The sequence below is a fragment of the Actinomadura sp. NPDC048955 genome, assembly GCF_040649435.1.
GTDB lineage: Bacteria > Actinomycetota > Actinomycetes > Streptosporangiales > Streptosporangiaceae > Spirillospora > Spirillospora luteofluorescens.
The window spans coordinates 109639-165495 of the sequence record NZ_JBEZJI010000002.1; the positions used below are offsets into that span (position 1 = coordinate 109639).

Here is a 55857-nt window from a genome sequence, read left to right on the forward strand (position 1 = left end):
TCCGGCAGGAGTCCGAGGGCCACCTGCGCCGCTACTGCCACATCGGCACCGGCAACTACCACCCGAAGACCGCGCGCCTGTACGAGGACTTCGGGCTGCTCACCGCCGACCCCGAGGTCGGCGAGGACGTCAGCGCCCTGTTCAACCACCTCACCGGCTACTCGCGGCAGAGCTCCTACCACCGGCTGCTCGTCGCGCCGAACAGCCTGCGCTCCGGGCTCGTCCAGCGGATCGAGCACGAGATCGACAACCGCCGGGCCGGGCATCCCGCCCGCGTCCGGATCAAGTGCAACGCCCTGGTGGACGAGGTGGTCATCGACGCGCTCTACCGGGCGTCGCGCGCCGGGGTGCCGGTGGACGTCTGGGTGCGCGGCATCTGCGCGCTGCGTCCCGGCGTGCCCGGCCTGTCGGACATGATCCGGGTGCGCAGCGTCCTCGGCCGGTTCCTGGAGCACTCCCGCGTGTTCGCGTTCGAGAACGGCGGCGAGCCCGAGGTGTGGCTCGGCAGCGCCGACCTGATGCACCGCAACCTGGACCGCCGCGTCGAGGCCCTCGTCACCGTCAACGACCGGGCCCAGCGCGACGACCTGCTCGCCCTGATGGACCGGGCCATGGACGAGCGCACCCACGCCTGGGCGCTCGACGCCGAGGGCACCTGGACGCGTAGCCGGGCCGGCGCGGGCGAGACCCTCCTGGACATCCAGACCCACCTGGTGAAGAGCCGCCGGTGGAGGACGATCGATGTCTGACGTCATCAGGGCCGCCGGCGCGCTGCTGTGGCGCGACGGACCCGAGTTCGCGCTGATCCACCGCCCCCGCCACGACGACTGGTCGTTCCCCAAGGGCAAGGTCGACCCGGGCGAGCACGTGCTGCGCGCCGCCGTCCGCGAGATCGAGGAGGAGACCGGCGTCGTCCCCCGCCTCGGACGGCGCCTCCCGACCGTCTCCTATCCGCTCGGCGAGCGGACCAAGCGGGTGGAGTACTGGGCGGCCCGGCCGGTCGCCGTGAGCGCGTTCACCCCCAACGAGGAGGTGGACGAGCTGGTCTGGCTTCCGGCGGAGGAGGCCGAGGCCCGCCTCAGCTACCGGCACGACGTCGACCTGCTCCGCGGGTTCCGCCAGGGCCCGCTCGACACCGCGCCGCTGGTGATCCTGCGGCACGCGCGGGCCGGGGAGAAGCGGGCCTGGCGGGAGGCCGACGAGCTGCGCCCGCTGGACGAGGCGGGCCGCGCCGAGGCGTCCGGCCTCGCCGGGCTGCTGCACTCCTACGGGCCCATGCGGACCGTCAGCTCGGCGACGGCCCGCTGCCTGGAGACCGTCCTGCCCTACGCGCGGCGCGTGCGCGTGCCCGTCGAGACGGAGGCGGCGTTCACGGTCGGCGAGACGAACCCGGACCAGGCGGTGGAGCGGCTGCTGTCCATGGCGGGCACGCCCGCGGTGGTGAGCACGCACGGCGAGATCGTCACCGAGCTCATCGCCGGGCTGTGCCGGAAGCTGGGCGAGGAGGTCCCGGACGACACGTCCCTCGACAAGGCCGAGTTCTGGACCGCCCACCTGGCCGGCGGCACCCTGGCCGCCCTGGAACGCCACGGCACCTCGGCGGCGCCCTAGGACCGGCGCTGGTCTAGAACGAGGGGCCCAAGGTCCGTGACCAGGTGGTCGCCAGCTGGTCGCGGGCCTTCTCCGCCTCCGCTTGCTCCCCGCCGTAGAGGACGCCGATCGCGAAGGCGTCCGCGGTCGTGCGGGCGCGGGCCGCGGCCCGTTCGAGGTGCTCCATCGCGATCATGGCGTCCTGGTGGGCGCCGAGGACCTCCTGGATGCGCTTGGCGTCCTTGACCACCCGCTTGGCCGCCGCGCCCAGCACCGGGACCGCCAGCTCGGCCGCGTACCGGGCGCGCTTGGCCGCCTTGCGCGTCTCGTGGCGCGCGAGGTCGGGGTCGGCGGACGTCTTGATCGACGCGTAGTCCCCGGCCATCCGGTCCCAGGCCCGGGTGACGAGCGCGGGGAGCTCCTTGCGGGCCTTCTTCCCGGCGGCGGCCGCCAGCGGCGGTTCGGCGACCAGCCGGTCGAGGGCGTCGAGCAGGGCGAAGTACCGCGCGTCCCTCAGCGCCGAGTTCAGATGCCGGTACGCGGCCCGCTCGTGCCGCTCCAGGTCGTCCAGCAGGAAGGGCGGCGCCTGCGCGAACCGCATCCGGAGCACCTCGAGGTCGCGGACCTCGCCGAGGGGCTGCGCCACCCACCGCAGCTCGGGCCCGAGCGGCGCGGTCCGCTCCGAGTCCAGGACGGGCCGGTAGCTGCGCAGGGCGCTGCGCGTCCTGCGCACGGCCACCCGCATGCGGTGGACGGCGTCCTCCTCGCCCAGCCGCGCCCCGGGGTCGAACCGCAGGATCGCCTCGACCTGCTCGGCGAGGTAGGCCATCACGACCTCGCCCGTCGTGATCGCGGGCGCCTTCCCGTTGCTGGTGGCCGCCGTGATCCGCGACCGGGCCTCGGCCCGCTGGCGCGCCGCCTCCGAGGGCGCGACGCCGTCCCCGAGCAGCCTCGCCAGCTTCGACGCCGACTTGGCCCTCTTCGCGCCGGCCTTGCGCAGGCGCTTGCCGGCCGTCTTCAGCAGCTCCGGCGGCCCGGTGCCGAGTTCGACCTCGATCTCCCGCCACCGCTCGGGCTCGGCCTCGCGCCCGCGCCCGGTCACCAGGTCGTCGGCGACCTCCGCGAGGGCCTCGCCGTCCGCGCCGAGCAGGCGCACGACCGTCCGGCGGGTCTCCAGGGTCGCGACGGGGCGCAGCTCCGCCCCGCGGGTGTGCGCCGCGACCAGCCCGGCCAGGCGCGCCGGGACGAGCAGGGGCCGCCCGAGCGGCGCCCGGAACTCGTGCCTGCCGTCCTGCCCGGCCGGCATCTTCAGGTGCCAGCCCGCGTCCGGCCCGCCCCGCCGCCGGCGCAGTGTGATCCTGTTGGCCGCCAGGCGCAGGTCCGCGGTGTCGAAGTAGGTGGCGTGCAGCTCCCGGACCTCGGGCTCCCCGACCGACGCCACGCCCGTGAGCCCGTCCAGATCCGGCAGGACGAACCCGGCCGGGGCGTCGTACTTCTGCTCGATCTCCAGATGCCGCTCGGCCACGCGCTGCTCCTCCGGACGGGTGACAATTTGGGATACACACCCAGGTGACCAGCATTTCACGCCAAGGTGAACACCGACAGAAGTCTTTCCGGCCCTACGGGGCCAGGACGGCGCGGCAGGCCGTGACGATCAGCTCGTCCACCTCCGGCGGCGGGGGCCGGCGGTCGAGCAGGTGGCGGCGGACGGCGCCGTAGGGGACGTCCACGGTGGCGAAGACCACGCGGTCGCGGTCGGTGCCGCCGGCCCGCGCGAACGCGCTCAGCGCGTCCGCGGCCCGCGCGTTCAGGGCTTCGAGCGGGGCGGCGAGTTCGGCGGGCCAGGCGGCGGCGAGGTCGCGGCGGCGGTGCAGGAGCAGCACGGCGGCCTCGGCGGGGTGCCCGCGGCACCAGCGGGGCGTGTGCAGGGCGGCCGCCTCGGCGTCGCCCGCGTCCAGGGCCGCGACGAAGCCGTCCTGGAAGCGGCGGACGCAGCGGGTCCACAGGGTGGCGAGCAGCAGGTCGCGCGACCCGAAGCGGTGGTACAGCGAGCCGGACGGGGCGCCGAGGCGCTCGGCGATGGCGGCGATGGTCGCGGCGGCGGGCCCGCCCTCGGCCGTCACCGCCAGCGCCGCGTCGAGGATCCGGTCCTCGCCGAACTTGGCCGGTCTACCCACGCGCGCCCTCCGATGATAGTAGTGAGATGATTCTAGAACACATCCTCTAAAAAGGGAGCGGCCATGACGGCGTCCGAGATCGTCCGGGGTTTCTACACCGCCGCCCAGGCGGCCGACGCGGCGGCGATCCTCGCGCTCCTGCACCCGGAGTTCGAGGCGCGCACGGCGCCCGGGCTGCCGTGCGGCGCGGGCGGCGCCTTCCGCGGCCCCGAGGAGACCCTCGCTCGGGTGTGGGGCGCGGTCTTCGCCGAGTTCGACACGGCTCCCTACGCCGAGACCTGGCATGAGACCGCCGACGGCCTTGTGGTGGTGACCGGACGCTACCGGGGGACCGCCAGGGCCACCGGCCGCTCGTACGAGGCGGAGTTCGCGCATCTCTGGCGTGTCACCGAGGGCCGGATCTCCTGGCTGCACCAGTACACCGACACGGCCCGGTGGCGGGACGCCCTCGTACCGTGAACCGGAGCGGCGGGGCTCAGGTGAGGTGGTACTTCATCCCCATGTGGGACGGGCGGAAGCCGATCTTCTGGTAGAAGCGGATCGCGTCGGGACGCTGGCGGTCGGTGGTGAGCTGGACGACGCGGCAGCCGCGGGCACGGGCCCGGTCGATGGCCCAGGTGATCAGGAGCTGGCCGAGCCCGGCGCCGCGCTGCTCGGCGGCGACGCGGACGCCCTCGATCTGGGCGCGCTCGCCGCCGGTGTAGGTGAGGCCGGGGATGAAGGTGAGCTGGAGCGTGCCGGCGACCGCGCCGGCGACCTCGGCGACGACCAGGCTGTTGTTGGGGTCCTTCTCGATCGCGGCGAACGCTCGGAAGTAGGCCTCCGGTATCTCCTCACCCGGTGTTTCGCGGGTGGATCCCAGGGGATCGTCGGCGAGTAGCCGGACGATCTCAGGGAGATCGTCGACCGTCGCCTCGCGGAAGGTCACTTCTTGATCACTCTGCACACCTCCCAGGTTATCGGGGCGCTAAGTTGCAGCGTTCGCCCATGTCTTGTAGTACTACGTTGTGTAGTACTACGCTGAGTGGAGACCCCCCGGCTCGGACGGTGGTCTCACCGCGCAGGGAGAAGTCAATGCACAACACCGGCTCCATGCACAACACCGAGAACGAGGAACACTGGACCGACCACGCCATCTGCCGTGGCGCGGATCCCGACCTGTTCTTCCCGATCGGCTACGCCGCGCCCGTGCTCCAGGCACAGGAGGACGCGGCCAAGGAGATCTGTTCCCACTGCCCCGTGCGGGCCGACTGCCTCGCGTGGGCGCTGCGGGTGGGGGAGCCCGACGGCATCTGGGGCGGGACGACCCCCGAGGAGCGGCGCTACCTGCGCCGGACGGCCGACGCCCCGGCGCGGCGGCCGCTGCCGGTGATCGTGGTGCGCGGCGACGCCTCCGAGTCGGAGCACGCGTCCGCCGCCTAGAGGCCGCCTAGAGGCTTCTGGAGGCCCCACCGAAAAGGCCACCGGCACCATCCGGCCGTCCCGTGCGTTGGGGGAGTCAGGGACGCACAGACTTTACGGTGGCTGACATGAGCTTTACCCCCGACCGGCAACGTTCCGAGGGCCTGGCGAAGCACGGCGTCCGCGCCCTGGCGTCGGCGGTGCTGATCCTCACGGTGACCGCCGCGATGTGGGTGCTCGAAGCGGTCGACTACACGATGAACGGCTGGCTCGACCGGTTCGGGATCCAGCCCCGCGACGTGGACGACCTGCCCGACATCTTCACCGCGCCGTTCATGCACGCCGGCTTCGGGCACCTGACGGCCAACACGGTCCCGTTCCTCGTCCTCGGGTTCGTCGCGGCGGCGCGGGGCATCGCCAGGTTCCTCGCCGCCAGCCTGATCATCATCGTGGTCGGCGGGCTCGGGGTGTGGTTCCTCAGCTCCGCCAACACCCTCGGGTCCAGCATCCTGATCTTCGGTTTCTTCGGCTACCTGGTGGGTCGCGGGATCTTCGAGCGGCGGCTGCCCGACATCGCCATCGCGGTCGCCGTCGTCGCCGTCTACGGGACGATGCTGCTCGGCGTCCTCCCGAGCGACCCGAGGATCTCCTGGCAGGGCCACCTGTTCGGGCTGCTCGGCGGCCTCCTCGCCGCGTGGTTCCTGCGCCGCGGCAAGATCGAGGCGCCTCGGGGAACGTCCGACTAAATACCCTTTTGTGGTGAATGGAGCGCCATTCTGGCGACTCCATTGTTTTGTCGTCTCCAAGGCTCTTCTTGATCTTCGTCGGGTATCGGTCACTCCGAGGTGGGCGACCCGCCCACCTGGAGAAACGAGCGGGGGAGACAAGGATGAGCGTGCGCAGAACGATGGCCGTGGCCGCCGCGGGGGCGGCGGCGGGGGCGTTCGTCATGATCGGGGCGGGGACCGCGGAGGCGCAGACGGACACCCAGCTCTGCGAGTACCTGGTCACGGCGCCGCACGGGCTCAACGTCCACGAGCTGCCGAACGTGCACTCGAAGATCGTGGGCGTCCTGAAGTACCACCAGAAGCCGTGGGCCGACTGCAAGAAGACGGGGTACACCGAGATCCGCGGCAACGTCCCGGTCCAGCTCCGTCACGGGTTCATCGACGTCAAGTATCTGCACAAGATCCGTGTGATTCCCACCGGCGGCGTGGAGACGGGAGCGGGCGGCACCTCGGCCGGCGCCTCCGCCGGCACGGACTCCGCGCTCGCCGCGGCGGGTCTGGCCACCGTCCTCGCGGGCGGCGGGATCGCGCTCGCGGCACGGCGACGGGCGACCGCCCCCGCCTGATCGGCGGGGCGGTGGCGGGTGACGACGACGGCCCGCCGTCGCGGTGAAGGGCGGCCGCGTCGCCGTGGCACGGCGACGCGGCCGTCAGCGCCCCGGATTCGGCCGGACGGTGACGTCCGAGACGACCGCGTCCCGCGGCGTCTCCAGCGCGGCGACCAGCACGCGCGCGACCGTGGCGGGGGCGGCGAAGTCGTCCTCGGCGTAGGCGTGCCCCTCCTGGGCGCGCACGCTGCGCTGCATCTCCGTGGCCGTCCGGCCCGGGTAGACGGTCGTGACGCGCAGGGACGGCTCCTCCGCGCGCAGCGAGTCGGCCAGCGCGCGCAGGCCGAACTTGCTCGCCGCGTACGCCGACCACTCGGGGTTGGCGCGCAGCCCGGCGGTGGAGTTGACGAACACCACGTGCCCCTGGGCGGCGCGCAGCGCGGGCAGCAGCAGCCGCGTCAGCTCCGCCGCCGACACCAGGTTGACCGACAGGTGCTCCATCCACTCGTCGGCCTCGGTGTCGGCGACCGTCCCCAGATGCACCATGCCCGCCGCGTGGACGACGCCGTCCAGCCGGGCGGGGATCCCCGCCGCCGCGAGCCGGGCCTCGATGCGGCGCGGCTCGGTCAGGTCGAGCTGGATCGTGCCGATGGCCGCGGCGCGCGCCGGCGAGGCGACCGCCCCCGGGTTGATGACCTGCGTGGCCGCGTGCGCGCCCCCGCGCAGCGTCGCGGCGAGCTTGTCGAGGCGCTCGGCGGAGCGGCCGGTGAGAAGGAGGTCGTGCCCGCGCTCGCGCAGCAGGTCCGCCACCGCCGTGCCGATGCCGCCCGTCGCGCCCGTGATCAGATACGTGCCCATGGCGCCCCATTCTCGTTGATCCCCTACCCCGGATGGACGCCCAGGGCGCCCCGCCGGTTCGGGCCGGCCGCGCCTCAGTTCGGGCGCAGCACCCGCGTCGCGCCGGCGATCAGCGCCGTCACCAGCACCCACCCCGTCGAGACCAGCCCGTACGCCACCCAGCGCGACCAGTTCACCGCGTCGTAGGACAGCTGCTGCCCGAAAGTGTCGAGCGGGATCAGCAGGTCCAGCGTGTAGATCAGCGCGTGGAAGGAGGGCAGTTCGTCCGGCGGCTTGACCGCGCGGGGATGCTCGATCGAGAACACCGTCGTCCCGACGGCCAGCAGCGCGGCGAACCACGCGAACGCCAGCCAGGGCCGGTAGCCGAACCCCACCGTCCAGTCGAGCACGTGGTTCCACGCCCCGGGGACCGGGTGCAGCCCGCGGCGGCGCGCCCGCAGCTTGGCGAGCTGGACCTTCCGTGCCAGGTCGTCGTGGCCGATGCTGTGGTACCAGCCGGCGAGCTGCTCGTACGGCTGGAGGTGGAACTCCGGGTCCCGCGACACCCAGCTGAGCCGGTCCTTGAACTCGGCGCCGCGCAGCGTCTGGTACGTCATGCCGTTCAGGTACAGCTCGTCCGGCCAGATGTCCGGATGGTCCATGACCAGGTCGATCCTGGAGTACGACAGCGACACCCGGCCCTTGATCCGCTCCTCCGGCCACAGCAGCAGCTCGTCGACCTGCATGTGGCTGGCGTGCAGGGCCATCCGGGCCGGGTCGCAGGAGTCGAGGCGGCTCCGGAGGAACGACAGGATGCCGTTGACGCGGGCGCTGCGCAGGCGGATGGTGCCGAACGTGCTGAACCCGTGGCTCAGCTCGGCGGTGTCCTCGACGACGATGTTCTGCGCGTCCAGGGCGATGCGGCCCGGGTTGCTGAGCGTGCTGCGCTCCATGAACAGCCCGCCGTTCATCCGCGCGCCCACGAACCGCACCCCGCCGGTGATCTCGGCGTCCCGGATGAACGCCCCGGCGTCCACGATGAGGGCGCCGCCCGAGACCGCCCACTTCTCCGGCGCGGACGCGGTGACCCGCGTCCCGTTCATCCGCAGGCCGCCGAGGATCTGCGCCCGCGGCAGCCGGACCTCCCCCTCGATCTCGGAGCCGGACAGGCTGAGGAAGCCGTCCACGCGCAGGCCGCCGCCGTCGAAGCCGGGCATCCGGCAGCCGGAGAACCGGAGCTGGCGCGTCTCGGCGTTGGCGAGCACCGGCTCCTCGACGAGCCGGCAGTCCTCCAGCAGCAGCTCGGCCTCGACGCGGCCGCCCGCGACGTCCAGCCGTCCGGTGACGTAGGCGCCGCGGAGCCGGACGGCCGCGACCGCGCCGGGACGCGGCGCGCACTCGCCGAGCAGCAGCCTGGTGATGATCTCGGCGCGGACGATGCGGTCGGGTAGGGGGCCGGCCGGGCGGTCGTCGCCGAGGACGACCGCCGAACCGGTGGGGAACGCCGTCCACAGGCGCCGTTCCGCGTGGCTCAGTCCGGGGGGCAGGGGCACGGGACCTCTTTCTACGCGGAGATCCCCTCCGCGATCAACATCGCGGAGGGGATCCCGTGAACGGCTGGACGGCTGGACGCCCGGTCAGAAGAAGCCCCGGCGGCGCCCGGCCTCCTGCATGAAGCCGTCGAGCTGCTGCTCCCAGTTGGTGTGCTCGACCGACGCGTAGTCGACCGTGAACCGGCTGAACGCGTCATGCCCCTCGGTGAACACCCCGCCGCGCTTGTCGAGCTCCAGCACGACCTCCATCGACTGCGGGTAGGACACGAACGTCACTTCGAGCTGCTTGATGCCGCGCGCGTACTGCCCCGGCGGGTAGAACTCGATCTCCTGGTAGAAGGGCAGCTCCTGGTGGACGCCCCAGATGCGGCCCTTCTCGCAGTCGGCGTTGCGGAACTGGAAGCCGAGGTTGGAGAACGCCGCGAGGATGCGCTCCTGGGCGGGCAGCGGGTGGACGGCGATCGGGTCGAGATCGCCCGGGTCGAGCGCGCCCGCGACCTCCAGCTCCGTCGCGATCCCGACCGTCGTGCCGTGCAGCGGCCGCCCGTACATGTGGGTGAGCGGCGCTTCCCACGGGATCGGGAACTGGAACGGGATGCTGTGCCGCGCGCCCTCCTGCAGGCTGAACCCGCCCGCGACCGGCATCTTGGCGTACTCCAGGTTGGAGGTGTACTCGTTGTCGCCCGACTCGACCTCGACCTTGGTGCGCAGGGCGAGGTTCACCGCCTTGATGTCGGAGTTGTGCTGCCCTCCGATGATGGCGATCTCGCCGGTGACGACGCCGCCGGGCGTCGTGTTCGGGTCGTGCAGAACCGTCTCGATCGAGGGGCCGCCGATGCCCATCGCCTGACGCAGCTTCTTGAAGACCAAGGTCCGTCCTCCCGTGTTCGAGCGACTCCCCGCGCTCTCGTCCCATAGACGCTGTTACGGGAGATTACGTTCCGGAGAACTCGGCTGACCTGCGGAGGCGGTGGCCGCTCCTGGCCGTTCGCGCTGCTCGCCGCACCGCGGGTCAGTGGCCGCCTCCGGCGAGGTTCAGCCCCACGACCCCGAGGACGATGAACGCGAGCGCGACGACCCGGGTCACGGAGACCTCGTCGCCCATGAAGAGCATGCCGAGGACCGCCGTCCCGACGGCTCCGATGCCGACCCACACGGCGTAGGCGGTGCCGACCTCCAGGTGCTTGAGGGCGACGGTGAGCAGCCCGAAGGACGCTACGGCGAACACGAGGAACCCCGCCGACTCCAGCGGCTGGGTGAAGCCCTTACTGGCCTTCAGGCACAGGGCCATGGCGACCTCGAAGAGGCCGGCGACGATGACGAGGATCCAGGCCATGACGGCACTCCCGGATGACGAGACGACTACTGTCACGCGCCGTCTTCGCGTTCCGGGTACGGCGCACCTCGTCCGGGAGAGACCATCGCCCGAGCTGGGCGCGGCCCTCATCTTCGCCAACGGCCCCGAAACGCGGGTTGTTCCCCATGCACGCGTTCAGGACCGGCCCAGGGCGCGGTACTCCCAGCCCGCGGCGCGCCAGCGGGCGGCGTCGAGGGCATGGCGCCCGTCCACGACCCGTTTGTGCCGGACGACCCCGGCCAGCGCCTCCGGCTCGACCTCCCGGAAGTCCGACCACTCGGTCAGCAGGACGACCACGTCCGCGTCGCGTGCCACGTCGAACGCGCTCTCGCCGTAGGTCAGCTCGGGGAAGGCGCGGCGGGCGTTGCCGAGGGCGACGGGGTCGTAGACGCGCACGTCCCCGCCGAGGCCGTGGATGGTGCGCGCCACGTCCAGCGCGGGCGCGTCCCGGATGTCGTCGGAGTTGGGCTTGAACGCGGCGCCCCACGCGGCGACGCGCTTCCCGGCGAGGTCGCCGCCTAGCAGGTCCCGGACGAGGTCGACGGTGCGGGCCCTGCGCCGCCGGTTGATGTCGTCCACCTCGCGCAGGAACGACACGGCCTGGCCGACGCCGATCTCCTCGGCGCGGTGCGCGAACGCCCGGATGTCCTTGGGCAGGCAGCCCCCGCCGAACCCGAGGCCCGGCCGCAGGAACTTGCCGCCGATGCGGTCGTCCAGCGCCAGCGAGTCGGCGAGGTCCTTGACGTCGGCGCCGACCGCCTCGCAGACCTCGGCCATCGCGTTGATGTAGGAGATCTTCGTGGCGAGGAAGGAGTTCGCCGCCACCTTGACCAGCTCGGCGGTCGCGAGGTCCGTGCGGATCACTGGGGTGCCGAGGTCGAGGACGGGCCTGAACGCGGCCCGCAGCCGCTCGTGCGCCCAGTCGGACGCGACGCCGAACACCAGCCGGTCGGGACGCAGCGTGTCGTCCACGGCGAAGCCCTCGCGGAGGAACTCCGGGTTCCAGGCCAGCTCGACGTCCGTCCCGGCGGGCGCCAGCTCCTGCACGAGGCCGGTGAGGCGCGCGGCCGTCCCGACCGGCACGGTGGACTTGCCGACGACCAGGGCCCTGCGGCGCAGGTGCGGCGCCAGGGAGCGGACGGCGGCGTCGACGTAGGTCAGGTCGGCGGCGTCCGAACCGGCCTGCTGGGGCGTTCCCACGCACACGAAGTGGACGTCACCGAACTCCCCGGCCTCCGCGAAGGAGGTGGTGAACCGGAGCCGGCCCGAGTCGAGGGCCTTGGTGAGCAGCTCCGGCAGCCCGGGTTCGAAGATCGGGACCTCGCCCGACGCCAGCTGTTCGATCTTGTGGCGGTCGACGTCCACGCCGAGGACCTCGTACCCCAGCACGGCCATGCAGATCGCGTGCGTGGCGCCGAGGTAGCCGGTCCCGATGACGGTCAGCCTCGGGGCGGCCTCCTCCTCCTGCCTCATTGCGCACCTCCTCGTGCACCGTGGGTGAATTCGCGCCCGCCTGATCTTGCCACCCCCGCCGTGCGGGGCGAAGGAGGGTGCCACTCGGGGGGCCTTCGTGACTCGGGTCACGCGCTGGGGGAGGGCGTGGTATCGATGTGGCCTGTCTCCCGGAAACCGCCCGATCGGGGTGGTTGTCAGTGGTTACCAGCGGGTAGCATGATGACGAGTTACCGACCAGTACGCAGCGGGGCCGCCGGTCGCCGCCGGAACCAGACGGAGTCTCGAATGGGGCACTACAAGAGCAACCTCCGGGACCTGGAGTTCAACCTCTTCGAGGTGTTCAGGCGCCAGGACCTCCTCGGCAGCGGCCCGTACGCCGAACTGGACGAGGACACCGTGCGCAGCATCCTCGACGAGGTGAACCGGCTGGCCGAGGGCCCGCTCGCCGCCTCCTTCGAGGACGCGGACCGCAACCCGCCGGTGTTCGACCCCGCCGCGGGCACCGTCACGATGCCGGAGGGCTTCAAGAAGTCGTTCAAGGCGTGGATGGACTCCGAGTGGTACCGCCTCGACCTCGCCCCCGAGTTCGGCGGCAGCGGCGCCCCGCGCTCGCTGACGTGGGCCGTGGCCGAGCAGGTGCTGGGCGCCAACCCGGCCGTCTACATGTTCGCCTCCGGCCCCGGCTTCGCGCAGATCCTGTGGCACATCGGCACGCCCGAGCAGAAGAAGTTCGCCGAGCTCGCCCTGGAGCGGCAGTGGGGCGCCACGATGGTGCTGACCGAGCCGGACGCCGGCTCCGACGTCGGCGCCGGGCGCGCCAAGGCCGTCCAGCAGCCGGACGGCACCTGGCACATCGAGGGCGTCAAGCGCTTCATCACCTCGGCCGAGCACGACATGTCCGAGAACATCTTCCACCTGGTGCTGGCCCGCCCCGAGGGCGCCGGCCCCGGCACCAAGGGCCTGTCGATGTTCCTCGTCCCCAAGTACCTCGTGGACGTGGAGACCGGTGAGCTCGGCGAGCGCAACGGCGCCTACGTGACCAACGTCGAGAAGAAGATGGGCCTCAAGGTCTCCACGACCTGCGAGCTCACCTTCGGCGAGAAGCACCCGGCGATCGGCTACCTGGTCGGCGACGTCCACCAGGGCATCCGGCAGATGTTCCTCGTCATCGAGTACGCCCGGATGATGGTCGGCACCAAGGCCATCGCCACCCTGTCGACGGGCTACCTCAACGCGCTGGAGTACGCGAAGGAGCGCGTCCAGGGTGCGGACATGACGCAGATGACCGACAAGACCGCTCCGCGGGTGACGATCACCCACCACCCGGACGTCCGGCGCAGCCTCATGACGCAGAAGGCCTACGCCGAGGGCATGCGCGCCCTCGTGCTGCTCACCGCGTCCTACCAGGACGCCGTGCAGCTCGCCGAGTTCGAGGGCCGCAGGGACGAGACCGCCGAGAAGATCAACGATCTGCTGCTGCCGATCGTGAAGGGCTTCGGCTCCGAGCGGGCGTACGCGCTGCTCGGCGCGGAGTCGCTGCAGACGCTCGGCGGGTCGGGCTTCCTGCAGGAGTACCCGATCGAGCAGTACATCCGCGACTCCAAGATCGACACCCTGTACGAGGGCACCACCGCGATCCAGGGCCAGGACCTGTTCTTCCGCAAGATCCTGCGGGACAACGGTGAGGCGCTGAAGGTGCTCGTCGGGGAGATCCGGGCGTTCGCCGGCTCCGAGGCCGGCAACGGCCGCCTCAAGAACGAGCGCGCCCTGCTCGGCCGGGCCCTCGACGACGTTCAGGGCATCCTCGACCCGATGGTCGGCTGGGCGCTCGGCTCGATGGAGAACCCGAAGGAGCTCTACCGGATCGGGCTCAACTCCTCGCGCCTGCTGGTCGCCCTCGGCGACCTGATCGTCGGCTGGCTCCTGTGCCGCCAGGCCGAGGTCGCCCTGAACGCGCTCGGCGGCGGCGACGTCTCCGACTCCGACCAGGCGTTCTACACCGGCAAGGTCGCGGCCGCGCAGTTCTTCTGCCAGACCGTCCTGCCCCGCCTGGCCTCGGACCGCGCCATCACCGAGTCCACCACCCTGGACGTGATGGACCTCCCCGAAGATTCTTTCTAGCGCCCGCCCGAGAGGCCCTGCCCGCCAGGTCAGGGCCTCTTCGCGCAGCCGCCGCCGAAAAATTCGGCGGACGTGCCGCGGGGATGTCGAGAACGTGGTGCCGGCTCCGTCCCAGGGTCACGAGCGGTCGCGAAGCGGCCGCGTGACGAAGGAGAACCGGCGCGATGCGAAAGCTCAAAGTTCAGCAGTGGGTGACCGTCGACAACATCGTCGCGGAGGAGGACGGCGGGCTCGGCTTCGTGTCGGCCGAGCCCTTCTCCGAGGCCTCCGACAAAGCCTTCGAGGCAAGCATCATGGGGTTCATCGACTCGGTCGACACGATGATCCTCGGCGCGAACACCTACAACCAGACCAAGGACTACTGGCCGCACGCCGAGGAGCAGGGCGAGTACGGCGAGAAGCTCAACAACCTCACCAAGTTCGTCGCCTCGTCGACGCTGGATGACGCCCCCTGGGGCGACTTCCCCGCCGCGACCGTGATGCGCGACCCGATCGCCACGATCCGGGAGCTCAAGCAGCAGAGCGGCAAGGACCTCTGGCTGTGGGGGAGCCTGAAACTCATGCGCTCCCTGATGGCCGCCGGCGTCGTCGACGAGGTCCGGATGCTCGTCTGCCCGGCGTCACGCGGCAAGGGGACGCGCCTTTTCGAGGATCGGCAGGACCTGAAGCTGGTCGAGGCCACCGCGTTCGACGACGGCGTGGCCCTTCTGCGCTACGAGATCAAGAAATAGGGAGGCCAGGGCGCCGCCCCGACCGGGCGATACCGGCGACGGCCGGTACCGCCGCGATCGGGGCGGCTGTGCGTTGGGGGCGGGCCGGCGGCTACTTCAGATGCCTGGTGAAAAACTGAGCCGCGGCGTCTCCCGCGTAATGCGGGACGCCAGTGTGCCCGCCCATGTTGGCGTTCAGCATCTTCTCCTTGGAGCCGAAGGCGTCGAACAGGTCCAGGGCCGCCTGCCGGTCGTTCCCTTCGTCGTCCCATTGCAGCAGGACGTGCAGCGGGATGGTGACCTGGCGGGCCTCCTCGATGATGGAGCGGGGCACGAAACTCCCGGCGAACAGACCGGCGGCCGCTATGCGCGGCTCGACCACCGCCAGCCGGACGCCGATGGAGATCACTCCCCCCGAGTACCCGACCGGGCCGCTGATCTCGGGCAGCGACAGGAGGGCGTCCAGAGTGGCCTGGCATTCGGGGACCGCCTGGTCGACCAGCGGAAGGATGAGCCGGTCCACGATGTCGTCGCCGACCGGCTCGCCGGCCTCCAGCGCCCGGCGCACGTCGGCGCGGGCCTGGTCCACGGCCTCGGAACCGGGCCGGTCACCGCTCCACGGGAGCTCGATGGTGGCCGCGGCGAAGCCCTCCGCCACGCTGTGCCGTGCCCGGCCAACCAGACGGGGGTACATCCTGCGCATCCCGCCGGGGTGGCCCATCAGGATCAACGGGACCGGCGCGGCCGCGGACTCCGGCGTCCACAGGATGCCGGGGATGTCGCCGAGGGTGAATTCGCGTTCGAGGACGCCGTCGTCAAGGCGCTGCTCGGAGGTGAATTGCATGGTCGTGCCTTTCGGGAGTGCTCGTGAACGGCGCTCCCGGACGACCTACCGCCCGACCGTGACCCCAGAGGGGAGCACCCATGTCGATACTGAGTTCACGGGTACCACCTCCTCGCCCTCTGGCACGGCCTCCAGAAAAGTAGCAGCGGCCACCGCACCCCGCCAACGGCTTTTACGGAGCCCAACGCCCACGGACCCAAGTGAGCCGCAAGCCCCTCCTGACCCCACATCGACGCCCGGCTGCTGCTCGCTCGCCTAGGTTCTATATGGAATCCCACCGGCCTCCTCGGAGGTCGCTTGTCCGATCGCCGGGCCGCAGCCACCCCCACAGGCCCTGCACGCCTATCTGAGGGACCCAGAGGTCACACTCGTGAACATCCGCACGACGCATCGCACTCTCCTCAGTCGTCTGCTGCCCGCAGACGAAGTGGACGATCTCGCAGTACGTCAGGGGCAATTCCACATGGTGGTCATCGCCTCGGACCGTGTCGTGTGCTTGCCCCGCACCCCGGCAGCGGCCGCCCGGCTGCCCGAGCGGGCGGCCGCACTACACGCACTCGCCGGGCTTGACCTCGGCTTCCGCACACCTGAGCCGCTGCTCCAGGGCGGTGCGCACGGCACCGGCGAGGCACCGTTCCTGGTGCTTGGCCGCATTCCGGGGGAACCGCTGGACGCCGAGGCGCTCAACGACGCTCAAGTGGCCGACACCGTGGCAGCGCAATGCGCCACGCTGCTGTCCAGACTGGCCCGTGCCGGTATCGACGAAAAGGCACGAGCAGTTCTCCCCCACGCGACAGAGGACCGGTGGCGGCAGTTCGCGGAGAGCGTGCGCGCTGAGCTTTTCCAGCTCATGTCCGACAGCGGACGCCTACGGGCCGAGCGGGAACTCGCAGCACTCGACGGCCTCCCCCACGTCACCCGAGCAGTGGTGCATGGCGACCTCGGCGCCGAAAACGTCCTGTGGGAGTGGAAACACGGCCTGCCGCGCCTCGCCGGAGTACTCGACTGGGACGACGTCGCCCTCAGCGACCCGGCCGAAGACCTCGCTGCCATCGGCGCCAGCTACGGCCATGAGTTCCTGGAACGGGTACTCGCCTTGGGCAACTGGTCGGACACCGGACTCCTTGCCCGCATCACCGCGATCCGCAACACATTCGCCCTGCAGCAAGCTCTCTACGCAATCCGCGACGGCGACGAAGAAGAACTAGCGGACGGCCTGGCCACCTACCGCTGAGCCGCACCGACCCGCCGGACCCACACGGTCACGGCACTAGCAGGAGCCGCTCCGGCACGCCTCCAGACGCTCCTCGCCGAAGTCCTCGGCGACCTCGCGCACCTCCTCGTCGAGGCTTTCGCCGGCGCGTGCGCACAGCTCCTGGAGTGCTTCGTGCAGGCCCAGATGGTCGAGGAGCTCGGCCATGCGTCGATAGCCGTCGGCTTCGTCTTCAATCTCGAGCAGGCGCCAGACGGCCGGCGGGACGATCTCCTTCGCCTCTGACCAGGCCAACCTTCCCAGCAGGTTACGGATCAGAAGGGTGTAACGGACTCGCAGGGCCTGGCCGAGCAGGTCATCGATTCTTATTTCTCGCTCACTCCAAAACGGTGTCCCGGTGGAGAGGCTTCGAGCCTTTCTACCGGGACACCGCGGACGGCGGGGAGACTGAGCCTCTCCCCGGCAATTCGTACGGATCATGCGAAACCGTACAAACTGAGCCGACCGGCTTGGATCACACGTAGCCGACCGGCCTTCTCAGGCGCTCGATCGTCCCGCGTAGAGATCGCCATGTGACGATCTCCGCCTTGGGCTTCTTCGCGAGAAGGGCCGCCACGGCTGCGATCACGCTGATCCAGGTCATCCCGATGACCTGCCATGCCGTCGGGATCTTCTGCTCCATGATCAGGTCGACCAGCAGGCCGAGCAGCGGAATGACGCTCCACAGGATCGTGTAGACGGCGTCTCCGAGGGCCCTCCTTGCCCGGGAGTGCAGGTACCTGGGTACGACCACGGTCATCAGCGCCGTGCAGAGCAGCGCCAAGAGGACCTCCCGGGACCAGCCGACCGACGAAACCTCGCCCGCCAGCGTCGCCCACACGCCGAGACCGACCACGCCCAGGCTCGTGCCCAGTGCCTGGAACTGGTCTGCCTCCGCGCCGCCCCGCTCGATGAAACCCTGGGACAGTGCCATGTAGACGAGGCCGGAGAGAGCCGATCCGATGGACCAGATGACTCCCCACGGGCTCGCCGTGATGTGCCATGCCTCGATGGATACGGCGAGGCCCAGCACGATGAGCAGCGGCACCAGCATCGCCGCGAACCGCTGCCCCGTCTTCCAGACCCCTGTCGAGTAGGTCATGGTCGAGACGGCGAACGTGATCGCGTTGATGGTGGCGAGGGCCGTCCCCGGCGCCATCATCGCCAACACGATCAATCCCCGGCCCGCGATATTGCAGCCGGCGAAGGCGATGACGGCCGTCACGGTCTTCCAGGTGAACAGGAGCCGCACGGGCCGCGGCTCCTCGGGGCGGTAGGGACCCGGTACCTGGAGGCTGAACACCACCAGCAGAGCCGCCAGCACGGTGCCGTACTCGGCCATCGTGAGGATGAGGACGACCGTCGTGAACACGATGGTCGCCTTCACGGCTCGCCGGGTGTACCGGAACCGCTGGGACCGCGACTTCAAGGGGCGGAAAAGCCCCAGGATCTGGAGCCTGTACGCCACCAGTAGCATGATCACCGCGCCGATGCCGTACTCGGCCGTCGCGACGACCAGGGCCGACATCGTGATGCTCTCGAGCAGGTAGTTCTTGAAGATCGATCGCCCGAACAGCTTCGAGGAACCTTCGACGAGGGTGAGACCCGCGCCCAAGGCCATGTTCTCCGGCCTCGCGGCCGGCTTCTTCTCCATTGTTCTGATCCCCTCAGACAGGCGCGCAAGAGGATCAGCCGTGAGCCGGTCCCCTGGAGATCGCGCCGATGGATGCGACGAGACTCCGCAGAACCGGAAAATTCTTCTGGTTTGTGAAGTTCAGGTGATCATATGCTCGACCTGCGGCGAATGGCAGTGTTCCAGCCCTCCCGGCCGACGGGATGCCATCGGGCGCCAGGGGTGCCGGCGGCCGCGGAGCGCTGGGGTTATGGCGGGGGGTGGTGCGGTTTACTACTGTTGCCCGCGTCCCTCGCCCGTCCCCCTTCCGAGCGGATGAACGATGCGTGCGCTCCCCCTCGCCGTTTCTTGTATCGGCCTGTTGCTCGTGGCCGGATGCGCCGATGCCGACCGGGCCGAGAAGGTCGCTCCGCCGACGGTTCGCGCGGGCGCCGCTCTGCCCACCGTGCAACCTCCGGGCGCGTACGCCAAGGAGGGGTGGTTCGGCGGCGCGGACGGTCTGCACGCGCGGGTGGCCATCAGGGGCGTCGAGCGGCAGGCCGCCAAGTCGGTGCTGCGCTACAGCGTGACGTCGCTGGACTCGTCGGTGAAGTCCGTTCCGTTCGAGATCGCGCTGCTCGACGTGGCCGGGCGTCGGCTCTACAAGCCGACCGGCACCACCAGCGGCTCCGGTTTCGCGCCCGGGACGACCCGCGAGATGTCCGCCGACTATCCGCCGATCCCGGCGACCGTCCAGAAGGTCACCGCGATCACGCCCGGGACGGCCGGCGAGTTCACCGGCATCCCGGTGAACTCCGTGTCGACGACGCCGTCGGCGCCGGGGACGCCGCCCTCCTCGTCCGCGCCGCCGAGCGGGTCGGTGCCGTCTTCTCCGTCGGCGTCCTCTACTCCGTCGGTCGGGGCCGAGCCGCAGGTCGGGGCCGAGCCGTTCATGGCAGGCGCGCCGTCCCCGATCACGACCTCCCCGTCGGCCACCTCCTCCCCGCCCAGCAGCACGCCTGGCGGGAACCCCGTCGACCTTTACGACATCGTCGAGGGGGAGAACCGGACCGTCTCGTCCAGCGGATCGAGTGTCACGGTCAGCTTGCGCAGCGATGCCCTGTTCGAGAGTAGTTCGGGCAAACTGTCGAGTCGGGGCAAGGCCGTTCTGGGGGACCTCGCCCAGGAGATCAAGGCCAAGGCGGCGGGTGCGCTCGCATTCGACGGGCATGCCGGTGACGCGAAGCTTTCCGGGGAGCGGGCCCAGGCCGTACTGGACGAGGTGAAGGGCAAGGTCGGTGCCGGGTTCACCTATGCGGCCAACGGCAAGCAGGACGGTGACGGCGTCGACGTCACCTACCAGCTCAAGTCGAGCGCGTCAGGTTCTGTCCAGCCGGCCTCTTTCCGTGTGCGGGACGGTCAGAAAGTGGCGTCCCGCACGGCTCCCTTTGGCGCAGCCAAGCGGCGCCTTGAGGTCAAACCCTTCTACCGGGACGGCGCCTACATCGTCGCCGTATTCGACATCGTGAACGAGGGGCCTGGGACCACTCCGCCGGACGCCTCCTACCCGAACCCGAGTTATCCAGGCGGAGTGTTCGGAGCGTTCTCGATCCAGGTGCCGGGCAAGAAGGACGTCTATCGCGCCGTGCGTGTAGGCCCTTCGACGCCGGGCCGTCCCACCAACTACGTCGACGCCGGACGGGCCGTCTTCCGCACCGCCGTCAACGAGCCCGTCCGAGGCTTCGTCTACCTTCCCGCCCCGCCCGGCAACGTCACGTCCGTGACCTTCGACGCCGGGCCTTTCGGCAAGGTCGAGAAGGTTCCCGTCTCCTGAATGGGGGTCGGCCCAGGGCCGACCCCCACGGAAACCGTCAGCGGCTCCAGGCGAGCATGCGGATCGGGTCTTCGAGCATGTCCCCGACGTCGCGCAGGACGCGGGAGCCCAGTTCGCCGTCCACCATGCGGTGGTCGAACGAGAGCGCCAGCGTGGTCACCTTGCGGATCGCGAGCTCGCCCTCGTGTACCCACGGCATGTCCCGGACCTGGCCGAACGCCAGGATCGCGGCCTCGCCCGGGGTGAGGATCGGAGTCCCGGCGTCCACCCCGAACACGCCGACGTTCGTGATCGTGATCGTTCCGTCGGACAGGTCGGCGGGGGACGCCTTGCCCGCGCGGGCCTTCGCCGCCAGCTCGTTCAGGGCGCGAGCGAGGCCCGGCAGGTCGAGCTCGTGCGCGTCCTTCACCTTGGGGACGATGAGGCCGCGCTCGGTCGCCGCGGCGATCCCCAGGTTCACGTAGCGCTTGACGACGATTTCCGCGCCGTCGGGGCCTTCCGCCCACGTGGAGTTCACCATCGGGTTGCGCGCCACCGCGGTGAGCAGCGCGCGCGCCACGAGCAGTAGCGGCGACACCTTCACGTCCGCGAACTCGGGAAGCTCGCGGAGCCGTTTCACGGTCTCCATCGTCCGCGTCACGTCCACCTGGAGGAACTCGGTGACGTGCGGGGCGGTGAACGCCGAACCGGACACCGCCGCGGCGGTCGCCTTGCGGACGCCCTTGACGGGGATCCGTTCCTCGCGCGGGCCCGCCTGGACGGGCGCGGCGGGGGCCTCGCCCCCGGCCTGCGCGGTGAGGACGTCCTCGCGCGTGATCGATCCCTGCGGGCCCGACCCCGTGATGGACGCGAGGTCCACTCCGAGATCCTTGGCCAGCTTCCGGACGGGCGGCTTGGCCAGCGGCAACCCGTTCCCAGAGGGGCTCGGACGGGGCGTGGGCGGCGCCTGCGGGGCGGGCGCGGGCGCCGGTGCGGGCGCGGGCGGAGCCGCGGACGCCGCTGGGCCCGCGCCGTTGGCGGACTTGCGGGGACGGCGCTTGGTCGTCCCCTCCTTGACGCCGTAGCCGACCAGGACGGGCGTGCGCTTCGGCGGCTCCTGCGGCGACACCATGCCGGGCTCGTTGACGGTCGGGACGCCCTCCTCCCGGAGCGCGGCCGCCTGCGCCGGGGGCTCGGACACCGGCGTCGCCACGCCGCCCTCGCCGCCGGGGTCCACCGCGATGATCGGGACGCCGACGTCCACGGTCTGCCCCTCGGTGACCAGCAGCTCGGTCACCACGCCCTCGAACGGGCAGGGCAGCTCCACGATCGCCTTCGCCGTCTCGATCTCGACGATGGTCTGGTTCACCTCGACGGTGTCGCCGGGCTGGACGTGCCACTTGACGATCTCGGCCTCGGTCAGGCCCTCGCCCACGTCCGGCAGTTTGAACAGTTTCGGCTGGCTCACCGGCGTCACCACGCGAAGGTCCGGTCGACCGCGTCCAGGATGCGGTCGAGGTCGGGCAGGTAATGGTCCTCGATGCGGGACGGCGGGTACGGGGTGGAGAACCCGCCGACGCGCAGCACCGGCGACTCCAGCCGGTAGAAGCACTTCTCGGTGATCCGGGCGGCCAGCTCGGCGCCGTACCCGTTGAAGACCGGGGCCTCGTGGACGACGACGCAGCGTCCCGTCCGGTTCACCGAGTCGGTCACCGTGCCGATGTCGAGGGGGTTCAGCGAGCGCAGGTCGATGACCTCCAGCTGCCGTCCCTCCTCGGCGGCGGCCCCGGCGGCCTCCAGGCACGTCTTCACGGCCGGCCCGTAGGCCAGGAGCGTCGCGTGCTCGCCCGGCCGCACGACCGCGGCCCGGTGCAGCGGCGTCCAGTCGGCCGCGCCCGAGTCGGTGTCGACCTCCGCCTTGTCCCAGTACCGGCGCTTCGGCTCGAAGAAGATCACCGGGTCGGGGGAGGCGACCGCCTGCTGGATCATCGAGTAGGCGTCCAGCGGGTTCGAGCACGCCACCACGCGCAGCCCGGCGGTGTGGGTGAAGTACGCCTCGGGCGACTCGGAGTGGTGCTCGACCGCGCCGATGCCGCCGCCGCACGGGATCCGGACGACGACCGGCAGCTCCAGCGCGCCGAGCGAGCGCATCCGCATCTTCGCCAGCTGCGTGATGATCTGGTCGGCGGCGGGGAACACGAACCCGTCGAACTGGATCTCCACCACGGGCCGGTAGCCGCGCAGCGCCAGCCCGATCGCCGTCCCGACGATGCCGGACTCGGCGAGCGGGGTGTCGATGACCCGCTCCTCGCCGAAGTCCTTCTGCAGGCCGTCGGTGATGCGGAAGACGCCGCCGAGCTTGCCGACGTCCTCGCCCATGACCAGGACCTTCGGGTCGTTCTCCATGGCCTTGCGCAGGCCCGCGTTGAGGGCCTTGCCGAGGGTCAGGGTGCTCACTTCGCCGCCTCCTCCTCGAACGACGCCAGGTAGGCGGCGAACTGCTCCTGCTCCTCGGTCATCAGGGGGTGCTCTTCCCCGTACACGTGGTCGAACATCGACAGCGGCTCCGGGTCGGGGAGCGCCAGGCACGCCTCACGCAGCTCCCTGGTGATCTGCTTGGCCTCGTCCTCGATCTTCTGGAAGAACCCCGCGTCCGCCAGGTCGCCGCGCACCAGATACGCCTTGACGCGCTCGATGGGGTCCTTGAGCTTCCACGCCTCCTCTTCGGCCTTCAGCCGGTAGCGCGTGGGGTCGTCGGTCGTGGTGTGGGCGCCCATCCGGTACGTGTACGCCTCGACGAGCGTGGGGCCCTGCCCTGTCCTGGCGTTCTCCAGGGCCTTCTTGGTGACGGCCAAGCAGGCGAACACATCGTTGCCGTCCACGCGGATGCCCGGGAACCCGAAACCCTGCGCGCGCTTATAGAGGGGGATCCTGGACTGCCGTTCGAGGGGCTCGGAGATGGCCCACTGGTTGTTCTGGCAGAAGAACACGATCGGCGCGTTAAAGACCGAGGCGAAAACGAAGGATTCGTTCACGTCGCCTTGGGAGGTCGCTCCGTCCCCGAAGTAGGCGATCGTGGCGCCGGCCGACGGGGTGCCGAGCACGCCGTCCCTCTGGACGCCCATCGCGTACCCGGTCGCGTGCAGCGTCTGGCTGCCGATCACGACGGTGTACAGGTGGAAGCCGTGCTCCTTCGGGTCCCATCCGCCGTGGTTGATGCCCCGGAACATGCCGAGGAGCTTGAGCGGTTCCACGTCCCGGCACCAGGCGACGCCGTGCTCGCGGTACGTGGGGAAGACCATGTCGTTGGCGGACGCCGCCCGCCCGGAGCCGATCTGCGCCGCCTCCTGTCCGAGCAGGGACGCCCAGAGGCCGAGCTCGCCCTGCCGGGTGAGCGCCACCGCCTCCTGGTCGATGCGCCGCACGATCACCAGGTCGCGGTACAGGCCGCGCACGTCCTCGGCGCTGAGTTCCAGGGGGTAGTCCGGATGCTCGACGCGCTCGCCCTCGGGCGTGAGCAGCTGGACGAGTTCGGGCTCGGCGACCTTCGGGGTGTCGGGCGCGCCGCGCACGGAGTCGATCGTCATCGATGACACTCCTCGTTCGGGGCCGTCACGCGGGGTCGCCGCGCGGCCGGCCGATGTCGACGGCCCCGTCCCCGGTAAGGGACAAAAGCCGCAATGCCATCGTGGCAGACATCACACCCTGCGATGCAAGCCCCCGCCACCGCGATGCGAGTCCTCCACCGGAGGTCCTACCCCCGGCCCTACCCCGCGACCCGGACGTGACGCACGTTACGTCCGCTATTCCCGGGAGAGCGCCCGCGTGGCGCCGGCCGCGACCGTCAGGCCGAGGAGCAGCCCCCCGGCGACGATGAAGTTGGCGATCCACTGGTAGACGCCCTTGGGCGCGAACTCCATCTCCTGGCCGAGGCTGCCGATCGGCAGGAGGAGGTCGAGCGTGTAGAAGAACGCGTTGAAGTGCGGCTTGTGGCCGTCGTCCAGGACGTCGGGCCGGTGGATCGAGAAGACGATCGTCCCGAAGGCGAGCAGCCCCACCAGCCAGCTCGCGGCGCGGAACGGGCGGTAGCCGTAGCCGACCAGCCCGTCCTGGAACCAGCCGACGATCTTGCGGGGGACGCCCTGCGTCCTGCGCCGGTCCCGGGCCTTGGCGAGCAGGACGGAGCGCCCGTCGGCGTCCAGGCCGAGGGAGCGGTAGGTCTGCGCGAGCCGCTCGTAGGGCTGCGGGGCGTAGCCGTCGGTGTCGCGGCGCAGCCACGCCAGCCGCTCCCGGGCGGTGAGCGGCGGTTCGAGGGTCTCGTACTGGAGCCCGTCGAGCTGGAGGTGCTCCGGCCACGACGCGGCGTCGTCGCGCAGCAGGTTGATGCGCGCGTAGGACAGGTCCGCCGTCCCCTTGATCGGCTCGGCGGTGCGCAGCAGGAGCTCCTCGGCCTGGAGGCGCTGCAGGCCGAGCGCCGTCCCCTCGTCGTGGAGCAGGCGGGCGTCGCGCAGGCTGAGCTGCCCGGTGACGCGGGCCCCGGAGAAGCTGACGGCGCCGATGGCGGTGAACCCGTCCGAGCAGTAGATGTCGGTCTCCACGGCCAGGTCGTCGGCGTTCAGAGCGGTCCGCTTGGGAGCGGACAGGCGGGCGCCGACGAAGGACAGGTAGCCGCCGACGCGGGCGCCGCGGAGCCGGATCTCGCCCTCGGCGGTGAACCCGCCGTCGCAGAACACGTTCGCGGCCACGTCCAGGCGGCTGGCGTACAGGGCGGCGCCGGACGGGTTGTACAGCCGCGCGCCCCGGAAGATCAGCTGGCCGCCGACGCGGGCCCCCGGCAGCCGGACCTCGCCGTTGGCGGCGAACCCCTGGTCGCAGTAGACGTTCGCCTCGACCGAGAGGCGGTCGGCGAGCATCGCGTCCCCGCCCGGGTTGGACAGGTGCACGCCCGACATGTTGAGGATGCCGGTGATGTTCGCGCCGTCCAGCCACAGGCCGCCGTTGATGCGGCTGCCCTCCAGCCACAGGTGGCCGTCCACCCGCGTGCCGGAGGCGATCAGGCCGGGCAGCCGGCAGCGCATCAGGTGGACGCTGTTCATGCTCGCCCAGTACAGGTGCGGCGCCTCGTCGAAGTCGCAGCCGGTGAGCGCCAGCGGGACGTGGACCTCCGCGTGCCCGAGGTTCAGCGAGCCGGTGATGCGGGCGCCGCCGAGCCGCACGGCGGCGACCTGGCCGGGCTCGGGCTCCACCGCCCCGACGAGCAGCGCGACGAGGACCTCCGCCCTGACCATCCGGTCCCGCCCCCACCGGTCCGACCGCGTGATGTCGTCCATCGCCTGGTCGCCGGACGACAGGTCGACGGATTCGCCCTTGGGGAACGCCTCCCACAGGCGGCGTTCCACGGGCGTGAGGTCCTCGATGTTCATCGGCAGGCTCCGGGGGTGCTGATGGCTCGTGATGGGCCATGGTGCCGTACGCTTCAGGATCGTAAGCAAAAGCGCAGATCAGTGAGGGGGCGACCGTGGCGCGTGTCGTCGTGGACGTCATGCTCAAGCCGGAGATCCTCGACCCGCAGGGTCAGGCGATCGCCCGCAAGCTGCCGCAGATGGGGTTCGACGGGGTCGTGGCCGTCCGGCAGGGCAAGCGGTTCGAGGTGGAGCTGGAGGGGGACGCCGACGAGGCGGCCCTGGAGAAGGTCGGCAAGATCGCCGAGACGCTGCTGGCGAATCCGGTCATCGAGAACTACGAGGTTCACGTTCTGTAACCGTCCGGTGCGTGGCCGGGACCGGCCTCGCGGCCGGGGCCGGCGGCAGAACGCCGCTCGGTTCTCGGTCGTGACATGGCCCGTTCCAAATGGCGGACCCGCGACTGTGGCGATTACGGAAGATTCCTCCGGGGAACTGTTAGCTGCGTTGAGTCGTCGAGCACGCTCCGGGACCGGGGGCACGGTCGGGACGCCCGGAGCATGACACGAGGTGTCCGGGTGGATATGAGGTTCTCGCTCGCGCTGCCGCGCGACGCGCTGAGCATCCCGGTGGTCCGGCGGGTGACGGGCGAGGCCCTGCGGGGGCTCGGCGTCGCCGAGGACTGCGTCGACGACCTGCTGGTCGCGATCTCCGAGGCGTGCACGAACGTCATCGAGCACGCCCGCGCGAACGGCGACTACGAGGTGACCGGGCACGTGGACGACGGCACCTGCATGCTCAAGATCATGGACTGGGGCCGCGGCCTGCGGTCCGCCCCGCCGGAGCCGGAGGCCCTGAGCGAGTCGGGACGCGGGATCAAGCTGATGCGCGCCCTGGTGGACGACCTGGACATCGACTCCGCACCCGACCGGGGCACCGTCGTTCACCTGCGAAAGCGGCTGACCTGGAGGGACGGGGCCCTGGTACGGCGCCTCGACCGCAGCCTCATTCCCAACGCCGGGTAGATTGGGACCTGCGCGCGGGGGAATGCGACGCGCATCGGGGTTGATCGGCGGAGGAGATCCCGATCGTCTCGGCCGCACCTCATTTCGGAGGAACAGAACAGATGGACGCTGCCCGGGTTGGGATCATCACCTTCCCAGGTTCCCTTGACGACAAGGACGCCGCACGCGCGGTGCGGCTGGCCGGCGCTGAGCCGGTCGCCCTCTGGCACGGCGACCATGACCTGCGGGGGGTCGACGCCGTCGTCCTGCCAGGCGGGTTCTCGTACGGGGACTACCTGAGGGCCGGGGCGATCGCCCGGTTCGCGCCGCTGATGGCCGAGGTCGTGGCCGCCGCAGGCGACGGCCTGCCGGTCCTCGGCATCTGCAACGGGTTCCAGGTGCTGTGCGAGTCGCACCTGCTGCCCGGCGCGCTGCTCCCGAACGCGGGGCTGCACTTCGTCTGCCGCGACCAGCGACTGCGCGTCGAGAACGCCGAGACCGCCTGGACCTCCGAGTACAACGAGGGCCAGGAACTGGTGATCCCGGTGAAGAACCGGGACGGCCGCTACACCGCCGACCGGGAGACGCTGATCGAACTGGCCGACTCCGGCCGCATCGTCGCCCGCTACCTCGACCTGAACCCGAACGGCTCCCTGGACGACATCGCCGGGATCTGCAACGAGGCCGGCAACGTGGTCGGGCTCATGCCCCATCCCGAGCACGCCGTCGAGTCGCTGACCGGGCCGTCCACCGACGGGCTCGGCTTCTTCACCTCGATCGTCAAGAGACTGGTCAACGCATGAGTGAGCAACGGCCCCACGCTTCCGGAAGGGCTACCCGAGACGAAGACGAGCCCTCGATGGAGTGGCTCGGCGAGCTCAAGTCCGACGCGGACGACCCGGAGCTCCAGCCCATCAACCCCGCAGTGACACAGGGGTTCAAGGCCATCCTCGAAGAGGACCAGCCTCCCGCTCTGCCCGGCTCCCAGGACCCGGCCGCCGAACCGGTCCCCGGGCCCTTCACCGGCCCCATCCCGGTGCTGAACGACGAAGAGCCCGTCCAAGGCCCCGCGCCTTCCGAGCAGGTGCCCGAGGAGTTCACGCGCGCTCTGGAAGAGGAGCGCTCTGGCGGCGACCCCACGTCCACCGTCGCGGACCCGACGCTCACCGCGCCCGACCTGAGCGCCTTCGCGGCACCGCCGCCTCCCCGGGGCACGGGATCCGGCCCGCAGCGCGTAGCCGGTTCCGGCACGGGCCCGCAGCCCGCGGTGGGCCACGGCACGGGCCCTCAGCCCGCGGTGGGCCACGGCACGGGCCCTCAGCCAGCCGGAGGCCACGGCACGGGCCCTCAGCCCGCCGTAGGCCACGGCACGGGCCCTCAGCCGGCCGTAGGCCAGGGGACGGGCCCTCAGCCCGCCGTGGGTACCGGTACGGGCCCGCAGCCGGCCGTTCGCCCGGGCAGTGGCCCGCAGCCTCTCATCGACCTGAACTCGGGCCCGCTGTCCCAAGGCCCCAGCACCGGCCCCCAGCCTCCGGTAAGCCGCGGCACAGGCCCGCAGCCAGCCGGAGGCCACGGAACGGGCCCTCAGCCTGCCGTGGGTACCGGTACGGGCCCGCTGCCCGCTGTTGGACGCGGGACGGGCCCCCAGCCCACCGTGCGCCCGGGGACCGGCCCGCTGCCCGCCGTCGGACGGGGAACGGGTCCTCAGCCAACGGTCGGCCGTGGCACGGGCCCGCTGCCCGCCGTCCGCCCGGGAACGGGCCCGCTGCCTAGGATCAGCCCAGGAACGGGTCCTCTGCCCGCCGTCGGCTCCGGCACCGGCCCGCAGCCCGCCGTAGGACGCGGAACGGGCCCGCAGCCCGCCATCGGCTCTGGAACGGGCCCCCAGCCCGCCGTAGGACGGGGAACGGGTCCGCTGCCCGCCGTCGGACGCGGCACCGGCCCGCAGCCCGCCATCGAGGCGCCCGCGCACTACGACCAGGGCACCGACACGGTCGCCGTCGCCGCCGCGTCTCCCGAGCGTCCGCAGCCGTACGCCGAGCTGGGGATGAACGAGGAGGAGTACCAGCGCGTCCGCAACATCCTGGGACGCCGGCCCACCTCGGCCGAGCTGGCGATCTACTCCGTCATGTGGAGCGAGCACTGCTCCTACAAGAGCTCCAAGGTGCACCTGCGCCAGTTCGGCGACAAGGCCCCGAAGACCGACAAGCTCCTCGTCGGCATGGGCGAGAACGCCGGTGTCGTGGACATCGGCCAGGGCTGGGCGGTCACCTTCAAGGTGGAGTCGCACAACCACCCGTCCTACGTCGAGCCGTACCAGGGCGCCGCTACCGGTGTCGGCGGGATCGTCCGCGACATCATGTCGATGGGGGCGCGCCCCATCGCCGTCATGGACTCGCTGCGATTCGGCCCGGCCGACGCCGCCGACACCCAGCGCGTCCTGCCCGGCGTCGTCGCCGGCGTGGGCGGTTACGGCAACTCCCTGGGCCTGCCCAACATCGGCGGCGAGACGGTGTTCGACGCCTGCTACGAGCAGAACCCGCTCGTGAACGCGCTGTGCGTCGGCGTGATGAAGCACGAGGACATCAAGCGCGCGGTGGCCCCCGGCCCCGGCAACCAGGTGATCCTGTTCGGTGCCCTGACCGGCCCGGACGGCATCGGCGGCGCGTCCGTGCTCGCCTCGGCCACCTTCGACGAGGAGTCGCACCAGAAGCGGCCGTCGGTCCAGGTGGGCGACCCGTTCATGGAGAAGCTGCTCATCGAGTGCTGCCTGGAGCTGTTCCGCGAGGACCTCGTGGTCGGCATCCAGGACCTCGGCGCCGCCGGGGTGTCGTGCGCGACGACGGAGCTGGCCGCGGCCGGCACCGGCGGCATGCACGTCGACCTCGACACCGTCCCGCTCCGCGACGAGACGCTCCGCCCTGAGGAGATCCTCATGAGCGAGTCGCAGGAGCGCATGATGGCGGTGGTGGAGCCCGCCAAGGTCGAGCGCTTCATGGAGATCTGCGCGCGCTGGGAGATCCCGGCCACCGTGATCGGGACGGTCACCGACACGCGCCGGCTGGTCATGACGTGGCGCGGCGAGACGATCGTCGACATCCCGCCGGTCACGGCCGCCGACGAGGGCCCCGTCTACAACCGTCCGCTGGCGCCGCCGCACGACCTCGGCGCCATGCAGTCCGACACCCCGGGCCGGCTCACCCGCCCGTCCAACGGCGACGAGCTGCGCCGGACCGTCCTGTGGCTCGCCGGGTCCCCGAACCTCGCAGGCAAGACGTGGGTGACGTCCCAGTACGACCGGTACGTCCTGGGCAACACCGTCATGGCGATGCCCGAGAACGCCGGCGTGGTCCGCATCGACGACGAGTCGGGCCTCGGCATCGCGCTGTCCCTGGACGGCAACGGCCGCTACACCCGGCTCGACCCGTACGCGGGCGCGCAGCTCGCCCTGTCCGAGGCGTTCCGCAACGTCGCCGCGACCGGCGCGCGGCCCCTGGCCGTGACCAACTGCCTGAACTTCGGCTCCCCGGAGGACCCGGGCGTCATGTGGCAGTTCGCGCAGGCCGTCACGGGTCTGGCGGACGGCTGCCAGTACCTCGGCATCCCGGTGACGGGCGGCAACGTCAGCTTCTACAACCAGACGGGCGACACGCCGATCAACCCGACCCCGGTCATCGGCGTCCTCGGCGTCCACGACGACGTGCGCCGCCGGGTGAACATGTCGCTGACCACCGACGGCGCCACGATCGCCCTCCTCGGCGAGACCCGCGAGGAGTTCGGCGGCTCGGAATGGGCGCACGTCGTCTACGGCCACCTGGGCGGCCTGCCGCCGCTGGTCGACCTGAAGGCCGAGGCGGCACTGGCGTCGGTGATGGTCGCGGCCGTCCGGGACGGCCTGGTCAACGCCGTGCACGACCTCTCCGACGGCGGCCTCTCACAGACGCTGGTGGAGTCGTGTCTGCGCGGCGGCCTCGGCGCCCGCATCACCCTGCACGGCGACCCGTTCGTCTCGCTGTTCAGCGAGTCGGTGGCCCGCGCCATGGTCGTCGTCCGTCCGGGCGCCGAGTCACGCCTCGCGGCCCTGTGCGAGTCGGCGGGCGTCCCGGTCAGCCAGATCGGCGTGGCGGGCGGCGATTCCCTGCAGGTGACGGGTCGCGGCCCCGAAGGCGACCAGCAGGAGCTGTTCAGCATCGGTCTCTCCGAACTCCGCGAGGCCCACGAAAGAATGCTCCCCTCCTACGCCGACTGACCCGAGCATCGAAGGGCGCCCCCGAACCGGGGGCGCCCTTCGCATGTCAACGCAGGCCTCTAGTCCTGGCGACGGGTGAGCGCCTGAGCGACGACGACCCGATCTCCGTTGAACGTCACCGACGGAGACCCGTGCAGCTCATAGCCAAGGTCGAGCGCCTCACTGACCCGCCAGCAGAACGTCTCGTCATCCGGCCCGGTCAAAACCCGATACCGCGGCAGCTCCCGCTTCTCACCCATGCCCAGACCCTAACGGCATGACCCATTGGGGCCAGAGGGGCCGGGTTCAGGAGCCTCGCGGCCGCAGCCGGCGCGCTGCGCCCACGGATACCGCCGTGACCTGGCGCTGTCGCCCCGTGACGACTCCCACCGTCTCCCAAGAGGGCGAATCCTTGTGCCCCCACCGGCGGCCCCTCTGTTCGGTTTCCTGGTGCCGTCCTGCGCTTGCCGGAGGCAGGTGCGGCGGGACGGTCTTTCTCCGGAAACACAAATGAGACCGGTGATGCGACCTCGTGGTCGCAACACCCCTAGTTGTCAGGGGAGAAACCTGATGAATGCCCTGCGCACGACGATCGCCAGCTGGCTCTGCGCGCTGATCCGACTGCTCGACCCGTCCCGCAAGTTCGTCTCGGAACCGCCCCGCACGCTCGTCGTCCACACGACCTGCGGGAACGCGGCGCGGATCGAGGAGGTCGCTCTGGAGCGGGCGCGAGCCTGCCTCGGGGAGGACGGCACGTACACGATCGTGCCCGGCTACACGATCACGCCGGACGTGTACATGCGCGAGTTCACCGGCAAGTTCACCGCCAAGGTGACCGTGCTGGAAGGCTGATCTGGCGGCCCGGGCTCGACGCGTCGCCGCGTGAGCCCTCAACTGCGGTGGCTCTCCCTTGACCGGGAGGGCCGCCGGCTTTTTCTCCCACACCGTCCTGCAGTCGGCCGCCGTGCTCACTCGGCTGATGTCTACGCTTCTCGCATGGTGTTCGCATTCACCGCTCGCGCCGCCGCAGCGGAAGTGAGGTTCCCCCCGTAGCACGGACAGCTGGCGTGAGATGGGTCAGGTGGCCGTAGTCGAGCAGCGGTGTCGTTCCTCGTAGTCCACCGGACTGAGCATTCCGAGGCTGGAATGCCTTCTGAACGGGTTATACCAGCACTCGATCCATTCAAACACCGCGGCTGCGAGCTCGGCTCTTGTTTGCCATTTCCGGGTGTCGAGGAGTTCGAGCTGCATCGAGCCCCAGAACGACTCCATCATGGCATTGTCGTAGCAGTCGCCGACCGTGCCCATCGAGCCGAGGAGACCGGCGGCCCGGAGCCGCTTCCCGAACGTCCAGGACGTGAACTGCGTCCCATGGTCTGAGTGCAGAATCGTGGCGTCCTTGGCGGGCTTTCGGCGGGCGACTGCGGCAGCCATCGCATCGACCACGAGTTTGGCGGTCTGGCGGATGTCGATGGAATGGCCGATGATGCGGCGGGAAAAGCAGTCCAGCACGGCCGCGCAGTACAGCTTCCCCTCGCCGGCCGGATGCTCGGTGATGTCGGTGACCCACAGCACGTCGGGCGCCTGGACGTCGAAGGCCCGCTTCACCAGGTCCTCCTCGGTCGGCTCGTTGACCAGGTTGCGGCGCCCCTTGCGCCGGAAGATCCCCTGGATCCCGGCTTCGCGCATCAGCCGCTCGACCCGTTTGCGGCTCACCCGCTCGCCCCGTCCCAGCGTCAACTCGGCGTGCACCCGCGGCGAGCCGTAGCTCTGACGTGACTCTTCATGGATTTCTCTGATCATTTTCACCAGCTCGGTGTTGCGTTGCTCCCGAATCGAGGCGGGCCTGCCGAACCAGTCGCTGTAACCGGACCGGGAAACTCCTAACACTCGGCAGGCCACCGCGACGGGAATGTCGTTCTCGGCAAGTTCACGGACCAGCGAGTACCTTATTTTGGGAGCACGTTCTCGCGAGCGAAGTAGGCCGCTGCCCGCTTGAGAATCTCGTTCTCCAACTCCAGTTGCCGGGCCTTTCGGCGCAGCTCGACCAACTCTTTCTGCTCGCCGGCACTCAGACCGTCGAGATGGCCTTCTTCGACGTCGGCCTGCCGGACCCAGTTGCGCAGGCACGACTGGCTGATACCCAGACTCTTGGCCAGCGCGGTGACCGACTTGTCGCCGGTCCGGGCCAGCTCGACGGCGCGACGCCGGAACTCGGGCGGGTGAGGTGGTGGCACGAGACACTTCCTTACCAAGTTGATCAAGGTCAACTCAGATGAGGTGTCCGTGGAACCGGGGGAAGCTCAAAGCCTATGAAGACGATGAGACTTTCGCAGCCGGGGTGGCTGAGCAGGAGAATGGCGGAGGTCACGAACTGACCTTTATGTGCTGCCTGCACGAGCCTGATGAGCAGGACATCGCCCTTGGAATGGATTCCTACTGCCTCGTCACGGCGGACCAGGGCACCGTCTACGGCGGAGTCAAAGAGGTGCGCCTGAAGGATCGTGTCCTCCGTGTCGTCGTGGATTCCAGCAATCTGGAGGCGCTGGGGCTGGACGACGCTGAGATAGAAGTGACGCTGGACGTCGACGACGAACGCATCGAGCAACTGCGAGAAGGGCTGCTCCGCGTCCTGGCTTATGGACGTCCCAGCGAACGACCTGCGCTACTGGACCTCTGAATCTGCCCAGATGCCGGCCTCCTCCCGCGTGAACGGGAGAGCGGTCATGCCCGGCTGTGGCCGGAACGCCATACGCCGGGTCGGGCGGAGCGGCGCTATGCGGGAGCCTGAGTGATGCGGCTCTGGTCGGAGCCAGATACGACCTAGAAGACCGAGATGTGGACGTGGTCGTAGTGGTTGGCGGTGACGCCGCCTCGATTCTCCATCGAGCGCCAGCCGGGGCTGCGGAGGTCGTAGATGCGCTGGCGCCAGATGATGTACTTGATGCCGAGGGCGCTGGCGTGGGCGATGGCGTAGGCGGCGGTGCGGTCGCCCAGGGACTGGGCGCTGCCGGAGGCCATGACGCCGCCCGTGGTGACCATGAAGTCGCAGGCGCGGCCGCTGCCGTGGTCCTGCGGGTCGCCGGTGGAGCGGAAGCAGCCGATCGTGGGGAACGGGCCCATCTCCAGGTCGATGGTGTTCTTCACCTTGAGCATGCGCGGGGTGACGCCGCCCATGCCGACGCTCGGGGACTCGGGCTTGTACTTCTTGACCAGGGACTGGATCTGCGACTTGCGCCGCCTCAGGTCCTTGATCTCCTTGTTCAGCTCCGTCATCTTCTGCTGGGCCGCCTTGCGGGCCGCGAGCTGGTCGTTGACGAGCTTCTGGATCTGGGCGACCTTGCCCGCCTTGTTCTGGGCGAGATGGCTGACCAGGGTGGCGTTGCTGAGCAGGTCGGAGGGGTCCGCGTCGGCCAGGAACGTGACGGTGGGGTCCTCGCCGTTCGTCATGTACTGGGACGCGGCCAGCTGGGCGACGACCCCGCGGGCCTCCTGAAGGTCGCGCTGGAGGTTGTTGGACTTGTCCAGCGCCTTCTTCGCGGCGTACTCGGCGTCCTTCAGCTTGGCGAGGTCGCCGCCGTACTCCTTGTCGAGCTGCTCGATCTGGCGGTTCAGCTTCGCGAACTTGCCGCTGTCGCCCGGGTCCAGGGGCAGGGACGCCGGCGCGGCCGCGGACGGCGTCGCGGAGGCGACCAGGGGCACCGCGGCGGCGAGGGCCACGAGAGCCGCGGCGGCGTGGCGCCGGCCACGGCGGCGGTCAGCATGCCGACGGGTGGAGGCGGGGGTCTCCACGTGTTCTCCTCTCGTCATGGCCAAAGGTCAATGGACGTTAAAGAGCCGTCTGCCTCGCCAAGGGTAAACCCTGCGGTAATGGGACGTGGCGGAGGCGCGAGATGCCCGGCTCCCTTGCTGGGAGCCGGGCCATCTTACGTGACGGGACTCACAGCTTGCCCTTCCACAGGAGCCTGTTGGGCTGCGAACGCAGACCCTTGAGGGTGTGGGTGGAATTGTCGTTCAGCACCTTCTGCACCGTCGGGAAGGTGGCCTTCGGGTGGGTCGACAGGTAGAGGGCGGCGACACCGCTGACGTAGGGGGCGGCCATGGACGTCCCGCTGAGCGCCTTGCTGCGGTTGCCGGGCCAGGTGGAGTAGACGCCGTAGCCGGGGGCGTTGATGTCGACGCACTTGCCCCAGTTGGAGAACGAGGCGCGCGTGTCGCTCTTGGTGGTCGCGCCGACAGCCATGACCCAGCCCGCGCCGGCCGGAGAGACCTTGCACGCGTCGGCGTTCTCGTTGCCGGCGGAGACGGAGGTGAACACCCCGGACTTGGACAGGTTCATCACGGCGGTGTTCACCGCGGTGGACTTGGGGCCGCCGAGGGACATGTTCGCCACGGCCGGCTTGGCGGCGTGGGTGCGCAGCCAGTTGGCGGCGTCGACGATGTCCGACATCGAGCCCTCGCCGTTGCAGTCGAGGACGCGCAGGGCGCGCAGCTTCACGGACTTGGCGGCGCCGTAGGTCTTGGAGCCGATGATGCCCGCGACGTGGGTGCCGTGCCCGTTGCAGTCGCGTCCGTCGCCGTTGAACCTGCTCGCCGCCCAGGCGATGGAGGCGCGGCCGCCGAACTCCTTGTGCCCGACGTCCAGTCCGGTGTCGATGATGTAGGCGTTCACGCCCTTGCCGGACGACTTGTAGGTGTAGGTCTTGGACAGCTTCGCCGACCGCTGGTCGATGCGGTCGAGGCCCCAGGGCAGCGGCGCGCGCTGGGTCGTGGTGGCCTTGACGATCTGGTCCTGCTCGATCGCGGCGACGCGGTCGTCGCGGCGCAGCCTGTTCACCTGGTCGTCGCTGAGCTTCGCGGCGAAGCCGTTCAGGACGCCGTCGAAGCGCCGGACGCCGGTCGCCTTGACCTTCTTGGCGGCGGCGTCGGTGGACGCTCCGGTCTTCAGGGTGACGATGTAGCGGCCGGGCACCGGGGTGCCCTCCGCCGCCGTCACCTTCACCAGCGACGACGAGTCGTCGGCGAGCACCGGGAGCGCGGCGGCGGCGCCGAGGCACGCCGCGACCGAGCCGACGAGCAGCAGCCTACGGTGGACAACCCGCAAAGCGCCTCCTTCTGCAGGGGAGCGCGCGCAGGCGTCCCGCCCATGATCGATGGTTTCGATCGAGGGGAAACCTTAGCGGAACTGTCCTGATAAGAGGCGACAAAATGGACGCATTGCCGGAGGTGGCAGAAGCAGGTCAGGCCCGGCTGAGCCGCCCCCCGTAGCCGAGGCTCGTCCCCGGCTTCGTCCAGGTGTACTGGAGCGTCCCGTCGGGCTGCCGGGTGACCTGGACGATCCCGGACGTGCACGGCTTGCCGATGTCCAGGTTCATCTTCAGCGCGCTCTCGGTGCCCCGGGCGAGCCGCAGGGTGCCGTCGCAGTTCTCCCGCGGGTACAGGGCGCGCCCGGTCGTCCCGCCGGTCTGGAACGTGATCTCCACGGGGAAGGACGCGTTGCGGCCGGTGTTGACCACCGTCCCCTTCCACGTCCCGGCGAACGAGGCCGGGATCGTGGTCACCGGGCGGTTGTCGGACGTGTTGGTGCTGTCGGGCGGCGACCCGTCGTCGTCCGCCTTCAACTGGGGCCACAGCACCAGGGCGATGATGGCGACGCCGACGCTGACGCCGATGGCCAGCGACAGCGCCAGGCCGAGGACGTGGTTGCCGGGGCGCCGCATCTTCGCGAGGGCCCCGAACGGCGAGGAGCGGTTGGGGGAGCGGTGCCCGCCGCTGCCCTCGCGCCCCTGCCCCAGCCCCGGGATGAGGGGGTTCGGGGCGGTGGGGTCGGCCGGGGGCATGTCGACGGCGTCGAACGTGGCCGTCCGCTCGGGGACGGGCGCGTCGAACGTCGCCGTCCGCTCGGAAGCGACGGCGTCGAACCGCGTGGTCTGCTCCGCCTGGTCGCCCCCGCCCGTCTGGGCCTGCTGCCCGGGCCGGTTCGTGCCGACCGCGTCGAAGGTCGTGGTGGCCTCGAACGCGGCGGGGTCGAGGTCGGCGGCGGGCGGTTCGGGCTCCCGCTCGGGCTCCGGACGCGCGCGGCGGGAGCGCGCGAGCTTCCCGAGCAGCGGCACGGATGGCGAGGCGGAGTCCGCGACCGGCCCTGACGGCGAACCCGGCGGCGGTCCGGGCACGGGAGCCGGAGGCGGTCCGGGCACGGGAGCTGGGGGCGGTCCAGGCACCGGACCCGGAGGCATGGCAGGGCTCGGCGTGAACCCGGCCGGAGGAGCGGCTCCCATGGGGTTCCCCGGCGCTCCCCTGGGGGGACGCGGCGGCGGCGTGACCCGTGGCAGGTTGTGGCGGACCATCACGCCCGTCGCGAGGGCGCGGCCTTCCTCGACCATCGAGGTCGGCAGGCGCTCAGAGAGCGCGCTGCCCTTGCCCAGCAGCCGTTCGAGGATCGTCCTGGCCATCGGGCGCTCGGCAGGGTCCTTGGCCAGGGCGGCCTCCACCACCTCGCGCAGGGAGTCGGGCACTTCCGACAGGTCGGCCTCGTCGTAGACGATCCGCTGCATCACCTCGGACGGCGAGCCCTCGCCGAACGGCGGCCTGCCCGAGGCGGCGAACAGGACGGTCGACGCCCACGCGAACACGTCGGCGGCCGGGCCGATGCCCATGCCGCTCAGCTGCTCGGGGGACTTGTAGGCGGGGTCCTCGGTCATATGGCCGCGGAACGCCACGTTCACGGCCTCCATGGCGTGGGCGATGGCGAAATCGCTCAGCCGGGGACCGTGCCGGCCGAGAAGAACGTTCCCGGGCTTCAGATCGTGGTGGACGGCGCCCGCGCGGTGGACGGCGGCCAGAGCGACCGCCATCCCGATCGCCACGCGCTCCACGACGACGACGCCGCGCACGCCCTCCTCGTCCACGAGCTGCTGGAGGGACGGCCCGTCCACCCACTCGCTCACCACGTAGGGGCGGTCGCCCTCCACGTCGGCGTGCAGGATCGCCGCCGTGCAGAAGCCGGTCACCTTCCGGGCCGGGGCGAACGCGTCGGCGAAGCGCGACCGCGCGACCGGCTCGCCGCTCAACCGCACGTGCAGGACCTTCACGGCGACGGGTCGTCCGGACGGGTCGCTGCCGAGGAAGACGGCGCCCTGCTCGCCCACGCCGAGCCGTCCCGTGATCTCGAACGATCCGAGCCGTCTCGGATCGCCCGGCTGCAGGGGCAGCGCCTCGGGCATCTGACGAACCTCCGTCTCCTCCGGGGACGGCGTCCCCGGCCTCCCCGTTCCCTGCGCCCCCATGCCTGGCACCGGGGTCCTTTCTACCGCCTGCGCGGCACCGAGGATGACCCGGTAGCGTTTTGCGCGATGCCGCGAACACCGCTTTCCTCCACCGTGCTGAACGAGCAGCGCGCCGCGCTCGGGCTGGCGCCCTACACCGGCGCGGACGAGCCCGCCGCGCTGCGCCGCGCGGCTCTGGACACGGTCCTCGCCGGCATCGAGGCGGGAGCCGCCGAACCGAGCCGTCCGGTGGTCAGGGGAGCGGTGCGGTACCTGCTCGACCGGCTGGCCGAACTGGCCCCGGGACGTTCGGTGGAGGTCCGGGTACCGCCGCACGCCGCCGTTCAGTGCATCGACGGCCCGCACCATACCCGGGGTACGCCACCGAATGTGGTGGAGATGGACGCCGCCACGTGGATCGCGCTCGCCACCGGCCGCCTCACCTGGGAAGACGCGGCGTCGAACGGCCGCGTCCGCGCGAGCGGCCCGCGCGCCGACCTGACACCCCACCTCCCCCTCCCCCTCGACTGAAGGCGGCCCCTCGACTGACGCCGCCTCTCGGCCGACGGCGGCCTCTCGACTCGGTGGGGGAGGCGCGCATAGCGTGCGCGGGTGACGCGGGCCTTACCGGAGGTGATTCCGTGCTGATCGCGCACTGGACGTTCGACGCCGGCACCGTGGACGGCCGCCGGGCCGCCGACTCCGCCGGAGCCGCCGCCCCCGCCGCCGAGCTTTCGGAGAACGCCCGGATCGTCCCCGGACGGGACGGGGAGGCGCTGTCGCTCGGCGAGAATGACCGCGCCGTGATCCCCGCGGCGCCGCAGCTCGTCCTCAGCCAGATCTTCGGGTTCGGCCTGGCGTTCTTCGTCCGGGTCGACGAGGGGCCCACCGGCGAGTGGCGCAGCCTCCTCTACAGGCCCGTCGCCGAGAACGACGCACGCGGCCTGGGCCTTTGGCTGTACCCGGACGCGATGAGGCTCCGCGTCCAGCTGTTCACGGTGAAGGGCCCCGAGTACGTCGACAGCAAGGCCCGGCTGGCCGTGGGCGAATGGGCGCACATCGCCTTCGTCGTGGACACCCGGGGCATGGCCCTCTACATCGACGGCGAGAAGGACTCCGCCGTCTCGCTGGAACATCCCGTGGTCACCCCGGCCGGTCCCATCTACCTGGGCAAAGAGCCTGCCAAGCCCGGTTTCGGCGGCCTCATCGACGATCTGCGCGTGTACGCCTCAGCGCTCGGGCAGGAGGCCGTCCGTTCCCTGGCCGACCAGCCGGGCGCCTGAACCAAGGCGTCAGGGGGTCGCCTGGGCGAACGGGAATTCGCGCTCGACGCAGTTCCGCCGCGACACGTCGTCCGGGTACCGGGCCGCGTCCCCGCACTGGGCCGCCTTGCTCAGCAGCCAGAAGAGCGTCCCGGAGCCGATCAGCAGGGCGATCGCGGAGCAGACCACCCCCACGAGGGCGGGGCGCCGGTCGGGGGCGCGGCGCACGAGCGCCACCGTCCCCAGGACGAGGCCCGCGAGCGCCGGGATCATCCCCGCGAAGCACACCGCGAGCCCTGCCAGGCCGACGATTCCGAGCACCTGGGAGGACCGCGCCAGGGTGCTCCGCCTCGGCGGAGCGGGGGGCGAGTAGGTCCGGTACCCGGGCATGGTCATGCGTTCCTCCACGTGTCGTCCCCCAGATTCCCCCGCACCCCGTGATCCCCGTGGTTTCGGGGAGTAAAGGTCGGTTAAGGAGATGCCACCGATCGGAGCAGGTGAACCGGGCATCTAGACTGGCGAACGTGCCTCTCCGTGACGGACGTCTGAGCCACGACATCGATCCCTCCGACCGTGCTCCGCAGGACGCCTGCGGCGTCTTCGGCGTCTGGGTTCCCGCCGAACAGGCGGCCCGGGCCGAAGTGAGCAAGCTCACGTACTACGGGCTGTACGCGCTCCAGCACCGCGGGCAAGAGTCGGCGGGCATCGCCGTGAGCGACGGCTCGCGCATCGTCGTCTTCAAGGACATGGGCCTCGTCGCCCAGGTCTTCGACGAGTCGGTGCTGAACACGCTGCGCGGCCACATCGCCGTCGGCCACTGCCGTTACTCCACGACCGGCTCGCCCACGTGGGAGAACGCGCAGCCCACGTTCCGGTCCACCGACGACGGCGGGCTCGCGCTCGTCCACAACGGCAACCTCATCAACACGCCCGAACTGGCCGCGCGGCTGGACCCGGGCGAGCTGACCGCCACGACCGACACCGAGGTCCTCACCGCCCTGCTCGCCGCCCGCGGCCAGGGCGGCGCCCTGGAGGCGGCGCGGGAGATCCTCCCCGCGACCCGCGGCGCGTTCTCCCTGGTCTTCATGGACGAGGGGACGCTCTACGCGGCCCGCGACCCCGAGGGCATCCGGCCGCTCGTGCTCGGCTCCCTGGAGGACCGCGGCTGGGTGGTCGCCTCGGAGACGGCCGGGCTCGACATCGTCGGCGCCCGGTTCGTCCGGGAGATCGAGCCGGGCGAGCTGATCGCGCTCGACGGCGAGGGCGTGCGGTCCGAGCGGTTCGCCGAGGCGCGCCCGAAGGGCTGCCTGTTCGAGTACGTGTACCTGGCGCGGCCCGACACGACGATCGCCGGGCGCAGCGTCCAGGCCACCCGCGTCGAGGTCGGGCGGCGGCTGGCCCGCGAGCACCCCGTCGAGGCCGACATGGTCATCCCGACGCCCGAGTCGGGCACGCCGGCCGCGATCGGCTACGCCGAGGCGTCCGGCATCCCCTACGGCCAGGGCCTGGTCAAGAACTCCTACGTCGGCCGGACGTTCATCCAGCCGTCCCAGACGATCCGCCAGCTCGGCATCCGCCTGAAGCTGAACCCGCTGCGCGAGGCGATCGAGGGCAAGCGCCTGGTCGTGGTGGACGACTCGATCGTGCGCGGCAACACCCAGCGCGCCATCGTGTCGATGCTGCGGGACGCGGGCGCCGCCGAGGTGCACGTGCGGATCTCCAGCCCGCCCGTCTCCTGGCCGTGCTTCTACGGCATCGACTTCGCGACCCGGGCCGAGCTGATCGCCGGGAACCTGTCGGTGGAGGAGATCCGCGACTCCATCGGCGCCGACTCCCTCGGCTACGTCTCCCTGGACGAGCTGATCTCCGCCTCGCAGATCGCGAAGGACGAGCTGTGCCGGGCGTGCTTCGACGGCCAGTACCCGATCCCGGTGGAGCAGGACGCCCGCGGCAAGCACCTGCTGGAGGCCACCCGATGACGGATCGCCCGACGACCTCCTACGAGGCCGCAGGCGTCGACATCGCGGCGGGCGAGCGCGCCGTCGAGCTGATGAAGTCCCGGGTGGCCCGTTCGCGGCGGCCCGAGGTCGTCGACGACGTCAGCGGGTTCGCGGGGCTCTTCGACGCCTCGGCACTGCTGCGCTACGACAGGCCCCTGCTCGCGACGTCCACGGACGGCGTCGGCACCAAGGTCGACCTGGCGCGGCGCCTGGGCGTCTACGACACGATCGGGCACGACCTGGTCGGCATGGTCATCGACGACCTCGCGGTGTGCGGCGCCGAGCCGCTGTTCATGACCGACTACATCGCCTGCGGCAAGGTCGTCCCGGAGCGCATCGCCGACATCGTCGGCGGGATCGCCGACGCGTGCGCTCTCGCCGGCGCCGCCCTCGTGGGCGGCGAGACCGCCGAGCACCCCGGCCTGCTGGAGGCCGACGAGTTCGACGTGGCGGGCGCCGGGACGGGGGTCGTCGAAGCCGACCGGATCCTCGGGCCCGAACGCGTGCGGGCGGGCGACGTCGTGATCGCCATGGCGTCGTCCGGCATCCACTCGAACGGGTACTCGCTCGTCCGGCACATCCTGGCGACGACGGACCTGACGCTGGAGTCACGGTCGGCCGATCTCGACCGCCCGCTGGGCGAGGAGCTCCTCACCCCGACGCGCATCTACGCCAAGGACTGCCTTGCCCTGGCCGAGACCGGAGGGGCGCGGGCGTTCGCGCACATCACGGGCGGCGGGCTGGCGGCGAACCTGGCCCGGTCGCTTCCGCCCGGGGTGGACGCCGTGCTGGACCGCTCGTCCTGGGAGGTCCCGGCCGTGTTCCGCCTGCTCCAGGCGCACGGCGACGTGCCGCAGGCCGAGATGGACAAGACGTTCAACCTCGGAGTCGGCATGGCCGCGATCGTCGCCCCGGACCGCGCCGACGAGGCCCTCCGCCTGCTGACCTCCCGCGGCGTCCCGTCCTGGGTCCTCGGTGAGATCACCGAAGGAACCGGCGAAGCGACCTTCCGCTGATCCGCCGGCCTGCTGCCCCCCTCCGCCCCGCCCGACCTCGCGGACGGGGCTGAACGGGACGCTGAGCCCCTCCCGGACCTCTCAGGGCAACGGGTGCATGCCGGACACCGAACGCGGCCCGTGGGGTCGCTCAGCGTGAGCGGCGGCCCCCGGACCTGGTCCGGCCCATGACAAACGCCACCGCCCGGCGGTGCGGGCGGTGGCGTGCTGTCTGCCGGTCAACCGGAGGTGTCGTCCTTGCGGGTCTCCGTGCCGTAGTCATCGGCGTAGTCGGCGTACTTCTCGGCGAGCTCGTCATAGGAGTCTTCGCCGGAGTCGCTGACTCCTAGTTCATCCTTCAGGCGGTCGAGGTCCGTGTTGCCGGTGCTGTACTTGAGCTGCCGGGCAACCTTCACCTGCTTGGCCTTGGCTCGGCCGCGACCCATTGGCTCGACCCCCTCGATGGTCAGGGCTTTCGTGGGCCCATCAACGCGCGCGTGTACCACACGAACCGGTGCCTGATGAGCCATGCGTCAGTCACGGGTACAACCGTACCCGTTTTGCGCCTGGCTCGGTACATCGACGGTACGTGGCGGCGCCCCTGTTGCTGATGACAACAGTGTATCCGGTGGTCACGTGAACGTGCGAAGGCCACCGTGGGACGGTCGTACGCCGCCCCACGGTGGCCCTCACAACGGTTTTGCAACGGTCTAAACAGGTCTAGGGAGTGCACCCTCCGCCCGCGCCTTCCGCGAGCTCGGAGGCCGTCCCCCGCGAAGCTCAGAGAAGGATGCCGCGCAGCCTGCCGACCTCCGACATCCGGCGCTCCGCGAGGCGGTCGGCGGCCACCGCCGGCGGGACGCCCTCGTCGGAGGCCAGCGCGAAGATCTTCCGGGTGGTGTCGTAGATGCCCGCGGCGCGGGCCTTGGCGCGGTCGAAGTTGAAGCCCTCGATCTCGTCCGCGACCTGGATCACGCCGCCGGAGTTCACCACGTAGTCGGGCGCGTACAGGACGCCGCGGTCGGCGAGGCGCTTCTCCACGCCCGGGTGGGCGAGCTGGTTGTTGGCGGCGCCGCAGACGACCTTGGAGCCCAGCACGGGCACGGTGTCGTCGTTGAGGGAGCCGCCCAGCGCGCACGGCGCGTAGACGTCGAGCTCCGTGCGAACCATGGCGTCGGCGTCGGCGACCACCTCCACCTCGGGGTGCAGCGCCCGGACGCGGTCGACGGCGGCCTCGTCCACGTCGCAGATCACGACGTCCGCGCCGTCCTCGCGCAGGTGCTCCACCAGGCGGTGGCCGACCTTCCCGACGCCCTCCACCCCGACCCGCCTGCCGCGCAGCGTGGCCTGGCCCCACACGGTCTCGGCCGCGGCCCGCATGCCCTGGAACACGCCGAACGCCGTGAGGATGGACGAGTCGCCGGCGCCGCCGTGCGCGACCGTCCGTCCGGTGACGAAGCGGCACTCGCGCGCGACGATGTCCATGTCCTCGCTGAAGGTGCCCACGTCGCACGCCGTGTAGTACCGGCCGTTCAGCGACTGGACGAAACGCCCGTAGGCCCGCAGCATCGCCTCGGACTTGTCCGTGGCGGGGTCGCCGATGATGACGGCCTTGCCGCCGCCGAGGTCGAGCCCGGCCAGGGCGTTCTTGTACGCCATGCCCCGGGACAGGTTCAGCACGTCGGCGAGGGCCTCTTCCTCGGAGCCGTACGGGTAGAAGCGGGTGCCTCCCAGGGACGGGCCCAGCGCGGTGGAGTAGATGGCGATGATGGCGCGCAGGCCGCTGGCCTCGTCCTGGCAGAAGACGACCTGCTCGTGTCGGGGTTCGGTGCCCTTGTGGGGCGCCCCGAAGACATTAGGCACGGTAGTGCCCTCCTCTCTGTCTCTAAGATCAGCCTAGGGCGCGCGATGGCGCCACGCCCGACCGAATCTCATGTCACGATGCGATTCTCATGTCACGATGCGATGGTGCTTCCGTACGCGGCGTACCTACGGGTTTATGAACCGGTGACCGCCTTCCCGGAGCCCGCGCGGACCCTGTGGACGGTCTACGCCGACTCCAGGCGCCGTCCCAGGCGGATCCACGCGCTCGGGGCGGAGAACCGGGAGGCCGTGCTCAGGCTGACGGGCTCGCCGCCCGAGGTCGTCCCGGAGCGGGAGAGCAGGGACGCCTACGTGCGGCGCCTGGAGGACATGATCTACGTGTGCCCGTGGGGGACGCGGCTGCGCTCCTGGCTGGCCTTCGAGCGCTTCAGGGACGAGCACGCGGCGGGTGTGGCGGCGGCCTTCGTCCCGCCGCCCCTGTCCGAGCGGGTGCGCAGCGACTTCGAGCAGTGGAAGAACGCCGGCCGCTCCCTCCGCCCGCACATCCTGACGAGCACCTGGCACGTCCCGCTGGACTGGTTCGTGCCGTTTGCGCGCGGCGAGCGGTGCCTGACGCTCGGCACGCCGGGGACCGGGTACCGGCCGCCGGACGACACGGCCGAGGAGCCCGCGGCCCACGGCCCGGCGACGGCGGCGCCCGTGCGGACCCTGATCTACGTCACCTCGATGGGGGAGGCGCGCCGCCGGGTGGCGGCCGCGCTCCCGGTGGTGCGCGAGAATCTCGGCGAGGGGACGGACGACGTCTACCTCCTGTCGGCGGGACGGCTGGACACCCTCGGCCGGTGGCTCGGCGAGTTCCATCCCGGCGCGCTCGTGGAACTCGACTACGGCGGGCTCGTCCATCTCCTGGACGACGCCACGCTCCGTACTGACGAGTCGGTCGCGGAGATGACCGTGGCCCTCACCGGGATGGAGCGAGGTGAGGTCGAGCTGACGGTCGCGATGTACAAGCGTCTCCTGGCCCGCTGGCGCCCCGTGCGGGCGCTGGAGGCCGCGAACTAAAACAAATTTCCCGAATCCGCGCGCGATACGACTATACGTGTCGCTAGAATCACGCAGCGTGACCCAGCGACCACCGGACATGCACACTTCCCCGCTCTCGCGGGGATGTTTGCACGCAACTACCGCCAGGAACTTGCTTGTTGCGCTGAGTGGTGGCAAGGTTACACGTTGTGATGTCATAGTGGCTCTTTCGGGCCATAGGGGACATCAGTGACCACGCGAGGATCAATCGCAGGATCGCTGTCATCGGTCCACGGAGGAGAGGCCGCAAACATGTCAGCACGTACGCCAGAGGCCGAGCCCCTGCTGACGCCGGCGGAGGTGGCGACGATGTTCCGCGTCGACCCCAAGACCGTCACGCGCTGGGCGAAGGCGGGAAAGCTCACGTCGATCCGCACGCTCGGCGGGCATCGCCGGTACCGCGAGGCGGAGGTGCGGGCGCTGCTCGCGGGAATCCCGCAGCAGCGTTCGGAGTAGGCACGCCGACCGGCAGGGCTCCAGCGGAGCCCTCCGGACGCACAGCGCAAGAGGGGGGCGGCCAGGAGGTCCTTGATCGGACCTCGCGCCCGAGATACGTGCGGGGACCCGCTCAGTGGTCTCCTGGCCGACACGGGACCACGGTCATCCGAGAACCGTCGGTCCCGAACGCCGAAGTCGCGCTGTCCCCGGGACGGGCACCAACCCGCCCCCGGGGACAGAGCGCACACTCCCAAAGCAACGCCCCAGCCCCGGCGATCGCACAGGTTTCGGACAATACGTCTCTCCTGAGAGACGCGCAGGTTGCGGGCGACGCGTCTGTCGCGGGAACGCACCTGGTCTGAGCGGTGCGCCGGTTGAGGATGCCGCGCCGGTGCGAGGGACGCGCCCGTCGCGGGACGTGGTTTGGTTCCGGGGGGTGTGTCCGGTTGTGGACGCGGGCGAGTTGGGTGTCCGAAACTCCGCGCACGTCAGCGCGATAACCGCAGGTCGAGCGGTTAGTGGTTCATCTCCGGGCGGCTAGGGCCTGTCTCGAAGTGGCCCCGGCCACGCGCGCGAACGCGTGACCTGGCCGGTGGAGCGAGGCCGAAGGCGAGCGGAGCCGGGCAGATCGCGAAGCGATGCCGCGTTCGCCCAGTACCGGTCACGTAGCGAGCCGCCAGGCGAGCGAAGTGGGCCGGAACTGTGGAAACACAGCCGCCAGGCGAGCGAAGTGGGCCGGGACTGTGAAACACGGCCTAATGGTTCATCTCTTCGTGGGCCAGGCGGTCGAACAGGGCGCCCGTGCCCGGGTCGTGCCTGCCGGAGACCTGCATGATCACCACGAGCTGGTCGACCAGCAGCCGCTCCAGATCGGGGCGGGACACGTCGCGGTTCTCCAGCCAGTCCAGGCCGGCGGTCTCCACGGTCGCCATCCAGCAGCGCAGCGTGATGCGCAGGATCGGCGGCGGCACGTCGACGTCCAGCGAGTGCAGGATCCGGTCCAGCAGCAGCCGGCGGATCCCGTCCACGATTTCGCCGGCCTCGCCCGAGCGGTCGGCCGGCCCGCCGCGCAGCAGCGCCGTGTACCCGGCCGCGTGGCTCTCCACGAAGTCGAAGTAGCGCTTCAGCGAGATCCGCAGCCGTTCGAGCGGCCTGCCCTCCGTGGGCGGTTCCAGCAGTACCGACAGCTGCTTCGCGGCACTGCCGAGCGCCGCGATGTACAGCTCGTTCTTGCCGCCGAAGTAGTGGTAGACCAGCGCCCGGGAGGCTCCCGCCTTCGCCGCGACGTCGTCGATCGAGACGTCCTCGGGCGAGCGCGTGCTGAAAAGCTGCAGCGCCGCCTCGATCAGCTCGTCCCGCCGTTCGTCCACGCTGAGCCGGCGCCGGCCGCGCCCGCCGCTCGGCCGGCCGCGCGCCTTCGCACCGGCCATCGCACGATCTCCCACCTGGGCAGGGTATCCGAGCCGGGCGCCGTCGGGGCGCACACCGAGCGCGACGCCGGCGGGCCCGCCGCCGGTTCCCCGCCACGAGTGTGATCCAGAACACCACAGGCCCGAACCACCATTGTCGGATGCCCGTTACTCAGTGTCGCGGCGGTATGGGGGGAAGGCGCGGCATCATGGCATCTCCTCCTGAGCGGAGGGCGGTGCACCGAATCCCTCACCGGGGCGCCGCCGCGGCAGGTCCTGCAGGTTCCCCTGGACGGAGTGCCATGTCAGCAGATGAAGCAAATCCCCCGCACGACTTGCAGGGAGAGGGCGCGGTGCCTCGGCCGCGCAGCGAGCCCTCTCCCGCACCGCGCGACGAGGGCAGGACGGTGCCCGCGCCGAAACCGACCATCCGCAATGTCGCTGAACGCGCGGGAGTGTCCAAATCGCTCGTCTCGCTGGTCATGCGAGGGTCACCGCATGTGAGCGAACGCCGGAGACAGGCCGTCCTGCAGGCCGCCCGGGAGCTCGGCTACCGCCCGAACGCCGTGGCGCGCAGCCTGGTCGAGGGGCGCACCCGGCTGATCGGCGCCATCGTCGCCGACCTGCACAACCCGTTCTTCGCCGAGTTCCTGGACGGGCTCCAGGAGAGCCTGCACGGCGCGGGGCTGCGGATGCTGGTCGGCAGCGGCCGCTGGGACCCGATGTTCGAGGCCGAGGCGGTCGAGGCGTTCCTGGAGATGCGGGTGGACGGGCTGGTCCTGCTCAGCGTCGTCCCCGAGTCGCTCAAGGAGGCGGCCGCCAGCGTCCCCGTGGTGGTCGTCGGCGAGCGCGACGTGGTGGGCGTCGACATCGTGGTGGACGACGACGAGCTCGGTGCGAACCTCGCCGTCGACCATCTCGTCCAGCACGGCCACCGCCGGATCGCGCACATCGAGGGCGCGCGCTCCACCACCGCGCGCTACCGCCGCGCCGGCTACGAGAAGGCGATGCGGCGGCACGACCTGGCCGACGAGATCGTCGTCGAGCCCGGCGACTTCACCGAGGACGGCGGCTACCGGGCCGCGCTCTCGCTGCTGCGCCGCGACGCCCGGCCGACCGCGATCTTCGCTCCCAACGACCTGGTCGCCACCGGGGCGCTGTCGGCCGCCGACGAGCTCGGCATGCGGGTCCCGGCGGACCTTTCGATCATCGGCTACGACAACACCCACCTCGCGGCGATCCGGCACATCTCGCTGACCAGCGTCGACCAGCCGCGCCGCGACATGGGCCGGGTGGCCGCCGAGATGCTCACCGCACGCATCGGCGACCCGTCCCGCGCCGCGCGGCAGAAGCTGGTCGTCCCGCACCTGGTGGTCCGCTCGACGACGGGGCCCGCTCCCTCCCCGTGACCCGCCTGTGCGCCGCCGCAGGACGTCCCCCCGCCTTCTCCTCGCTCCCGCCGGCCCGGTCCGTGCCCTGATCCGCGCGTTGTGACGCCCGCCGCCCTGGCCGGTGACGCCGCGTCCCGCGCAGCTCCGCCCGTGCCGCCGCGGCCGTGCTCCCGAGGTCCGTCGTCCTGTCGGCTCGCCGCTGACGCGTCCCACGAACGTGGCGTCATGGGTTCTCGACGTCGTGCATCGAAACGGCGCCGTCGCCTGGGGCCGGTTATGGCCGGGGTACGGGGACGGTCGATCGTTCGTCGAACCGGTGCGCGCCGGGTAAGGGGCCGGCCAAACCTGCCGCATTCCCCGGGACGGGGCACGCGGCCAGGTGGTTAATGGGACTTCACCGTCGGCGGGCGGTCCCGGGCGGCCTCACGGAAGGCCGCCGGGACGGTCCTGCCGGCGGTCGGGAGAGGGTCCGTTCACCAGAGGGGAACAGGTCGTGCGTGATCCGGAACTGGTGTCGTGCGCGCAGCGCGCGGCGAGCGAATTGGAACGCGCGTGGTCGGAGTGGCGGCACGCCCGCGGCCTCGCCGAGCAGGTGTCGGAGTCCGTCGCCAGCTACGTGGCCCATTCGATCGACCACCCGTGGGGGCGTCCCCGCGTGGTCCTCGGCTTGGACGCCGACGAGGCGCGCGCCCTCGCCGCCCTGCTGGGCAAGGAGGACCCGCTGCGAGGCTGATTTTCCCGACTCCGTTTGACGAACCCGTACCGGTGTGCAGACTGTCAGGGTCGGTAACGAAGTCATCACGGAGGAAAACGGCCTGTGCGGATTCATCGGGGCGGCCCCGCGGTCGCCGGTATCGCGCTGTGCCTGGGCGCGCTCGTCGCGTGCAACGGTTCCTCCGGGACGTCCGGCGGCGGCGAGGCGGCCGGGCCGCCGACGGCCGGGGCGGCGTCCCCGGGCGCCGGGGGCGGCAAGTCGCCCGCGTCCGCCAAGGGTGACCCGCGGTCGCTGGACGGCAAGGTCATCGTGATCGACCCCGGGCACAACGGCGGCAACGCCGACCACCCGTCCGAGATCAACCGGCAGGTGAAGATCGGCAACGGCAGCAAGGCGTGCGACACGACCGGCACCGAGACCAGGGCCGGCTACACCGAGCACGCCTTCACCTGGGACGTGTCGAAGAGGCTCGCCGGCATCCTGAAGTCCCGGGGGGCGAAGGTCTCGCTGACCCGCAAGGACGACGAGAGCGTCGGTCCCTGCGTCACCGAGCGCGCCGCGCTCGGCAACCGGCTCAAGGCGGACGCCGCGCTGTCCATCCACGCCGACGGGGCGTCCGCGTCCGGCCACGGCTTCCACATCATCGAGCCGCTGTCCATCGGCCGGAACTCCGAGATGGTGTCCGGCTCCGCCGAGCTGGGCGAGGCGCTGCGGAACGCCTATCACGAGGGCACCGGCATCCCGTACTCCAACTACCTCGGCAAGAAGGCCATCGACCGGCGCGACGACCTCGGCGGGCTCAACATGTCGACCGTGCCGAAGGTCTTCATCGAGTGCGGCAACATGCAGAACAAGGGCGACGCGGACAAGCTGTCCAGCGCGTCCTTCCGGCAGCGCATCGCCGAGTCCCTGGCCGAGGGCTTCCAGACCTACCTGGGCTGATCCCCGGACGGCGATCCGGGACGCGTGCCCGGCCCGCAGGGGGCAGGATGAGCGGATGCCTGATCTTCGTCGTGTGCGCGAACTGCTGCTCGGAGCCGGTTACACCGTCGCGGGGGTGCGCGAGTCGCTCGGCCCGGTCGCGGGTGGGGCGCTGGCGCGGGACGAGATCGTGCCCGCGCTGCGGGCGACGGCCGGCGGCTCGCCCGTCGAGGCGCTGACGCGGCTGTTCTGGCTCCAGGTGCCCGTCCCCGAAGGCGCGGTCGCCTCGGACGATCTGGTGGCGGCGGGGCTCGCCGAGGTGTCGGGCGGGCAGGTGCGGGCGCTGCTGCGCGTCGAGCCGCTGGAGGCGGTGGACGGCGACGGGCACGCCGGTTACGCCGTGTCCGATCTGAAGGTGCGGCCCGGGGACGGGCGCCTCCCGGCGGACGATCATGTGGTCGGAACCGGTGGCGCGTCCGGCAATCTCGCCCGGCTGGTTATCCACAGGCCTGTGGACAGCGTGCTCGATCTGGGCACGGGATGCGGCGTCCAGGCCGTGCATGTGGCGGGACGGTCGCCGGGCGCGCGCGTCACCGCGACGGACGTGAATCCGCGGGCGCTGGAGCTGGCCGGGATGAGCTTCGCGCTGTCCGGCGTGGAGGGCGCCGAACGGCTGCGCGGGTCGCTGCTGGAGCCGGTCGAGGGTCGCCGCTTCGACCTGATCGTGTCGAATCCGCCGTTCGTCGTCGCGCCGCCCGGCGACCGGCGGTTCACCTACCGCGAGTCCGGGATGGCGGGCGACGACTTCTGCCGCCGCCTCGTCGAGAACGCCTCCCGGTACCTGAACGACGGCGGATATTGCCAGCTCCTGGCCAACTGGCTGCATGTCGAAGGGACCCCCTGGGAGGAGCGCGTCGGCGCGTGGGTGGACGGCTGCGACGCGTGGATCGTGCAGCGCGACGTCCAGGATCCGGCGGAGTACGCCGAGTTGTGGCTGCGGGATTCCTGCGAGGCGGGCACGCCCGAATACCGCGCCCGGTACGGGGCGTGGCTCGACGAGTTCGAGCGGCGGAACGTCACCGGCATCGGGTTCGGCTGGATCACGTTGCGGCGCAGCGAGCGTCCGGCCGTCCGGATCGAGGAGCTGCGGCACGCCGTCGAGCAGCCCGCCGGCGCCTACGCGCACGAGGTTCTCGACGGCCTCGTGAAAGCGGAAGAGTTTTCCACAGCCTGTGGACGACTGCTCGCGGCGGCGCCCGGTCTCGTCCAGGAACAGATCGGCCCGCCCGGTGCCGAGGACCCGGAGCGGATCGTCCTGCGGCAGGCCGGCCGGCTCCGCCGCGCCGCCGGCGTCGGAACGGTCGAGGCGGCCCTCGCGGGGGTCTGCGACGGCACCCTGCCCCTCGATCCGCTCCTGGACGCCATCGCCCAACTCACGGGCATCGACCCCGGCGAGGTCCGCGCGCACGCCGCCGCCGTCCTGCCGGAGCTGATCGCGGACGGCTTCTTCGTCTAACCCGGGGGAACGCCCCGGGTCAGCCGCGGGCCTCGTCCAGAGTGCGGAAGGCGCTGCCGCGCAGGCGGCGCGACAGGTCGCGGTTGACGCGGTGCGCCCAGAGCGGACCGCCGTAGATCATCCCGGTGTACCCCTGGACGAGGGTCGCGCCCGCCCGGACGCGTTCCCACACGTCGTCGGCCGTCTCGACCCCGCCGACGGAGATCAGCACGAGCCGCCCGCCCGTGCGGGACCGCAGCCGGCGCAGAACCTCGACCGACCGCTCGCGCAGCGGCGCGCCCGACAGCCCGCCGGTCTCCTTGACCAGCGCGGGCGGGCTGAGCAGGGCGTCGCGGCCGATGGTGGTGTTGGTCGCGATGATGCCGTCGAGGCCGAGTTCGAGGGCGAGGTCGGCGACGGCGTCGACGTCGTCGTCCGCCAGGTCCGGTGCGATCTTCACCAGCAGCGGGACGCGGCGGGCGGACGAGCGGTCGGCGGCCTCGCGCACGGCCGTCAGCAGCGGGCGCAGGTGCTCGACGGCCTGGAGGTTCCGCAGGCCCGGCGTGTTGGGGGAGCTGACGTTGACGACGAGGTAGTCGGCGTGCGGGGCGAGCCGCTCGGTGCTCGCGACGTAGTCGGCGGCGGCCGAGGCCTCCGGGACGACCTTGGTCTTGCCGATGTTGGCGCCGACGACCACTCCCGGCGCCCGCTCGGCGAGCCGCCGCGCGGCGGCCTCGGAGCCCGCGTTGTTGAAGCCCATCCGGTTCACGACCGCCCGGTCAGGGACGAGCCGGAACAGCCGCGGGCGCGGGTTGCCGGGCTGCGGGCGCCCGGTCACCGTCCCGATCTCGACGTGGCCGAACCCGAAGGCGCCGAGCGCCGCGTAGGCGACGGCGTCCTTGTCGAACCCGGCGGCGAGCCCGAGCGGACTCGGGAAGTCCAGCCCGAACGCGCGGACGGCCAGCGCCGGGTCGCGCGGCGCGAACAGCCGCCGCAGCAGCGGCACCGCACCGGGCACCGCCTGGATCGCACGCAGCGCCCGCAGGGTCAGATGGTGGACGCTCTCCGCCGAGACGCGGGCGATGACCAGTGAGAAAAGAAGTCTGTACATCACTCACCAGTATCCCAGCAGCCCTTACAAGAAATTCGTTTGAGGCCCACCGAACCGGCTGCCACCCTGACCGCATGCTTCTCAATGCCGAGGCCACCGCTTGGTGGCCCACTCCCCAGCGCGTCTACCGCGACCGTCCCGCCGCCGGGTCCGGCCGGGACGCGATTCGCGTCTGAGCTGCGCGCTCCCGCACGGCCGGACCTGGGTGCGACCGACCACGACACCCAGCCGGACGGGAGATCACCATGTCCAAGAGCCGAGGCCGCGACGGCATGCTCGGCGTAGGCGGCCAGCGCAAGAACCTGTCGCGCGGAGAACTGCGCGGCGGCAAGGCGCGGGCAGCCGACGGCGACGCCGCCAAGGCGGCCGAGAAGAAGAAGGACCTGCTCCGCAAGATGCGCGAACGCACCGAGCAGCGCACCACCGACACCGACGAGTAGCGAACGGAACGCGCTGGTCCCCTTGGGGGCCAGCGCGTTCTACCTTCCGCGGAAGGTCCGGCGGAGGGTGAGGCGGACGTCGCGGGCTGCTTCTCGCATCGTGCGCCGTGCCGCGCGTAGGGGGTCTCGTACGGTGACTCGCCAGGTTGAGCGGACGCCGTGTCCTATCGGGCGTAGGAGGCTCTGCCGTACCCAGCGGGCCGGGGCGACGACCAGTACCCGCAGCGGGATGACGACGAGCGTTCGCCAGAGCCAGCGGAGGATCCGGGCGGCGAGGCGCCAGGTCCCCACGGCCCCGGCGACGATCGGGGCCAGGAGGTAGCGCCAGATCGCCCGTGCGGGCACGACGATCAGGACACGTCCCAGCCAGGCCAGGAAGCGGCCGATCAGCCGCCATGACCACGCCACTGCCGCCGCGAAGGCGCGCCAGCCGGCGGCGAGCGCGCCGCCGAGCGCGACCAGGAGGGTGAGCGTGCCGCTGCCGAGCCAGGCGAGGCCGGCCCAGAGGGCGCGGGCCAGCCAGGCGAGGCCGAGCAGCGGCGGGCGCAGGACGTAGCGCCACAGCAGCACGGCAGGCAGGACGACGAGCACGCCGATCAGCAGGCCGATGCCCTTGAGCAGCAGCCCGAGACCGCGCCCGAGGACGCCGAACAGCCAGGCGAGCCCGCGGCCGAGGACCCGGAGCGGCCGGAGCACGAGGAACGCGAGCAGTCCTCCGAGGCCGCGTCCGAGCAGGGCCAGGAAACGGCCGATCGGCGCGATGAGGACGCGGTGGATCCAGCGAGCCAGCCGTCCGGTCCCGCGCCCGAACCACCGCAGGAAGCCGAGGACCACGACGACGGCGAGCCAGCGCAGCGGCCGGACGAGCAGGAGGTCGAGCAGCGCGGCGATGCCCCGTCCGATGGCGGCCAGCAGCCGTCCGGCCGGAGCGAGCAGCCATCGGTACAGGGCGTTCCAGGCGCCGCGGAGCATCCGGCCGAGGAGCCGGGCGAAGCGGCCCGGCACCCGCATGAGAACGTTCCACGCCGCGCGGACACCGCGGGCCGCGAGCACGGCCAGGTCCCATCCGAACCGCAGCGGGACCACGACGATCAGCGCCACCACGCGGGCCGGCACGACGATCCACGCCGGCCCCGGACTCCGCTCCGGTGCCGGCGCCGGTGCCGGGGGACGTTTCTTCGTGAGGTCGACCGGGCCGTCCGCTGAGTCGTTTCCCGTGGTCACCGCAGCCTTCCTCGTCCGCCGCCGCAGGCATGCGGCACAAGCATGGGACTCGGCGCGAGGGCGGCCGGTTCCAGGCGGTTGAACCCGCTCCGAGGGGTTCACCGTATTCCTCCTCGATCCGGGAGAGCGGCGGCTCCACCTCGATCGACGTGCGGGACCTGGAACCGGAGCCGGGGCCCAGGACCACCTGGAGGACACGACATGAAATTCCCACGTTGGGCGATCCCCGCTGCGGCCGCCCTCACGGCGTCGGGCCTGGTGCTGAGCGGGTGCGGGCAGGAGAAGGCCGGCGGGAAGCAGAACGCCGCGGGGACCCAGGCGCAGGCGCAGCCGTCGGCCGAGCCGTCCGAGTCGCCCGCCCCGGAACCGACCGTCCTGGAGGTGGCCAGCGTCACCAAGCTCGGCAGGGTCGTCACCGACGGCACGGGCATGACGCTCTACCGCTTCGACAACGACACCGCCCGGCCGCCCGCGTCGACCTGCGCGGACGCGTGCGCCAAGGCGTGGCCGCCGGTGTGGGCGGGCCAGGGGAACACCGAGGTCAAGGGCGTCCAGCAGTCGCTGGTCGGCAAGGTGAAGCGGCCGGACGGCAAGTGGCAGGTCACGCTGGGCGGGTGGCCGCTCTACCGGTTCGCCAAGGACCGCAGCCCCGGCGACACGAGGGGCCAGGGCGTGGGCGGCACCTGGTACGCCGCGGCCCCGACCGGCAAGAAGGCGGCCCCGCTCAAGCAGGCGAACGGCAACCGCTGGAAGGGCTGGACGGTCGTCAAGGCCAAGCGCGATCCGAAACTCGGCCTCATCCTGACCGACGGCAAGGGCATGACGCTCTACCGCTACGACAAGGACAAGAACAAGCCGCCGACGACCAACTGCTTTGGCTCGTGCAAGAAGGCGTGGCCGCCGGCCGTCTTCAACGGCTGGAAGCACCTCAAGCTGGAAGGCGTCTCGAAGAAGGTCGTCAACTTCATCGAGCGCAAGGACGACGGCAAGTGCCAGCTCACCATCGACGGCTGGCCCATGTACTACTACGAGCAGGACAAGCAGCCCGGCGACACCAAGGGCCAGGGCGTCGGCGGGGTCTGGTGGGCCACCACCCCGACCGGCAAGAAGGCCGTCGGCACGGGATCCGGCACGGGATCCGGCACCGGTGACGGGGGCGGCGGCGGAGGCGGCGGCTACGGGTCGGGCGGCGGTTACTAGAGCCGTTCACCACGCCACATCCGCCCATCAGGCGAAGGCGCGGAGGGAAGCGCGGGTCGGTCGGGGCCCGCGCTCTCTCCGCGCCTTCTCGCGTCGTGAATTCTGATCACGTAACGGCCCGGGTCACCCCATGCGGAGACCAAGATCCTTTGCCTTCCGATTACTCTCCGGATCTCGACACTCACCCGATCCGGTGGTCGAATGGGGGACCAATCCCGCCGAGGGTGCGGCCCGGCGAAGTGCCCGCAGTCCGGTGGGACCTTCGGGAGGCCTCATGGATGAGCGAGCCGATCGAACGGAGAGCGACCAGGCGGGACGGGCCCGGCCCCGGGAGAGGGCGGCCGGGCGGCACGGTCCCGCGGAGCGGGCGCGATCGGCTTGGCTCAGGGGCG

Annotated in this window: 56 protein-coding genes and 1 riboswitch (2 of these 57 cut by a window edge); of the genes, 29 read left to right on the top strand and 27 right to left on the bottom strand. The window is 71.2% G+C overall.

Translation table 11 applies throughout. From position 1 onward, the window contains the following. Both AB0C84_RS02535 and AB0C84_RS02540 read left to right on the top strand, forming a co-directional pair. A protein-coding gene (locus tag AB0C84_RS02535) for an RNA degradosome polyphosphate kinase (protein ID WP_361060393.1) crosses the window boundary here: on the top strand, nt 1-749 show its end. It extends 1336 nt beyond the left edge of the window; only the last 749 of its 2085 coding nucleotides appear in the window; the start codon falls outside the window, past its left edge; it ends in the stop codon at nt 747-749. Further along, complete coding sequence (locus AB0C84_RS02540; protein WP_361060395.1) at nt 742-1611, top strand: NUDIX domain-containing protein; 870 nt, start codon at nt 742-744, stop codon at nt 1609-1611. The genes AB0C84_RS02535 and AB0C84_RS02540 overlap by 8 nt, the downstream gene beginning before the upstream one ends. Nucleotides 1612-1624: 13 nt before the next feature. On the opposite strand, the gene AB0C84_RS02545 is transcribed toward AB0C84_RS02540, so the two are convergent. Then, entirely contained in the window at nt 1625-3115 is a 1491-nt protein-coding gene (locus tag AB0C84_RS02545) for a CYTH and CHAD domain-containing protein (protein WP_361060397.1), read from the bottom strand. 94 nt (nt 3116-3209) lie between these two features. Next, a complete protein-coding gene (locus tag AB0C84_RS02550) occupies nt 3210-3767 on the bottom strand; it encodes a TetR/AcrR family transcriptional regulator (RefSeq protein WP_179844860.1) in 558 nt (185 codons plus the stop codon). 63 nt (nt 3768-3830) lie between these two features. Between AB0C84_RS02550 and AB0C84_RS02555 the strand changes: the two genes are divergently transcribed. Beyond that, on the top strand, nt 3831-4226 hold the full coding sequence (locus AB0C84_RS02555; RefSeq protein ID WP_361060399.1) for a nuclear transport factor 2 family protein: 396 nt from the start codon (nt 3831-3833) through the stop codon (nt 4224-4226). A 16-nt stretch (nt 4227-4242) separates the two neighbouring features. Here AB0C84_RS02555 and AB0C84_RS02560 read toward each other — a convergent pair whose 3' ends face one another. Beyond that, nucleotides 4243-4695: a GNAT family N-acetyltransferase gene (locus tag AB0C84_RS02560; RefSeq protein ID WP_361060807.1), complete on the bottom strand. Its 453-nt coding sequence runs from the start codon at nt 4693-4695 to the stop codon at nt 4243-4245. A 164-nt stretch (nt 4696-4859) separates the two neighbouring features. On the opposite strand from AB0C84_RS02560, the gene AB0C84_RS02565 reads away from it, so the two are divergent. The 3 genes from AB0C84_RS02565 (at nt 4860) to AB0C84_RS02575 (ending at nt 6522) form a co-directional block, all read left to right on the top strand. Continuing rightward, nucleotides 4860-5189, top strand: coding sequence for a WhiB family transcriptional regulator (locus tag AB0C84_RS02565; protein ID WP_361060809.1), 330 nt, complete (start codon nt 4860-4862; stop codon nt 5187-5189). A 107-nt stretch (nt 5190-5296) separates the two neighbouring features. Next, nucleotides 5297-5914: a rhomboid family intramembrane serine protease gene (locus tag AB0C84_RS02570; protein ID WP_361060401.1), complete on the top strand. Its 618-nt coding sequence runs from the start codon at nt 5297-5299 to the stop codon at nt 5912-5914. Nucleotides 5915-6057: 143 nt separating this feature from the next. Next, a complete protein-coding gene (locus AB0C84_RS02575) occupies nt 6058-6522 on the top strand; it encodes a hypothetical protein (RefSeq protein ID WP_361060403.1) in 465 nt (154 codons plus the stop codon). Nucleotides 6523-6606: 84 nt separating this feature from the next. Here AB0C84_RS02575 and AB0C84_RS02580 read toward each other — a convergent pair whose 3' ends face one another. The 5 genes from AB0C84_RS02580 to AB0C84_RS02600 all read right to left on the bottom strand — a co-directional run bounded on the left by AB0C84_RS02580 (nt 6607) and on the right by AB0C84_RS02600 (nt 11724). Then, the gene (locus AB0C84_RS02580) at nt 6607-7362 is read right to left on the bottom strand and encodes an SDR family oxidoreductase (RefSeq protein WP_361060405.1); all 756 of its coding nucleotides are present in this window, start codon (nt 7360-7362) and stop codon (nt 6607-6609) included. Between the two features lie 74 nt (nt 7363-7436). Further along, nucleotides 7437-8894: a hypothetical protein gene (locus tag AB0C84_RS02585; RefSeq protein ID WP_361060407.1), complete on the bottom strand. Its 1458-nt coding sequence runs from the start codon at nt 8892-8894 to the stop codon at nt 7437-7439. 84 nt (nt 8895-8978) lie between these two features. Next, nucleotides 8979-9764 carry a sporulation protein gene (locus AB0C84_RS02590; RefSeq protein WP_258944913.1) on the bottom strand — a complete coding sequence of 262 codons (786 nt, stop codon included), beginning with the start codon at nt 9762-9764 and terminating at the stop codon, nt 8979-8981. 142 nt (nt 9765-9906) lie between these two features. Further along, the gene (locus AB0C84_RS02595) at nt 9907-10230 is read right to left on the bottom strand and encodes a multidrug efflux SMR transporter (protein ID WP_179844853.1); all 324 of its coding nucleotides are present in this window, start codon (nt 10228-10230) and stop codon (nt 9907-9909) included. 33 nt (nt 10231-10263) lie between these two features. After that, a riboswitch (guanidine-III (ykkC-III) riboswitch) is annotated at nt 10264-10326 on the bottom strand. Nucleotides 10327-10386: 60 nt separating this feature from the next. Then, nucleotides 10387-11724, bottom strand: a complete 1338-nt coding sequence (locus AB0C84_RS02600) for a UDP-glucose/GDP-mannose dehydrogenase family protein (RefSeq protein ID WP_339156173.1) — start codon at nt 11722-11724, stop codon at nt 10387-10389. Nucleotides 11725-11991: 267 nt separating this feature from the next. Between AB0C84_RS02600 and AB0C84_RS02605 the strand changes: the two genes are divergently transcribed. Together AB0C84_RS02605 and AB0C84_RS02610 are read left to right on the top strand one after the other, a co-directional pair. Then, nucleotides 11992-13827, top strand: a complete 1836-nt coding sequence (locus AB0C84_RS02605) for an acyl-CoA dehydrogenase (RefSeq protein WP_361060410.1) — start codon at nt 11992-11994, stop codon at nt 13825-13827. 164 nt (nt 13828-13991) lie between these two features. Further along, entirely contained in the window at nt 13992-14558 is a 567-nt protein-coding gene (locus AB0C84_RS02610; protein ID WP_361060412.1) for a dihydrofolate reductase family protein, read from the top strand. Between the two features lie 91 nt (nt 14559-14649). Here AB0C84_RS02610 and AB0C84_RS02615 read toward each other — a convergent pair whose 3' ends face one another. Beyond that, the gene (locus AB0C84_RS02615) at nt 14650-15381 is read right to left on the bottom strand and encodes an alpha/beta hydrolase (protein WP_361060414.1); all 732 of its coding nucleotides are present in this window, start codon (nt 15379-15381) and stop codon (nt 14650-14652) included. Nucleotides 15382-15751: 370 nt separating this feature from the next. Here AB0C84_RS02615 and vph point away from each other — a divergent pair, with 370 nt between their 5' ends. Further along, a complete protein-coding gene (gene vph / locus AB0C84_RS02620; protein ID WP_361060416.1) occupies nt 15752-16615 on the top strand; it encodes a viomycin phosphotransferase in 864 nt (287 codons plus the stop codon). 36 nt (nt 16616-16651) lie between these two features. On the opposite strand, the gene AB0C84_RS02625 is transcribed toward vph, so the two are convergent. Both AB0C84_RS02625 and AB0C84_RS02630 read right to left on the bottom strand, forming a co-directional pair. Next, nucleotides 16652-16888, bottom strand: a complete 237-nt coding sequence (locus AB0C84_RS02625; protein ID WP_361060418.1) for a hypothetical protein — start codon at nt 16886-16888, stop codon at nt 16652-16654. A 220-nt stretch (nt 16889-17108) separates the two neighbouring features. Then, the gene (locus AB0C84_RS02630) at nt 17109-18287 is read right to left on the bottom strand and encodes a hypothetical protein (RefSeq protein ID WP_361060420.1); all 1179 of its coding nucleotides are present in this window, start codon (nt 18285-18287) and stop codon (nt 17109-17111) included. A gap of 301 nt (nt 18288-18588) precedes the next feature. Between AB0C84_RS02630 and AB0C84_RS02635 the strand changes: the two genes are divergently transcribed. Then, the gene (locus AB0C84_RS02635; RefSeq protein ID WP_361060422.1) at nt 18589-20079 is read left to right on the top strand and encodes a hypothetical protein; all 1491 of its coding nucleotides are present in this window, start codon (nt 18589-18591) and stop codon (nt 20077-20079) included. A gap of 37 nt (nt 20080-20116) precedes the next feature. Here AB0C84_RS02635 and AB0C84_RS02640 read toward each other — a convergent pair whose 3' ends face one another. From AB0C84_RS02640 to AB0C84_RS02655, 4 genes are all read right to left on the bottom strand, one after another. Next, nucleotides 20117-21526 (bottom strand): dihydrolipoamide acetyltransferase family protein, encoded by a 1410-nt coding sequence (locus tag AB0C84_RS02640; RefSeq protein WP_361060425.1) that lies wholly within the window; start codon nt 21524-21526, stop codon nt 20117-20119. A 5-nt stretch (nt 21527-21531) separates the two neighbouring features. Then, entirely contained in the window at nt 21532-22515 is a 984-nt protein-coding gene (locus AB0C84_RS02645) for an alpha-ketoacid dehydrogenase subunit beta (RefSeq protein WP_361060427.1), read from the bottom strand. After that, nucleotides 22512-23645, bottom strand: a complete 1134-nt coding sequence (pdhA, locus tag AB0C84_RS02650) for a pyruvate dehydrogenase (acetyl-transferring) E1 component subunit alpha (RefSeq protein ID WP_258944353.1) — start codon at nt 23643-23645, stop codon at nt 22512-22514. The genes AB0C84_RS02645 and pdhA overlap by 4 nt, the downstream gene beginning before the upstream one ends. A 216-nt stretch (nt 23646-23861) precedes the next feature. Then, on the bottom strand, nt 23862-25481 hold the full coding sequence (locus AB0C84_RS02655) for a hypothetical protein (protein WP_361060429.1): 1620 nt from the start codon (nt 25479-25481) through the stop codon (nt 23862-23864). A 95-nt stretch (nt 25482-25576) separates the two neighbouring features. Here AB0C84_RS02655 and purS point away from each other — a divergent pair, with 95 nt between their 5' ends. The 4 genes from purS (at nt 25577) to purL (ending at nt 30713) form a co-directional block, all read left to right on the top strand. Beyond that, the gene (purS, locus tag AB0C84_RS02660; protein ID WP_089315160.1) at nt 25577-25819 is read left to right on the top strand and encodes a phosphoribosylformylglycinamidine synthase subunit PurS; all 243 of its coding nucleotides are present in this window, start codon (nt 25577-25579) and stop codon (nt 25817-25819) included. A gap of 225 nt (nt 25820-26044) precedes the next feature. Then, on the top strand, nt 26045-26485 hold the full coding sequence (locus tag AB0C84_RS02665; protein WP_218905489.1) for an ATP-binding protein: 441 nt from the start codon (nt 26045-26047) through the stop codon (nt 26483-26485). A gap of 101 nt (nt 26486-26586) precedes the next feature. Next, nucleotides 26587-27267 carry a phosphoribosylformylglycinamidine synthase subunit PurQ gene (purQ, locus tag AB0C84_RS02670; RefSeq protein ID WP_258944351.1) on the top strand — a complete coding sequence of 227 codons (681 nt, stop codon included), beginning with the start codon at nt 26587-26589 and terminating at the stop codon, nt 27265-27267. Nucleotides 27268-28418: 1151 nt separating this feature from the next. After that, complete coding sequence (gene purL, locus AB0C84_RS02675; RefSeq protein ID WP_339156736.1) at nt 28419-30713, top strand: phosphoribosylformylglycinamidine synthase subunit PurL; 2295 nt, start codon at nt 28419-28421, stop codon at nt 30711-30713. 59 nt (nt 30714-30772) lie between these two features. Here the strand turns inward: purL and AB0C84_RS02680 are convergent, their stop codons facing one another. Further along, nucleotides 30773-30952 (bottom strand): DUF1737 domain-containing protein, encoded by a 180-nt coding sequence (locus AB0C84_RS02680; RefSeq protein WP_179844830.1) that lies wholly within the window; start codon nt 30950-30952, stop codon nt 30773-30775. 310 nt (nt 30953-31262) lie between these two features. Here AB0C84_RS02680 and AB0C84_RS02685 point away from each other — a divergent pair, with 310 nt between their 5' ends. Next, nucleotides 31263-31544 (top strand): hypothetical protein, encoded by a 282-nt coding sequence (locus AB0C84_RS02685; RefSeq protein ID WP_361060432.1) that lies wholly within the window; start codon nt 31263-31265, stop codon nt 31542-31544. A gap of 225 nt (nt 31545-31769) precedes the next feature. Here AB0C84_RS02685 and AB0C84_RS02690 read toward each other — a convergent pair whose 3' ends face one another. After that, nucleotides 31770-32645: an IS3 family transposase gene (locus tag AB0C84_RS02690; protein WP_361060812.1), complete on the bottom strand. Its 876-nt coding sequence runs from the start codon at nt 32643-32645 to the stop codon at nt 31770-31772. Continuing rightward, nucleotides 32642-32929 carry a transposase gene (locus AB0C84_RS02695; protein ID WP_361060434.1) on the bottom strand — a complete coding sequence of 96 codons (288 nt, stop codon included), beginning with the start codon at nt 32927-32929 and terminating at the stop codon, nt 32642-32644. Before AB0C84_RS02695 ends, AB0C84_RS02690 begins: the two co-directional genes overlap by 4 nt. Before the next feature lie 38 nt (nt 32930-32967). Here AB0C84_RS02695 and AB0C84_RS02700 point away from each other — a divergent pair, with 38 nt between their 5' ends. Beyond that, on the top strand, nt 32968-33372 hold the full coding sequence (locus AB0C84_RS02700) for an Imm10 family immunity protein (RefSeq protein WP_361060436.1): 405 nt from the start codon (nt 32968-32970) through the stop codon (nt 33370-33372). A 143-nt stretch (nt 33373-33515) separates the two neighbouring features. Here AB0C84_RS02700 and AB0C84_RS02705 read toward each other — a convergent pair whose 3' ends face one another. From AB0C84_RS02705 to AB0C84_RS02715, 3 genes are all read right to left on the bottom strand, one after another. Further along, a complete protein-coding gene (locus tag AB0C84_RS02705) occupies nt 33516-34484 on the bottom strand; it encodes a hypothetical protein (RefSeq protein ID WP_361060438.1) in 969 nt (322 codons plus the stop codon). A 148-nt stretch (nt 34485-34632) separates the two neighbouring features. Continuing rightward, complete coding sequence (locus tag AB0C84_RS02710) at nt 34633-35796, bottom strand: S8 family peptidase (RefSeq protein ID WP_361060440.1); 1164 nt, start codon at nt 35794-35796, stop codon at nt 34633-34635. A gap of 136 nt (nt 35797-35932) precedes the next feature. Further along, nucleotides 35933-37915 (bottom strand): serine/threonine-protein kinase, encoded by a 1983-nt coding sequence (locus tag AB0C84_RS02715; RefSeq protein WP_361060442.1) that lies wholly within the window; start codon nt 37913-37915, stop codon nt 35933-35935. Nucleotides 37916-38044: 129 nt separating this feature from the next. On the opposite strand from AB0C84_RS02715, the gene AB0C84_RS02720 reads away from it, so the two are divergent. Both AB0C84_RS02720 and AB0C84_RS02725 read left to right on the top strand, forming a co-directional pair. Continuing rightward, complete coding sequence (locus AB0C84_RS02720) at nt 38045-38488, top strand: sterol carrier family protein (protein WP_361060444.1); 444 nt, start codon at nt 38045-38047, stop codon at nt 38486-38488. Nucleotides 38489-38598: 110 nt separating this feature from the next. Next, nucleotides 38599-39240 carry a LamG domain-containing protein gene (locus AB0C84_RS02725; protein ID WP_361060446.1) on the top strand — a complete coding sequence of 214 codons (642 nt, stop codon included), beginning with the start codon at nt 38599-38601 and terminating at the stop codon, nt 39238-39240. Between the two features lie 9 nt (nt 39241-39249). Here the strand turns inward: AB0C84_RS02725 and AB0C84_RS02730 are convergent, their stop codons facing one another. Further along, nucleotides 39250-39615, bottom strand: coding sequence for a hypothetical protein (locus tag AB0C84_RS02730; protein WP_361060448.1), 366 nt, complete (start codon nt 39613-39615; stop codon nt 39250-39252). Nucleotides 39616-39743: 128 nt separating this feature from the next. Here AB0C84_RS02730 and purF point away from each other — a divergent pair, with 128 nt between their 5' ends. Both purF and purM read left to right on the top strand, forming a co-directional pair. Continuing rightward, nucleotides 39744-41198 carry an amidophosphoribosyltransferase gene (gene purF, locus AB0C84_RS02735; protein WP_361060450.1) on the top strand — a complete coding sequence of 485 codons (1455 nt, stop codon included), beginning with the start codon at nt 39744-39746 and terminating at the stop codon, nt 41196-41198. Continuing rightward, on the top strand, nt 41195-42235 hold the full coding sequence (purM, locus tag AB0C84_RS02740; RefSeq protein ID WP_361060452.1) for a phosphoribosylformylglycinamidine cyclo-ligase: 1041 nt from the start codon (nt 41195-41197) through the stop codon (nt 42233-42235). The genes purF and purM overlap by 4 nt, the downstream gene beginning before the upstream one ends. A gap of 218 nt (nt 42236-42453) precedes the next feature. Here purM and AB0C84_RS02745 read toward each other — a convergent pair whose 3' ends face one another. Both AB0C84_RS02745 and AB0C84_RS02750 read right to left on the bottom strand, forming a co-directional pair. Then, entirely contained in the window at nt 42454-42660 is a 207-nt protein-coding gene (locus tag AB0C84_RS02745) for a DUF3073 domain-containing protein (protein WP_179849484.1), read from the bottom strand. Between the two features lie 334 nt (nt 42661-42994). After that, complete coding sequence (locus tag AB0C84_RS02750; RefSeq protein ID WP_361060454.1) at nt 42995-44077, bottom strand: Glu/Leu/Phe/Val dehydrogenase dimerization domain-containing protein; 1083 nt, start codon at nt 44075-44077, stop codon at nt 42995-42997. 105 nt (nt 44078-44182) lie between these two features. On the opposite strand from AB0C84_RS02750, the gene AB0C84_RS02755 reads away from it, so the two are divergent. Both AB0C84_RS02755 and bldC read left to right on the top strand, forming a co-directional pair. Then, nucleotides 44183-45100: a hypothetical protein gene (locus AB0C84_RS02755; protein WP_258944361.1), complete on the top strand. Its 918-nt coding sequence runs from the start codon at nt 44183-44185 to the stop codon at nt 45098-45100. 273 nt (nt 45101-45373) lie between these two features. Continuing rightward, nucleotides 45374-45577, top strand: coding sequence for a developmental transcriptional regulator BldC (gene bldC, locus AB0C84_RS02760; RefSeq protein WP_012850682.1), 204 nt, complete (start codon nt 45374-45376; stop codon nt 45575-45577). A 737-nt stretch (nt 45578-46314) separates the two neighbouring features. Here the strand turns inward: bldC and AB0C84_RS02765 are convergent. Further along, on the bottom strand, nt 46315-47004 hold the full coding sequence (locus tag AB0C84_RS02765; RefSeq protein WP_339156191.1) for a TetR/AcrR family transcriptional regulator: 690 nt from the start codon (nt 47002-47004) through the stop codon (nt 46315-46317). Between the two features lie 371 nt (nt 47005-47375). Between AB0C84_RS02765 and AB0C84_RS02770 the strand changes: the two genes are divergently transcribed. From AB0C84_RS02770 to AB0C84_RS02785, 4 genes are all read left to right on the top strand, one after another. Further along, nucleotides 47376-48377: a LacI family DNA-binding transcriptional regulator gene (locus tag AB0C84_RS02770; RefSeq protein WP_361060814.1), complete on the top strand. Its 1002-nt coding sequence runs from the start codon at nt 47376-47378 to the stop codon at nt 48375-48377. 475 nt (nt 48378-48852) lie between these two features. After that, complete coding sequence (locus AB0C84_RS02775) at nt 48853-49092, top strand: hypothetical protein (RefSeq protein ID WP_089315141.1); 240 nt, start codon at nt 48853-48855, stop codon at nt 49090-49092. An 84-nt stretch (nt 49093-49176) separates the two neighbouring features. Beyond that, on the top strand, nt 49177-50016 hold the full coding sequence (locus tag AB0C84_RS02780) for an N-acetylmuramoyl-L-alanine amidase (protein WP_361060457.1): 840 nt from the start codon (nt 49177-49179) through the stop codon (nt 50014-50016). 55 nt (nt 50017-50071) lie between these two features. Next, nucleotides 50072-51511 carry a class I SAM-dependent methyltransferase gene (locus AB0C84_RS02785; RefSeq protein WP_361060459.1) on the top strand — a complete coding sequence of 480 codons (1440 nt, stop codon included), beginning with the start codon at nt 50072-50074 and terminating at the stop codon, nt 51509-51511. Nucleotides 51512-51530: 19 nt separating this feature from the next. On the opposite strand, the gene AB0C84_RS02790 is transcribed toward AB0C84_RS02785, so the two are convergent. Next, complete coding sequence (locus tag AB0C84_RS02790) at nt 51531-52601, bottom strand: quinone-dependent dihydroorotate dehydrogenase (protein WP_258944336.1); 1071 nt, start codon at nt 52599-52601, stop codon at nt 51531-51533. 245 nt (nt 52602-52846) lie between these two features. On the opposite strand from AB0C84_RS02790, the gene AB0C84_RS02795 reads away from it, so the two are divergent. Then, on the top strand, nt 52847-53041 hold the full coding sequence (locus AB0C84_RS02795; RefSeq protein WP_361060462.1) for a DUF6243 family protein: 195 nt from the start codon (nt 52847-52849) through the stop codon (nt 53039-53041). A gap of 39 nt (nt 53042-53080) precedes the next feature. Here the strand turns inward: AB0C84_RS02795 and AB0C84_RS02800 are convergent, their stop codons facing one another. Next, on the bottom strand, nt 53081-54265 hold the full coding sequence (locus AB0C84_RS02800; protein ID WP_361060464.1) for a hypothetical protein: 1185 nt from the start codon (nt 54263-54265) through the stop codon (nt 53081-53083). Nucleotides 54266-54466: 201 nt separating this feature from the next. On the opposite strand from AB0C84_RS02800, the gene AB0C84_RS02805 reads away from it, so the two are divergent. Both AB0C84_RS02805 and AB0C84_RS02810 read left to right on the top strand, forming a co-directional pair. Beyond that, nucleotides 54467-55465, top strand: a complete 999-nt coding sequence (locus tag AB0C84_RS02805) for a hypothetical protein (protein ID WP_361060466.1) — start codon at nt 54467-54469, stop codon at nt 55463-55465. Between the two features lie 274 nt (nt 55466-55739). Beyond that, on the top strand, nt 55740-55857 hold the 5' end (the start) of the coding sequence (locus AB0C84_RS02810) for an extracellular solute-binding protein (protein ID WP_361060468.1). Its footprint extends 1262 nt past the window's final position; 118 of the gene's 1380 nt are visible here — the first part of the coding sequence; it begins with the start codon at nt 55740-55742; the stop codon falls past the right edge of the window.

What these genes read in the sequence shown, in the direction of transcription:
- AB0C84_RS02540 (WP_361060395.1), top strand. Translation starts at nt 742, where the DNA reads ATGTCTGACGTCATCAGGGCCGCCGGCGCGCTGCTGTGGCGCGACGGA.
- AB0C84_RS02555 (WP_361060399.1), top strand. Translation starts at nt 3,831, where the DNA reads ATGACGGCGTCCGAGATCGTCCGGGGTTTCTACACCGCCGCCCAGGCG.
- AB0C84_RS02565 (WP_361060809.1), top strand. Translation starts at nt 4,860, where the DNA reads ATGCACAACACCGAGAACGAGGAACACTGGACCGACCACGCCATCTGC.
- AB0C84_RS02570 (WP_361060401.1), top strand. Translation starts at nt 5,297, where the DNA reads ATGAGCTTTACCCCCGACCGGCAACGTTCCGAGGGCCTGGCGAAGCAC.
- AB0C84_RS02575 (WP_361060403.1), top strand. Translation starts at nt 6,058, where the DNA reads ATGAGCGTGCGCAGAACGATGGCCGTGGCCGCCGCGGGGGCGGCGGCG.
- AB0C84_RS02580 (WP_361060405.1), bottom strand. Translation starts at nt 7,362, where the DNA reads ATGGGCACGTATCTGATCACGGGCGCGACGGGCGGCATCGGCACGGCG.
- AB0C84_RS02595 (WP_179844853.1), bottom strand. Translation starts at nt 10,230, where the DNA reads ATGGCCTGGATCCTCGTCATCGTCGCCGGCCTCTTCGAGGTCGCCATG.
- AB0C84_RS02600 (WP_339156173.1), bottom strand. Translation starts at nt 11,724, where the DNA reads ATGAGGCAGGAGGAGGAGGCCGCCCCGAGGCTGACCGTCATCGGGACC.
- AB0C84_RS02605 (WP_361060410.1), top strand. Translation starts at nt 11,992, where the DNA reads ATGGGGCACTACAAGAGCAACCTCCGGGACCTGGAGTTCAACCTCTTC.
- AB0C84_RS02610 (WP_361060412.1), top strand. Translation starts at nt 13,992, where the DNA reads ATGCGAAAGCTCAAAGTTCAGCAGTGGGTGACCGTCGACAACATCGTC.
- AB0C84_RS02615 (WP_361060414.1), bottom strand. Translation starts at nt 15,381, where the DNA reads ATGCAATTCACCTCCGAGCAGCGCCTTGACGACGGCGTCCTCGAACGC.
- AB0C84_RS02630 (WP_361060420.1), bottom strand. Translation starts at nt 18,287, where the DNA reads ATGGAGAAGAAGCCGGCCGCGAGGCCGGAGAACATGGCCTTGGGCGCG.
- AB0C84_RS02635 (WP_361060422.1), top strand. Translation starts at nt 18,589, where the DNA reads ATGCGTGCGCTCCCCCTCGCCGTTTCTTGTATCGGCCTGTTGCTCGTG.
- pdhA (WP_258944353.1), bottom strand. Translation starts at nt 23,645, where the DNA reads ATGACGATCGACTCCGTGCGCGGCGCGCCCGACACCCCGAAGGTCGCC.
- AB0C84_RS02655 (WP_361060429.1), bottom strand. Translation starts at nt 25,481, where the DNA reads ATGAACATCGAGGACCTCACGCCCGTGGAACGCCGCCTGTGGGAGGCG.
- AB0C84_RS02665 (WP_218905489.1), top strand. Translation starts at nt 26,045, where the DNA reads ATGAGGTTCTCGCTCGCGCTGCCGCGCGACGCGCTGAGCATCCCGGTG.
- purQ (WP_258944351.1), top strand. Translation starts at nt 26,587, where the DNA reads ATGGACGCTGCCCGGGTTGGGATCATCACCTTCCCAGGTTCCCTTGAC.
- AB0C84_RS02680 (WP_179844830.1), bottom strand. Translation starts at nt 30,952, where the DNA reads ATGGGTGAGAAGCGGGAGCTGCCGCGGTATCGGGTTTTGACCGGGCCG.
- AB0C84_RS02685 (WP_361060432.1), top strand. Translation starts at nt 31,263, where the DNA reads ATGAATGCCCTGCGCACGACGATCGCCAGCTGGCTCTGCGCGCTGATC.
- AB0C84_RS02700 (WP_361060436.1), top strand. Translation starts at nt 32,968, where the DNA reads ATGAGGTGTCCGTGGAACCGGGGGAAGCTCAAAGCCTATGAAGACGAT.
- AB0C84_RS02715 (WP_361060442.1), bottom strand. Translation starts at nt 37,915, where the DNA reads ATGCCCGAGGCGCTGCCCCTGCAGCCGGGCGATCCGAGACGGCTCGGA.
- AB0C84_RS02720 (WP_361060444.1), top strand. Translation starts at nt 38,045, where the DNA reads ATGCCGCGAACACCGCTTTCCTCCACCGTGCTGAACGAGCAGCGCGCC.
- AB0C84_RS02730 (WP_361060448.1), bottom strand. Translation starts at nt 39,615, where the DNA reads ATGACCATGCCCGGGTACCGGACCTACTCGCCCCCCGCTCCGCCGAGG.
- purM (WP_361060452.1), top strand. Translation starts at nt 41,195, where the DNA reads ATGACGGATCGCCCGACGACCTCCTACGAGGCCGCAGGCGTCGACATC.
- AB0C84_RS02745 (WP_179849484.1), bottom strand. Translation starts at nt 42,660, where the DNA reads ATGGGTCGCGGCCGAGCCAAGGCCAAGCAGGTGAAGGTTGCCCGGCAG.
- bldC (WP_012850682.1), top strand. Translation starts at nt 45,374, where the DNA reads ATGTCAGCACGTACGCCAGAGGCCGAGCCCCTGCTGACGCCGGCGGAG.
- AB0C84_RS02785 (WP_361060459.1), top strand. Translation starts at nt 50,072, where the DNA reads ATGCCTGATCTTCGTCGTGTGCGCGAACTGCTGCTCGGAGCCGGTTAC.
- AB0C84_RS02790 (WP_258944336.1), bottom strand. Translation starts at nt 52,601, where the DNA reads ATGTACAGACTTCTTTTCTCACTGGTCATCGCCCGCGTCTCGGCGGAG.
- AB0C84_RS02795 (WP_361060462.1), top strand. Translation starts at nt 52,847, where the DNA reads ATGTCCAAGAGCCGAGGCCGCGACGGCATGCTCGGCGTAGGCGGCCAG.
- AB0C84_RS02805 (WP_361060466.1), top strand. Translation starts at nt 54,467, where the DNA reads ATGAAATTCCCACGTTGGGCGATCCCCGCTGCGGCCGCCCTCACGGCG.